The following is a 57506-nucleotide window of genomic DNA, read 5'->3' as shown; positions in this document are numbered from 1 at the left end:
GCCCCGCCGTTGTCGTCGAGAGCGACAAGGGCATGACCTCGAGCATGCGCCGCATTCTCAAGAACCTCAACCGCGGCGAGGAAAATCCCTTCAAGCAGAATCTCGAGATCAATCCCGCCCATCCGATGATGGCCGGTCTCGAAGCGACGCGCGCGAGCAATCCCGACCTCGCGAAGCAGGTCGCCGAGCAGATCTACGACAACGCCCTCATCAGCGCCGGCCTGCTGGAGGACCCGAACGCAATGCTCAGGCGCATCAACTCACTCCTCGAGCAACTCGTCACGAAATAACGAATCCCGCGGCCCGCGGCGATCGCCGAAAGGCGATCGTCAGCCGGCCGGCTGGGCCACCGCCGTCGGCGCGTTGGCCGGCAACGCGGGCCCCTGCGTCCACTCGAGCACCGTCCCGGGCGGCAGCAGGCGAACCGCGCGCACGACATCCCAGTTCGTCAACCGCAGGCCGCCGAGGCTTTCCTGATTTTCCATGTAGTCGGGAATGCTCGTGCCGTGCAGGCCGTAGGGCAGCGGCTCGGTGCTGCCCGCCCTCGCGAGATTGATCCAGAGCACCCCGACCGGGTTGTTCGGGCCGGCCGCGAGCGTCTGGTGAACGAGCGGGCGCGGCGTGGGCGTCGGCGTGGGATCGCTCTCACGACCGTAAATGCGTGTCGGCGGCTGCGGCTTCACGCGCAGCTCCTGCATCGTCGAAAGCTGCGGCCGCGGAATCGGGCCAAGGATCGTCCACGGATCGCGCCCGCGCAGCCCGGGCCGGGCGATCGACAACGGCATCGCCGCAATCACCGTCCCGCCTTTGGAAATCTGCAGCACGGACAGATCCACCACCGCGGCGGTCACCGGGCTTTGCGGGTCGGACGGCGGTTGCAACGGTTCCTGGAGCGCGCGCTCGATCACAAACGGCGCGACATTCGGCACGCGCAACTCGGTGCCCACGGTCGGCACATCGCGAATCTCGGCATTGATCGCGCGCAGATACGCCTCGCTGCAATGGAACTTCTCCGCCACGAACTCCCACGGCGTGCGGTAGGCCAGCATCGGCGACTCGACGAGTTCCTTGTAGGCAGGTCGAGCCTGGATGACGACCGGCGCCGGCGGGGCCTTGCGCTTCTTCGAGGGCGTCGGCGTGGGGGTCGCCACGGCGGAAGCGAGTTCAGCCTTGGGCGGCGCGATGAAGCGAAAATCCTCGGGGCGAAGCGTGTAGCGCCCGAGCGGCTCGGCCACCGCGGCGTGCGCCTTCTGGCTCAGCACGGCGGGATCCTGCGTCTCGGGATGCGCGGCCTGATAAATCCGCAAAATTTTCTGAAAAGTCGGCGAGTTCTGGCCGTCGATCGGCCCCACCGAAAAGCGTTCGCGGTCCAGAAACACCTGGAGCGTGAGCAGGTCCGCACCCGCAGGAGCGGCCGATTTTGCTCCGGGCTTCGCGGTGGCGAGGGGCTTCGGCGTCGGCACCGGCGCCCGGGCCTGCACCTCGGCGAGCGACGGGATGCGCAGGACATCGCCGGCGCGAATGACGTTGCTCGTGAGTCCATTGACCTCCTTGAGCAACTCGACCGGCACCTTGAATTTCCGGCTGATGATGATGAGCGCATCCCCGCGCTGGATCGTGTAGGTATCCGGCCGGCCGGCCGGGAGCGCGGTCGGCGCGCCGGGTGCGCCGGGATTCATCGGAACGGCCGGGACGACGGGCATCGGCAGCACGGTGCGAGCGAACATCCATCCAGCGCCGGGAGAGGGCTGCACCTCCCAGATCCAGCGCACGGCCGTCTCGAGACCAGGTTCGACCTTCGGCTGCGCAGCCCGGACGCCGCTGACGACCACCCCGACAGAGGCGAGAAGCGCAAATTTTCCAAGGGACGAGGTCAACATGTCAGCCAGCGGCAGGGAGAGTGAAAACTTCCCTCATCCCTAAAGGCCGAAAGCCGCCTTGTCCATTCACAGCTACGTTTCGGGCGGGAGACTGGCCCACAGCCCCCGCACTTCATCCGGCGTGAGCAACGTCGCGCCCTTCAACAGGCGGCAGAACGCCTTTTTGCTGACGTGATGATGCCGGCCGTTTCCCGTGATGATATCGGTGATGGCCTTGTATCGCACCTCGAGACGCTCGAGATGCACGATCCGCAGATACATATCGCCCTGCTTCCAGATCTGATTTTGGGCGAGTCGCATGCTGCGACTGTAGGCAACCGGCGGCGGAACGGTCGATGACCGTCTCGCCGTCGGCGAATTTTTCAGCAACGTGCCGGAGATCGGGAATCAGTCGATCTGCCAGGGCATGTCCGGCTGCCGATGCGAATGCTTCGCGTCGTCGGATTCGTGCTGCATCGACTGGCCGGAATGGCGGCGACCTTCGCGCACGGCGCGCTGGGTTTCCGTGGCGTGATCGAGGGCGTCGGAATCCACACGTTTCTCGAAGGGGATGTCAGGGGTCTCGGGGGATGGGTTCATGGCGTGTTGAGATGGGTTTTCCCTCAACATCGGACTCGCGGCCACAAACTCAAGTGGGTGAAATCCTCGATTCGCATATCAGGGACTCGTTGAATGATCTTTTCCCGTTCCCATGATCCCGTGCTAGCATCGTTCTCCCATGAGTGATGAGCCATCGTCCCCACCCGATCTTGCCGCGATCGATTTGTCCCTGAGCTTTGCGCCCGCCTGGGCCAAGGACGCGGACGCCTCGAAGCAAATCGCCCGGCTCGCCGCCAGGCACGGCAATGATCGCGGAGATGGCGGCAAGCGTCGCGACGACTGGAGCGGTGGCCGCCCGGATCGCGGTCCGCGCCGGGATGGCGGCAACGCGCGCCCCGGCGGCAAACGCTCCGGCCCCGGAGGTCCCCGCCGTGACCGCGCAGACGACCGCGAACGCCGCCCGGAGCGGGAGCCCAGCCAGCGGCCCCTCGAGGGATGGACGATCCACTTTTTCCCCGATCGCCACGGCGTCGACGGCCTCGCGAAGCAAATCAAGACCGCGGCCAAGGCCTACCCGCTCTTCGACCTCGCCCGTCTCGTCCTCGAGAAATCCGAGCGTTATCTCGTGGAATTCAAGCGCGCCTCCGCCGAGGCCCCTTCGCTGTTCCAGCTCAAGACCGACGGCAGCGTCTGGCTGAGCAAAGCCGACGCCGTCAGCGACTTCCTGGCCCGCCACCTCGACAAACACTACCGCCGCGAGCGCATCGCGATTGATCCGCCCAAGGGAACCTATCCCTTCGTAGCCGTCTGCGGCATGAGCGGCGTCCTCCTCGGCCCGCCAAATTACCACGACTATCAGGCAAAGATCCGGCAACTCCACGCCGAGCGATTCGCAAACATGCCCTTCGAGGCCTTCAAGAGCCGCATCCGCATGGATCGCGACGAGGAGGCCATCGCCCGCTGGAAGGAAGAGCAGAGCTCGAAGGACGTCTTCTACCCGATCACGGAAAAGCCCGCCGAGCCCGCTCCTGCGGAAGCGGTTGCCGAAGTGCCGCCCGCCGCTTCCCCCGAGGAACCCGCTGCGGAAGTTTCCGAGCCCGTTGCCGAGGAAGTCGTCGCGCCTCCCGCGGAAGACGCCGCACCGGCGGAACCCGTTGCCGAGGAAACGACGTCATCCGAGTCCAAACCCGAAGAAGGTGCAGCGCCCGCGGAAAGCCCGAAAGCCGACGGCCTCGAGACGCTTGCCGACGTGGAACGTCATTTTCGCCAGCATCATGCGCCGGGCCTGATCGTTAAGATTCGCGAGCGCGTGGTTGTTCCCGGTCCCGCCGCGCTCAACGACTCCGCTCCTGCGGTTCTTCTTCTCACCCGGGCCATGTGGGAAGATCTGAATCGCTTTCCCCTGCCCCTCGCGCACGGCCTCGGCCAGCAGCTCGTGGGTCGCGGCCTCCAGATTTTCAAGAATCGCGACAACATCACGTTCGTTGGCGTTGCGCGGCCGCGTTATCTGGACCGCCAGGCGACGCCCGTTTCCGAAGGTCTCAGCGGTATTCTCGATTATCTCGAAGGCCACGGCACCACCGCGCGTGCCGAACAGATCAAGGCCCTCATAGCCCTGCGCCCCGTCCCGGCCGAAGGCGCCGAGGACGACCGCGAAGCCGCCGTGATTCGCGACCTCTCCTGGCTGATCCACGAAGGCCACGTCATCGACTACATCAAGCGCGGCCTGGAAGCCGCCCGAAAGCCAAAGCCACCCACCCCGCCGAAGAAATCTGCCAGGCGCCCGGAGGCGGCGGCAGCTTCTCCCGAGCCCGCCGCGACCGCGACCGAGTCTCCCGAAGAGAACGTCACCACCGCCGAACCCGCGCCCTCGCCGACGGCTGAAGCGGCGGAAATCCCGGCATCTCCAGTCGAGCCGATCGTCTCGGAAGAAACCGCTGCCCCCGCTCCTCAGACGCCGGAAAACAACCCGCCGGCGTCCTGAAGTCTCCCGCCCGCTTCCTCGGTTCGGAGCCTTCCCCGCTCTGGCTCGGGGGCCTTTCGAGCTTGCTTCTTCGCGGGAAATGACGTTTCGTCGGCCTTCTCTTCAAGGAGGCCTCATGTTCACCGCACTCTTCAAATCGACCTCGTCCATTGGACGCTCCGCGCATCGCGGCACGCGCCCCGGGCTGGTTCGTGCGGCTTTTCCGGCACTCCATCCGCTCGTGGCGCCAGGCCGCCGGAGCTGATTTTCGGACCCCGCCTTTCCGGGGCATCGTCCGGGCTCGATCAGCCCTTCCCCGCGGAAATTCCGCCTTCGTTAGCCGCACCTTCTCGTGCTCTCGCGAATTTTTTCCCACTGCGCCCTCAGGGCGCGCCCTCGAAACATTGTGAATCTGAAAACTGACATTTTGAAGACCTCACGGCACGCCCGTGATGCGAACACCGAACAGGCTCGGCTGGCCTACGAAACCTCCAGCCGGACATGGGTGCTCGAGCCCGTGCGCGCCGCATTCGGCCCGGGCCCTCAACACTACTGCGCCGCGGACGGTCCGTGGGACGTGAAGCGTCTCGCAGAGACCTTCTCCGACCAGCTCGAACGGACGTGGTATTCGCTCCGCGAAGACGCGGAACGAGGCAGCGGCTATTGGTGCGAACTATGCATCCGCCTGGGCGAACGCCTGTTCGTCCGGGTGGACGAGGACAACCTTGCCGTCTATGCCAGCGATCCCCGGACCGCCGTCGAGACGGTCGAACGTCTCGCGCGCACGTTCCGCAAGGCCGCGGAACCCCGTCTCCCGACCTTCCAGATCGTGAAGCAATCCGCCGGTAGCATCGACACCGAGGCCGTGCGCATCGGCGACGACGCGCTTCTGGACTCCGCCGCGCTCGCGCTCCACTACGGGGAAGACTTCCCCGCGTGGCACGAGGCTTTCGTCGACACGCTTTCCACGCGGCATCGCGGATTGAGCGTTCTCGACGGCCCGCCGGGCACCGGAAAGACCTCGTATCTTCGTCAGCTGATGGTGCGCCTGAAGGACACCCACCGATTCTACTTCCTCGCCGCGGCGAATCTGCGCCTCCTGCGAGATGCGGAATTCGTGGACTTCTGGTCATCGGAACGCCGTCTTCACGAGGACGCGTCGATGGTCGTCATCCTCGAGGACTCCGAGAATGCGCTCATGCCGCGACGTTCCGACAACCGCGAGGAAGTCAGCCTGCTGCTCAGCATCACGGACGGCATTCTCGGCGAATTTCTCAGGCTCCAGGTGATCTGCACGATCAACTGCCAGGCACGAGAACTCGATCCGGCGTTGCTTCGGCCGGGACGGCTGGTCGCTCACCGGCACTTCGGCCGGATGAATCGCGCCCGCGCGGAACGGCTGGCCGTTAGCCTCGGTCGCCCCCTGCCGGCAGGGGATGACTTCTCGCTGGCGGAGATCTTCCGCGGCGAGCGGGCGGCAACGCCGGAGAAGCGCACCATCGGTTTCGGCTGATGCCCGGAAGGCGGGATCGAAAATCGATCCCGCCTTTTTTGCCGCGGCGAACTCAAAACGTGCTACGTTAGCTCCTTATGCGCCAGAATTTCTCCGGTTTCTCCCGTCGCGGCCCAGACAACGTCACCGAGGAACTGGTGGCCGCGCTCTCGAGCCCAAGGTCTTTTGAATTCAAGGCGCTTTTCGACATCGTCCACACCGCGCTCCGCGCGCGCAACGCCGCCAGCGGGGGCGAGGAAATGCTTCGCCTGCGCGCTTACGACAAGCTTCAGGGGCTCGTCGCTCAGGGCCAGGTCAAGAAGACCGGCAAGCTCTACAAAGGCGTCATGAAGCCGATTCGCCAGCTCGCCGAGCAACTGCTCGAGCATCGCAAGAATGGCCCCGCTTTCACGCCTCCGACGCCTCCCGTGAGCGCCCCCGCCAAGCGCACGCCGGCGAAGACGCGCGCCTCCAAAACTGCCGCCAAGTAAGACTCTCGCGATCCCGTCCGGTGAAGGAAGTTGTCGTGCATTCGGACGGAGCGTGCCGGGGAAACCCCGGTCCGGGAGCCTGGGCCGTTGTGCTCACCTTCGGAAATGTCCGCAAGGAACTCAGCGGCGGCGTGCCGGCCACGACGAACAATCGCATGGAACTGCAGGCGGCCATCGAGGGCCTCGCCTCGCTCAAGGAACCGTGCCACGTCGAGTTTTTTACCGACTCGAAATACGTCCAGAACGGCATTTCGTCGTGGGTTTATGGATGGAAGCGCAATGGCTGGCTCACCAAAGCCCGGCAACCCGTCAAGAACGCCGATCTCTGGCGCGCGCTGGACGCAGCCGCCTCGCGTCATCGCATCAAGTGGCAATGGCTCAAGGGCCACGCCGGTCACGCCGAGAACGAACGCTGCGACGTGCTCGCGAATGCCGCGATCGACGCGATCCAGCGCGAACACACCCGCGAACAACTGCGTGCGGCCTTGCAGCAATTCACGGCCGCCAATTCCCCGGAGCCCGCCCGCGAGTTGTTTTAGCGGCTATTCGCAACGACCAGCCACGCGGTCCGCAGCGATCTCCCCGCGTATGAAAATCCTCGCATTCCTCCTCGCGGCGGTCGCCCTCACGGTCGGTTCCATTGGCTGCGCCACGAATGCCGCTGTCGATACGCCCATTGTCGATGTCGGTGCCGGCGGTTCTGTCGGCCGCTAACCGGCAAGCTTCTCCTCGAAAAAGCGGAGAAGCAATTCCATCGCCACGCGCGCCAGCGCGGGATTGTAGCGCGGGCCCTCGTCGCGCAAAAAGGCATGAGCGGCGTTGAACTCGTGCCACTCGAAATCCGCGCCGACCTCCTCGAGGCGCGCGGCGATCTTTTGACGGCCTTCCAGCGGCACGTGAGGATCCTGGCGCCCCCAGACAAAGAGAAACGGCGTCTTCACACCCTCGAAGCGGGCAAGGGTATCGTCGCATTTTCCGGCGCCAAGGGTGCCCGAATGAATGTCGGTCGGGTAAAAAGCGGCCACCGCCTGCACGAGCGGATGGAACCCCGCCCGCACCGCAAGGTGCCCGCCCAGACAAACTCCATAACTGCCCACTCGTCCCGTGCAGCGCCCATGCGTCGAAAGAAAGGTCGCGACCACGGCGGCATCTTCGTCCGATGACGCGATCTCCTTGGTGAACTTGAGAGCGTTGCCCCGATCGGATCCGGCCTGATCATATGCCAACACCGTCCCCGCCGGCTCGAACTCGTGATAAACCTCGGGAACCGCGACCACATAGCCCTGCCCGGCAAGCGCGGCCGCCATCCGGCGAATCGGCCCGGTCACCTGAAAGATTTCCGAATAGAAAATGACCCCCGGGAAACGAGCCTCACCGGAAGGAACAAACAGATGCACGCGCATTGGCCCGCGTGAAGTGGGCAGGTCGACAAAGCTGTCCGGAAGGATCGTCATGCCCACGTTCTAGCCGCGACGCACGAGCGGCGCGAGCCTACAAAACCTGAAGTGCGGACTTAGGAAGCCCGGAATCGCCTCCGGAGAAGAATCACGCCCAAGGCAGCCACGCCAAACAGGCCGACAGTGGCCGGCTCCGGAACGGCCGTAAAATTCGCGGTGAATGCAGAATTTGAAATCGCTGGATTTCCGCCGAGGGAATTATCTAGCGAAAAAAGGCTTTGAGTGGTTCCATCGGCTGGGGCGGTCCACGCCATGGTCCCTAAAGAGTCCGGCGTATCCGTGCGAAACACACCATAGGAAGTTCCAGAAGAAACTGTAACGCCCGGTGTTGTCATCGTCGGAAACCATACAATATAAAGCGCATCTCCAGCGCCAAAACCGCCAGAATACGTTAGCGTGGTGTTGCTAAGATTAAATCCCATCTTTCCGGAGGTATCAGTGCTGACGTCCGACGCTTGATAAACCCCCACGACAAGATCACTACCAGTATTGGCGAAGGTATATCCTGCCGTAAGAGAAAGTGTAGTGCCAAATGGATCAATAAGGCCATTGCCATCGGTATCCGCAACAAGCAGACCAATGGCCCCTGCTTGGATCATGCTTCCTGCGCTATCACGCATGATCCCTGTAGCTCCCACCGATATATATGATCCGGCGGCACAAAGGGAAGAGACAAACGTGATTAATCCCAAGGAGGCTAAGAAAAAAGGTCTCATGATATTTCCTCAATAAGTTGCGGTGTTATTCCACACTACAGACGCCCCTGTGCCCGTTTGAAATTTTCTAATCATAAAAGCGTCTCCCGCTCGAATAACATCTCCATCGGCAACCACAGAATCGGCTCCCGCTTTTCGCCATGTTCCACCGGTTCTATAATACGCTCGTGAGGCTGATTTATTGATTCCTGAAGTGGTATTATCGAACACAAACAGCTGATCTCGCCGGGCAAGCGGCGAGGTGCTCGAGCTCTGGGTAAACGCACTGTCCAATCCCAAATCGGAAAGCTTCACATCAACAGGGCGCATTAAAGCAATCGCGTTATCTTGCGGACCTACTGCTTGCGTAAGCAAAGGCATTGCGAGCGAACTCAACATCACTGAGCCGGCGGAGGACCATACCACATCCGAAGCAACACTCGCGGGCTGCCGGATTACCAAAGAGTTATCTGGATAAAGAATAACATTATTGGAAATTTGATTGGAACCCGACACATACCAATTGGAGGCAGAAATGAAGTAATAGGAAGCGGTCGCGGCATTATTGATACCGGCAACATTCGGATCCGTGATCAGAATCTGAGTTTGTCGAGCTAACGGAGACGTTGAAGCGGACGCCGTCAGCGGATTGGCGGGGGTGCCGGCGCTGGCGGGCGGGAACAGCGTGGCCAGCGTCCAGTATTTGAAGATTTTGAACGTGTCGTTGGCCGCGATCGTCGAAAGGTTATCGCCTGCGGTGTCCACCGTAACCTGGCCGGTCGTGTTTGCGGTGATGGTGTAATACATCCCGTTCTTCGCCCCGGAGGTCATCCGAACGTAGTAGAGATTGGCGAACTGGTTGGCTGTCCAGCCGGTGGTGCCAGTGACGTTGAGATTGAAGGCGTTCGCCCCGCCAGATGCCGCGGAAGTGACCTTGCCGGAATAGTCGGGATTCGGAGTCAGCGGAACGGCGACAATCGTGTCGGAATTTCCCTTGATGGTGATGTTCACGACGCCAACGGGGTCGGTGTAGACCGATTCGGCGCGGACGAGGGGCGCTCCAAGGAGAACACAGGCAATCAGAGGAAAGGCGTAATTTTTCATGGGCGCTCGCGGAGGCTCAATTGCGTTAGGGGGGCAATCACGAAGGAAACTGGAGCGCGCGGGGCGATCCGTCAAGATTTTGCTTAAACGGCGATTTCGGGCCAGCGGGACGGGGCCGCTGAGGGATTGGAAACTCGCCGGCGCCGATGGCCAGATCAGAAGGTCGGAGCCGTTCGCTGCAATGCCTGCCAGACCGGACCATCGGGGGCCACCGGCACGCTTCCGGTGCCCCGGGACACGTCCGGCGGGGGGACTTTCGCAACACGGAAGATCGGAAGGAGGGGATTGCCATCCTGGTCCTTCTCGTAGGCGGCGCCCTGCTTCTCCATCAGCAATTGCGCGAAAAAACCGCCGCCGGGCGACTCTCCGATGATGATGTCGACATCGTAATCCTTCCCGGCGGAGACGCTCATCCAGTTGCCGGCGCGGAAACCCCCGTAGGCGAACGCTCGATGCGGAAACTTATAGTTGTAGACGTCTTTCGGCTTCCAGGAACTCGCCTGCGCGGAGCTGGCGTCCAGCACCACCCGGCCGTCGAACCGCACGACGAGAACGTCGTCCGCCCAGCCCACGAAACGGAAATTTCCCGTTTCCGGCGCCCGCACGCGGCCGCTGTAAACCACCACCCAGCGACTGGGCTGGACCTCCTTCTCGAGGCCGAACGCCTTCGGACCGTCGGCAGCGTTGATCCCGGGGATGAAAATCTGGGAGGCATACACGGGATTGGGCCCGCGGAAGTAGGATTCGAACGTGCTGGGCTTGAAGCCGCCGCGGGTGAATCGCTGAACAACCTCCTCGTATCCCAGGTCGCGGTATTTGCTTGGGCTGGGTTTCGGATTGGTGACGATCCGCGTGGGTTTCCGATCGCGAGTCTGCTTGAGATCGTAAAACGTCCCGACCAGCGCGTCGCTTTTGATACTGAGACCAAAAAACGGCGAGCCTGCCCCGCCGACTCCTCCCGCCGGGCCTCCTCCGGAAAAGCTGGCGCCAGCCGTCCCCATCGCACTCATCGGAGCCGTGCTGGGGTTAACCGTCGGCATGGCCGGCATCTCGGGCAGCACAACCTTGGACAAGCCCTTGGTCGTGATCCGCTGCGTTGCCGGCGCGCTCATGGTGTTCTGCTTTTTCACCATGTCGATCTTGTGTTCGACCGCCTTGTTCGTCGCGGCCTTGGGGCCGGGTTGGAAGGTCTGCTTGCGAGGCGTGAAGGTCTGCACCACCAGATAGGTCGCGACGGCTGCCAGGAGGATGTGGAAAAGAATGCTGATGACCAGGAATCGGCCCTTGAGGTTTTTCCACGCCCAGCGGCTGCCGGACTTTCCGGGGCCAGCCGCGGCATTCTGGACGTCGTTGCTCATGGTCTATTCCTCTTCGGACACGCTGAAGGTGACGCTGTCGATCTGAGCGACCGCAAGGGCGTCGAGGACATCGACGGTGCGACTGTATTTGGCCTCGGGATCGCTGACGATGGTGACGATGGCGGGCGTCTTGGCGGCATCGGCATTCTGCTTGATGCGCATGAGCGTGCCCTTGAGCTGGGGCAAGTCCTGGCTCGTCGCGGAGTCGAGCGGTTCGTCGTTGAGGGCGATTTCGCCGACGTCGGAGATGGTGATGATCTGCTCGTCGACGAAGGGAGTTTCCTCCTGAGTTTCCGCGGAACCGGGGAGCTGGGTGTTGAGTTCCTTTTCCACTTTCACGGCGCCCGCCATGACCATGAAAAACAGCATGATCACGAAGACGACATCGATCATCGGCGCGATCTGGAATCCAAGGGCGCCCTCGTTCACATTCTGTTCGAAACGTTTCATCGGGCTATTCCTTGTTCACCGCGGAGAACGACACGTCGACGACCCCGGCCTCGGCCGTGGCATTCATGGCCTGGGCCACATAGGTCGCAGGGACATTGCGGTCGCCACGGATCACGATGCGAAAATTGGGATTGTTTCCCGCGGTAATCTTCTTCTCGCCGATCGCCTTTGCATTGCGGATGAGCGGCACGAGGTCACTGGAACGAGCGTAGACCTTGTCGTCGAAGACAAACTCGCCCTTGTTCGTCGCCTCCACCCAGCGCACGTTCACCACGGCCTCGGCGCGCTGGTTGTCCTTCTTCAGGGCGTGCGGTGCCGCCGGAAGTTTGATGGTCTTGTCCACCTTGAGCACCTGCGCGGACGTGATCGTCATGAAGAAAATGAGAATCACGAGCAGCACGTCGACCATCGGAGCAATCTGAAACTCCGGTTCGCCTTCGCCGCCTCCTCCGCCAGCCATATCAGTCGATTCTTGGGTTCAGGGGTAATGAATCAGGCGGCGGCCGTGTCTCCGCTGCCTGCCGGGGTGATCCAGTTCGGATCGGCGGCATAGAGTTCCTCGTCGCCGATGTGAGCGCCTGCGAAAGATTCGTAGGGCATCTTCCGGAAGAGGCTGTTCACGATGTCCTGAATGTCGTGCATGACGGTCGCCGCCCGATTGCGCAGGAAGTAGAAGGCGCCGAAGGCCGGAATCGCGATGAAGAGGCCGCTCGCCGTCGCAACGAGCACCTCGCCGATGGCGGCGGAGAGGCTCGACGGATCGCCGATGCCGGAGCTGCCCAGCGTGGCAAAGGCCTTGATCATGCCCGTGACGGTTCCCAGCAACCCGATCATCGGCGTGCAGACACCGATGACGGAGAGATAGCTGATCCATGTCTGCATCTTGCTGTTCTCCTTGGCGAGTTCGCCAAACATGCCTTCTTCGACAATGGCCTTGCCGTCCCCGAGCAGACTGACGCCCACGCGCACCACGTTGGTCAGCGGGGAGGGATTATCGCGACAGTAGTTGTAGGCTCCGACGTAATCGCCCTGGCGGAAGAGATCCTTGAGAGCGGCTTCATCCGCTTCCGGAATCGCTTTCTTCCGACCGGTGCGAATGACGCCATCACCGATGAGATAGAGGGTGAAGATGGAGCAGAGGCCAATCGGAATCATCACCCAGCCACCTTCCTCGACCATCTCGAAGAGGGTCTTTTTATGCACGGCGGGGGCCGCTTCCCCGGCGGGGGGAGTTTGGGCGTGAAGCGCGACCGGTCCGAGCAGGAAGGCCGCGAGGACGAACGCGAACGCGATGAGGTGGAGGCGTCTGGTTTTCATGGTGGATGTGGAGTGGCGGTGGAAGGGTCGGTGCTAAGGGGTGGGAGTCGGGGATGGCCCGGATTCGTTGGAATCAGGATCACGCTTTTTCTCGATGCGCAAGGAGTCGATTCTGGCCTCGATGGCCTCGGGAGAGCCGGCATACTTTTTCGTAAGCTCGGCCAGCTGGGCACTGGCGTGCTCGTAGTCGGCCAAACCTTCAAAGGCGCGGGCGCTGCCGAGAAGAGCGCCGGGCATGGCGCCGGCCTGCTCCGGATAAAAGACCGGCACACGCAGATAGGCGAGCAGGGCGCCGTCGTAGTCCTTCCTGGCAAAGAGCGCATCGCCCTTGTCGCGCCAGGCGCGAGCGCGGGTGGCATCCTTCTGGCTCGCGGCGATGGTAGCGTCGAAGATCGCCATGGCCTCGTCGGTCCGCTGGTTGCGCAGCCACAGTTCGGCGAGAGCCATGCGGGCGCTTTGGAGCAACTCGGGGTCCTGCGACTTGGTGGCGAGATCGTTGATGATGGCCTCGGCATCGCGGTCGCGCTTGAGGGCAATCAGGCCGTCGACGTAAACCAGCGCCGCGGGGGCCCACCAGTTCCCGGGAATGTCGCGAAGGTCTGCCTGCGCGATGACGACCGGGCGAATCTCGACGACCGCCTCGGCGGCTTTCCCCGCGTTCAGGAGGCTTCGGGCCTTTTTGATCGCCGGGGGCTCAGGCATCTCGATCTTGCGCAGAGTCGCCATGGGATACCCCACGTCGCCGCGCACACCGGCGGCGAGACTGACGGTGGCCAGCAGGGTGTCCTTCGAGCGGCGCACCGACATGGCCGGGACGACCCGGCCATCGGCAAAGGTCAGCTTGATCGAATCACCAGCGGCCGGAGCCGGAGCCGTGGGACGGCTTGCCGCAGGCGCGGGAGCCTGGGCGAGGGCCGAGCCAGCCGCCACAACCGTGAAGAGCGGAATCAGGGGGAATCGGAATCGGTTCATGGCGTGCCCAGAGCATCCAGTTTTTTCCGAGCCTCGGCGTATTCCGGGAAGTCGGCGAGAGCCTTGTTATACAGCATTTCGCGATAAGTTTTCACGGCTTCCTCTTTCTTGCCGAGTTTTTCAAAACATTCGGCACTCCTCAGATAGGCTTTCGCGACCCATGGCAGATATTTTCGGTAGGCAACATACACCCGCTGGTAGTAGGCGATCGCCTCGGGCAGCTTGCCCTTCTTTTCCTCGATCTCGCCCAGCGAGTAAACCGAGTAGGCGGTGGACTCGCCGCGCCATTCCCGGGTGGAGGCCACCTGTTCGAAGAGCTTCTGCGCTTCGTCGAGCCGGCCCATCGCCAGCAGCGCCTTCGCCTGGCCGATCGTGACTTCCTTGAGCTTCATCGTGGCTCCGGCCTTGCCGATGGCGTCGGTGAAAAAGCCAAGGGCCGCGGGATAGTTCTTCTTCCGATACGCGATTTCGCCAAAGCCGTTGTAGGCAAAGTCGAGATAGTCGCTTTTCGGGTAGCTCTCGAGGAGCTGCTTGAAAAAGACATCCGCCTTGTCGATCTGTCCTTTCGCGAGGAGGTAATCGCCGACCTGGGCGAGCAGCAGCGGGCTGAGCTTTCCCGGCGGAAGCTCGGCGATCGCGGCAAGATTCTTCTCCTGTTCGACCGGATCCTTGCGCAGGCGCGCGACTTCCGATTTGGCAAAAAGGACCCGCGCCTGGGCGGTTGGCGAGACGGTCGCGTCTCCCAGGAGGGACTCGAGATCCCTCGTGGCCTGCACGAGCGCCACCGCGGCCGGGACCGGCGTGGCCGCGGGATCGGCCGTCGTGGCCGGCCTCCGTTTCGCAGTAAGGAGCGCAAGCTGCGTGATCAGCTGCTCCACGGCAGCCTGGTTGGGATCCTTGATATTCTTTTTGATGACGCCCGCAATAACCTCACGCGCTTCGTCGGGTTTGCCTTCCTTCGTCTTGGCCTTGGCGATCCAGTAGGCGACCGGGACGATCACCGGGCTCGTTGGGTTCGCATCGACGAATTCCGTCAGCGTCTTGTCGAGCTTTTCCCAATCGCCGCGCTTCTGCAGGAGCTTGGCGCCCTCGGTCAGCGAATGGGTGAGCACTTCCTCCGTGCCCGCCGCGTTCAACGAAGCGATATAGGCATCGATCGCCTCTTCTTCGCGCCCTGGAAGCGGCGCCAGGGCATCTCCCTTGAGCGCCAGCACTTCTCCGCGGAGCGCATCGCCGGGAAATTCCTTCAGCCACGCATCGCAGTCCTTCACGACCTTCTCATAATCCGAAGCGGCATACTGACAGACGGCGAGGCGGTATTTCGCATCCGCGAGGAAATTCCCCGTGGGATACTTCCTGATGTAATCGTTGATTCCCTTGATCGCGTCCTCGTATTTGCCGGCAAAGAGCGCCGCGAGCGCGGTGCGATAAACCGCTTCCTCGACATTCTGCCCCTTTGGGTAGGTCTCGAGGTATTTGGTGTAGTCGGCCTTCGCCTTGTCGAAGTCACCCAGGCTGAAGTGGGCATTGCCGAGGAGAAAGGAAATCTGCTCTCGGTAGGCGCTGTCCGTCTGCGTCTCGAGCATGAGCCCGAAATACTTCACGGCGGCCTCGGTATCGCCGCTTTGCAGGGCCGTGGCGCCAAGCAGGTAGCCCACCGTGTTGGCATTCGCGCCCTTGGGAAATTCCTTGAGGTATTGCTGCGCGAGATCGCGAGTGATCAGTCCACGATTCAACTCCGCGGAAGTGACCACCAAGCCAAACAGCGCCGACTCGCGCTCGGCACTCGTCGGTTCGCGACGCAGCAGCTCATCGTAAACCGTTGCCGCTTCCCATTTGCGGTCCATGCCGTAATAGGCCTGGCCGACGCGCAGCCAGAATGGCCCGGCGAAGTCGGGAGTCTTTTCAAAAGCCTCGAGCTGCGCCTTCGCCTGGGCCACAGCATTGCGGAGCTGCCCGTTGGTGACACTGATTTCCTGGGCCCGCTGCGGATCCGCGCGAACGGCTTCGAGGTTTTGCGCAACCTTCGCCTCCATCGCCGCGATCCGGGCCTTTTGGAGCCGGATTACCTCGGACTGCGGCTGGACAAGCTGGTAACTCGCAAGCGCCTGATCGGGCTTTCCGGCCTTGAGGAGCGCGTCGCCCTGCTCGACGGCCATGGCGTTCAACCGGACGATATTGTCGAGCTGACCGGTATTCTCGCGCATCGCCTTCAAGAGAGTGATCGCCTTGTCCGTCTCTCCAGTCTGCGCGTAGATGTCCGCCAGCAACATCATCCCGTTGGCGGTTTCGATGGAATGCACCCCGCCATCGGTGAGTTTCCTGAGAATCGCGATGGCGGCATCCGTCTTGCCGGCATCCTTGGCGGCCTGTCCGAGAAGCAGGAGCACCTGTTCCCGGACGGCAGGCTTGTTTTGAAGAGCGGCCAGGGTCTTCGATGCCCCTTCGTAGTCCTTCATCTGGACCTGCGCCTGCCCGATGAAGAGCGTCACATCGTCGATCTTGGGCGATTTCGGATATTTCTGAACGAATTTCCGAAGGGATTCGATCGCCGGGCCGAACTGGTGCAGGTTATACTGGGCCGCGCCGAGGGTGTAATAGACCGAGTCGAGCTGGGAATCCTCGGTCACCGCACCGAGAATCTCCTGCATGTTGGCAGCCGCAGCCGCGTAGTCGCCCTTGTTGAAGGCCTCCATGCCGGCGTTATACTTCTGGGAAAGGGCATCCTGAGGCGAGGCGTTTGCCGCGGCCGGGGCCGGGGGTGTCTGAGCCGGACTGAGCGACAGCGACATCAGAAAAACGCCAAGGCTGCAAATCGCCGGCAAACGGAATTTCGGCCTTCTGATCACGGAGGAATTCTCCGCCAAAGCGGTCCGGAGAGATAGCGGCGCGCGGTTCACGAGAGCGGATAAAAAGGCAGGGCCATTTCCAGGGGACATGATCGGCGGCGGAAATTCACCCGATCACGGGCGGCGAAATGGGAGGAGGGCGATGGGGACTGGGCGAGAAAGTGATCGAGAGGACAGAGAGGGCAATGCTCAAATCGATGAGAGAACTACTGTTCCGCGCGATTGAAGAGTTGTCGAGAAGATCACTCATTATTTTTGCGAAATTTGAAGATCACCGGAAAAGTCCTACCAGACGGCCTCCGCGGTCAGGTCACGGGCGTCGATCGACACCGTGTTGGTGAAAATGGACACGCCGGTTGCAGCCTCTACCGCGGAGATGCTCGTAAGATACGTTTCCATCTTCGTCGAGGTTGCCCCCTGCGGCACGATAAAGGCCATGCTGTCGCCGTAGGCGCGGCGATAAACCCGGAAAAACGCCGCCGGAACGAGGACGCCGCCGACCTTCGTCGGGGGATCGGAAAAAATCGGGCCGGCCACGATCTCGATCCATTTGTATTCCGAGGCGTAGCGCAACTCGAGCTCGGCCAGTTCGTTCCACGGTCCGGCGAGCGTGCCGGGATTGAACGCAGCCACGTTCGTCATCAGATTCGTGTTCGTGCCGGCGGCCTTGCCGAAGTAAAGGGCGATGGACTTCGGGAAAGCCATCGGTCCCCGGGCATACCCAGCGGCCGGGATGAGCCTCGGATTCGGAGTCACCACCTTCGCCGGAGCCGGGTAGATTTTCGGCTTTGCGCCCTGCACCATCGCGTATTGCACGGCGAGGGGAGAACCGAGCGTCGGGGAATACACCACCGTGAAGCCGGGATAGATGACCGTCGTGGTTTTGCCCGGATTCGGAGGTGACCAGGGCACCGGCGTCGGCATCGCCCGGCCCATCATGGTCTGATCCATCGGAATCGGGGTCGCAAGGGCGCTCGGATCGGAAGGAGACCAGCGCGCCGGCGTCGCTTTCGGGGTCGCGGAAGGTTCCGGCTTTTCGACCACCACTTTCGCCGCCGCCGAGTCCGACACTTTCTGATATCGCGAGAACGAAACAAAGGCGACCATCGCGAGCAGGACGGCCGCCATGGCTCCGAGAAGGTAGAAAAAGAAGCGATCCATGGGCGGTGGGGGACAATTTAGTATGCCAAGAAGCAAAGTTTTGCAGCTGGAAAAATTTCAACACATCCGATTGCCCGACGTTTGCGGACCACGATGCGACAATTTGTGAATTCCTCGTCCGTCGAACCGTTTCCGGCCGGGTATCCGCCGTGTCCGCATCTCCCGCCCCCGCCGGCAGAAATGAATGCCCAGTCCCTGGCCGCGCACGGGTCGGCCCGGAACGGAGCATTTTACCTGACGGCCCTCACCTATGGCCACTACGTCTGGCGAAAGGGACTCGCAGCCCGCGCCGTCCTGAAACTCGATCGGGCCTTCGGCGCGGATCTTCGCGGCGACGAGGCGGAACTCGCGGCCTGGCCGCTCCCCTACGCGGCGATGGCATGGATTCTTCGCCATACGCCGCCGGAAGCCTGGATCGGCAATCCACGCGTGCATTTCCAGCATCTCGCGGGCCGGATGAACGAGCCGCGCCGCGAACAGCGCCGCTGGCGGGCTTGGGCGTGCTGGGCGCTTACTCGCGCCGCGCTGCCCCATCTGCCTGGCGATCCGCTTCACGTCGTCGAAGAGCCGCCGCTGGCGGAGATTACCCGTCAGCTTGAGGTCCATGGGCTTCCCGGGGAAAGCCGGCTCTGGTTCTCCCAGCTATGATGCCGCGATGGCGGGCGTGCCGCCGCGCGAAGTCGTCTCCGGATCGATGGCGACGGCTTTCCGGCGGCCGAGTTTCATCACGGTCACGTAGAAGACCGGCGTGAGAAAGAGGCCGAAGAGCGTCACGCCGATCATCCCCGAGAATACCGCGACGCCCATGGCCCGGCGCATTTCCGAGCCGGCGCCGGTCGATATCACGAGCGGGAAGACGCCGGCGATGAACGCGATGGACGTCATCAGGATCGGGCGCAGGCGCAGACGGCACGCTTCGACGACGGCGGCGATGCTGTCCAGGCCTTCGTCCTGTTTCTGCTTCGCGAACTCGACAATGAGGATGGCGTTCTTGCACGCAAGGCCGACGAGCACGATGAGGCCGATCTGCGTGAAGATGTTGTTGTCGCCCGCGGCGGGATCCCATTGGCCCTGCAACCACACACCGGTAATCGCGGCGAGCAGGCACATGGGGACGATCAGGATGATCGCAAGCGGGAGGCGGAAGCTTTCATACAGTGCGGCGAGCACGAGGAAGACGAGCAGGATGCACAGCGGGTAAATATACATCGCCGTGTCGCCGGCGAGGATGCGCTGGTAGGTCAGGTCGGTCCATTCCATCGTCATGCCCGGCGGAAGGTTTTCGGCAGCGAGCTTCGTCATGAGGGCCTCGGCCTGGCCGGAGCTGAAGCCCGGCGCAGGGCCGCCATTGATCTCGGCGGCGGGATAGCCGTTGTAACGCATGGCGCTGTTCGGGCCGTGGGTTTCCTTCACCGTGATCAGCGAGCCGAGCGGGACCATCTGGCCTGCGGCGTTGCGGGTCTTCAAGCGCGTGATGTCCTCGGGCCGCTCGCGGAACTGCGACTCGGCCTGCGCGACGACCTGAAAGGTGCGCCCGAAACGGTTGAAATCATTCACGTAGAGCGAGCCGAGGTAGACCTGCATCGTCTCGAAGAGATTCTGCAGCGGCACCCCCTGCGTCTTGGCCTTCACACGGTCGATGTTTGCATCGAGTTGCGGAACATTGACCGTGAACATGGAGAACATGCCGCCGAGCCCGGGCGTCTGCATGCCCTTGCCGGTAAGCGTCTGAATGTTTTTGTAGAGCGCGTCGTAGCCGAGGTCGGCGCGATCCTCGATGTAGGCCTTGAATCCGCCGATCGTGCCGAGGCCCATCACGGGCGGCGGCGGCACGGTGAGCACGAAGGCCTCCTGAATCGACGAGAGCTGCTGGTTGAGCTTCGCGGCGATGGCCGGGCCGCTCTGGTCGGGCGATTTGCGGTCCTCGAATGGCTTCAGACAGAAGAAGACGATGCCGGAGTTCGACGCGACGCTGAAGCCGCTGATGCTCAACCCGGGGAACGCGACCGCGGACTCGACGCCGGGCACCTTCAGCCCGATTTCGCTCATCCGCTCGATTACCTTTTGCGTGCGTTCGAGTGATGCGCCGTCGGGCAACTGCGCGAAGGAGACGAGGTATTGCTTGTCCTGCGTCGGCACGAAGCCGGTCGGCACCTTCTGGAAGCTCCAGCCCGTGAGAACAACGAGACCCGCGTAGAGAATGAGGGCCACGGCGCTCTTGCGGGCGATCCCGCCGACGCCGGCGCCGTATTTTCGGCCGGTCCACGCAAAGGCGCGGTTGAACGGCCGGAAGAACCAGCCCAGGGCGCGATCCATCAGGCGCGAGGGCAGATCCTTCGGCGCGTGGTGGCTCTTGAGCAGGAGCGCGCTGAGCGCCGGCGAGAGCGTGAGGGAATTGAAGGCAGAGATGACCGTCGAGATCGCGATGGTGATGGCGAATTGCTTGTAGAACTGGCCGGTCAGTCCGCTGATGAACGCCGTCGGCACGAACACCGCGCAGAGCACGAGCGCAGTCGCAATGATCGGGCCGGTGACCTCCTTCATCGCCTGCTCGGTCGCCTGGATGGGCGTGAGGCCGTTCTCGATGTTTCGTTCGACGTTCTCGACAACGACGATGGCGTCGTCGACGACGATGCCGATCGCCAGCACGAGGCCGAAGAGCGAGAGCGCATTGATCGAGAAGCCGAGGAAATGCATCACCGCGAACGTGCCGATGAGCGAGACGGGCACGGCGGCGAGCGGGATGATCGACGCGCGCCACGTCTGGAGGAAGAGGATGACGACCAGCACGACGAGGATGAGCGCCTCGACGAGCGTGTGGACGACGGCCTCGATCGAGTGGCTCACGAACACGGTGGGATCGTAGACGACCGAGTATTCGATGCCGTCGGGAAAGCTCTTCTTGAGCTCGTCCATCTTGGCGCGCACGTCCTTCGAGAGCTGGATCGCGTTCGCGCCGGGAAGCTGGAAGATCGGGATGGCGACCGCGGGATGATTATCGAGGAGCGAACGCAGCGCGTAGGACGAGGCCCCGAGCTCGACGCGGGCGATGTCCCTGAGCAGTGTCTTCTCACCGTTCGGCCCGGTCTTCACGATGATGTTGCCGAATTCCTCCTCGTCGATGAGGCGGCCCTTCGCGTTGATCTGGAGCTCCATCGGCACCGGCGCGGCGAGCGGCTGCTGGCCCACCGAGCCGGCGGCGACCTGGATGTTCTGCTCGCGGATGGCGGCAATGATGTCGCTGGCCGTGAGGTTGCGCGCGGCGGCCTTGTCGGGGTCCAGCCACACGCGCATCGCGTAGTCGCCGGAGCCGAAGAGCTGCACGGAGCCGGCGCCGGGAATGCGCGCGAGCACGTCCTTTACCTGCAGCGTCGCGTAGTTTCGCAGGTAGATCTCGTCGTAGCGGCCCGTCGGCGAGGTCAGGTGGACGACGAGCGTGAGGTCGGGCGATTGCTTGGTCGTCGTGACGCCGAGCGCGCGGACTTCCTCCGGCAATTTCGGCAGCGCCTGCGCGACGCGGTTTTGCACGAGCACCTGCGCCTTGTCCACATCCGTGCCGAGCGCGAACGTGACGGTGAGCGACATCACGCCATCGGGCGTGGATTGCGAGAACATGTAGAGCGAGTTCTCGACGCCATTGATCGCCTGCTCGAGCGGCGCGGCGACGGTCTCGGCAATCGTCCGGGGATTCGCGCCGGGATACGTGGCCTGCACGACCACGGTCGGCGGCACGACCTCCGGATATTCGCTGATCGGCAGCTGCCACATCGAGATGAGCCCGATGAGGAAAACGAGGATCGACAGCACGCCGGCAAACACCGGGCGGCGGATGAAGAATTGCGAGAAATTCATGGTCGGCGCGCGGGCTTAGCGCTTCGCGGTTTTCGGTCCGGCAGGCTCCGTCGCGGCGACGGCTTCCTGCGGCGTGACCGGCATGCCCGGACGGGCGTGCATGAGGCCGTTCACGATGATCTTCTCACCGGGCTCGAGGCCGGAACGCACGATGCGCTTGCCGTCGATCGCCGGCCCGAGCTTCACGGCGCGATATTGCACGGTGTTGTCCTTGCCGAGCGTCAGAACGAACTTTTGCGCCTGGTCGGTGCCGATCGCGGCCTCGTCGACGAGCAGCGCGTCGTGCCGGCCGCTCATCGGGATGCGGATGCGCGCGAACAGCCCGGGCACGATGCGCCCGCCGGGATTCGCGAATTCCGCGCGCACGACGATCGTGCCGGTATTGGCATCGACGCGGTTGTCGAACGACTCGATCACGCCGCGCTCGGGAAAGCCTTCGTCGTCGCCGAGCGCGAGTTCCACCGGCACCTTGTTTCCGCCGGCCGCGCGCTCCCTGGCGAGGGCGTTGAACTTGAGCAGCGAATTCTCGTCCACGTCCGCGTAGACGTAGATCGGATCGACCGAAACGATCGTTGTGAGGAGCGAGGCGCTTCCGGCGACGCCGCTCACGTAATTGCCCACCGTGAGCAGGGCGCGGCTCACGCGGCCATCGATCGGCGCACGCACCTGGGTGAACTCGTAGTCGAGCCGGGCGGATTCGAGGATGGCCTGCGCGGCGAGCAGCCCGGCCTTCGCCTCCTGAAACTGCGACTCGATGGAGTCGCCTTCCTCGCTGGAGATCGCCTTGCTCGCGAGCAGGCGGCCGGAGCGTTTCGCGTCGCGGCCGGCATTGGCCAGCCGCACCTGCGCCTGCTCGTATTCGGCCTGGCGACGGTCGAGCTCGGCCTTGTAATAGCGCGGATCGATCACGAAGAGCACATCGCCCTTCTTCACGAGCTGACCGGATTGAAAACGCACCTCGTCAATGTGGCCGGAAACGCGCGGGCGCACCTCGACGGATTCCACCGCCTCCGCGCGCCCGGTGAAGACGTCCCACTCGGTGACTTCCCTCTGCTCGACGGGCGCCACCGTGACGACGGGTGGCGGCGGGGTCTGGGCGCTGGCGGCACCCTTGCCGCAGCCGGCGAGAGACAGCACGAGCGCGATCGCCACGACAGCGAAGGCGAGGGCGGAGGCGAGATTTTTCGAGTTCATCATGGTTCGACGTTTGAAAGGGATGGATGAGGACACTCAGGCGGCCGGCACAGGGCTCAAGCCGGCGATCTGGACCTCGGCCAGATCGGGCAGGAAGAGGTGAGGGAAGGGCGTGCACCACGCGGCGGATTCGGCGAGCTCGAGAATGGCCTCGATGTGGGATTCCCGACCCGGAAACAGCTTTTCGTAGCGGGCGCGCAAACGGGCTTTCGTCTCCGCGATGGCGCGGATCAGCCGTGAGCTGGCGCCGGGAGCAGACTTGTGGTGGCAGGCATCGTTCATAACTCGTTCAGGTCTAGTATTTGACTGGTCGTCTATGAAATTGGGCAAAATTTTTTAGCCAGGGACGGTTTCGGAAGCCTTCACGCCGAGAAGTTCCATGGCGGTGCCGTAGGATTCCCGCAGCGGCTCGAGGCTGTTCTGAATGCGCGAGTGGGTGAGGGCGCCCTCGATGAGCGCAAAGAGCGCCCGGGCCTTGGCTTTCGCATCCGGCGCGTGAATCAGCCCCTGGGCATGCGCATCGCGGATCGCCGATTCGTAATAGCAGATTTTTCGATCAAGGATCCGCTGCACGGTATCGCGAAGCGCCGTCTCCTCCGAGCAGCAGACTTCGCTGCCCACCGTGAAGAGCGGGCAGCCGAGCACAGCGCCCATTTCTCTCTGTTTTTCCTCGAGAAACGCCACGCATTTCTCGTGACTGATACGGAATCGCTCGAGCGGCGGAACTGTCGGCGAAAACGTGGCGTCGAGATCTGGCTGATGCCGTTTCCAGTCCGCTTCCAGAGCCGCCGCGGCGAGCTCGGCCTTCGACTTGAAGAAGTAATAAAAGCTGCCCTTCTTCACATTCGCCCGCTCGCAAATCGCATCGACCGACGTCGCGCCGTAGCTATTCTCCCACATCATCGCGAGAGCCGCGTCGGTGAGTCGCTCCTTGGCCGTGCTGATTCGTGGCATGAATCCCTTCTCGCGGATTTTGACTGATCAGTCAACTATAAATTCCGATCGGGATGCAGCCGCTGTTTCCGGCGATTGCGAACTTCCGGCATGCCAGCGAAATCGAAAAAACAGCAGATGGCCGCGGGCGCCGCGCTTGCGGCGAAACGCGGGGAGAGCCCGAAGAGCCGCCTCAAAGGCGCCTCGAAGCAGATGGAGCAATCGATGACGGAAACGGAGCTCGAGGATCTCGCGAAGACGAAGCGCAAGAAACTGCCGCCGAAAAAATCCTGAGCAAAAGCTCAGGCCGCCTTTTTTGTTCGCCCCGCGCCCGAGCCTCCGTTAAACGCGGCGGTCGATGAGGTCTTGGATTCGCTTCAGTGGGTTGGTCGGCGTGGTGGCTCTGGCAGGTTGCTCGGTCGTCGAGCAGGAACAGCGCCCGAGTCCCGGCGTCGTTCTGCGCAGCACCGGGACGCCGGCGGAGCCCGTTTCGGGCGTCGCCAACGCTCCCACCGGCGCCCCCATCCTCTGGCCCGGCAGCGCTCCCGCGATCTACGCGAAATCGGCCATCGTGATCGACGCAGACTCCGGTCGCACCCTCTTCCAGAAGAATGCGGACTCCATCCGGCAGGTCGCCAGCACGCAGAAACTGCTCACCGCATTGATCGTCGCGGAGGCAGGCAATCTCGATGGCCCCGTGGTGATCCAGTCGATCGATACCTTCGTCGAGCCCACGAAGGTCGGCTTCCGTCCCGGCCAGGTTTACTCGCGCCGCCAGCTTCTCTCGGCCCTGCTCGTCCATAGCTGCAACGATGCCGCCGTCGCACTCGGCCGCGACAATGCCGGCAGCGTCGCGGCCTTTGCCGCCGTGATGAATGCCCGCGCTGCGTCGATGGGTGCGCTCTCGAGCCATTTCGTGAATCCGAACGGCCTGCCGGCCCCGCAATATTCCACCGCCCGGGACATGGCACGCATCGCTTATCGCGCCTACCGCCACCCCGAGCTGCGCGCGATCATGCGGATGCCCGGTTACAACTTTCAGTTCAACAGCGGCCGGAGCTCGTATCTCAAGAGCACGAACAAGCTGCTCGGCGTCTGTCCCGGCGTGGACGGCATGAAGACCGGCTTTACCAACGCCGCGGGCCGTTGCCTCGTCACCAGTGCGACCATCGGCGGCCGGCACTTCATCGTCGTGCAGCTTGGCAGCAAGACGAGCTACATCTTCGACGACGCCGCGCGCATGCTCTCCTGGGCGGCGACGCACTGACTCACTTCCACTTGATCGAGCAGCCGAGACTCGGCGCCTGCACCTGCGGACCCGGCTTGCCAGCCAGCACAAACTCGAGTGCGACGCGCAAATCCGCGCCGGTGACGAGTTTCCCGTTACCGGGCGTGCTGTCGTCGAGACGCCCCCGGTAGGCGAGTTTCTGGTCCCGATCGAACAGGAAGAAATCCGGCGTGCAGGCTGCCGTGTAGGCGCGGGCGACCTCCTGCGACTCGTCGTAGAGCATCGGGAAGGGGAACCCGCATTCCACAGCCATCTCGCGGAGTTTTTCCGGCGCGTCACCGGGATACTGGACGGCGTCGTTCGACGAAATTGCGACGAATCCCGCCAGCGGAAACGCCCGGGCGAGGCGCACCAGCTCGGCGCGCACGTGCACGACATACGGGCAGTGCGCGCAGATGAACATCACCAGCAGCGCGGGACGCCCCGCGAAGTCCGCGAGCGAAACGGTCCGCCCGGTCACAACGTCGGGCAGCGAGAAATCGGGAGCCGGCGTGCCGGCGGGCATCGAGTCGGAGGCGATGGTGGGCATGGGAGGAATGTTGTCCGTGATGGCCGCGAATATCAATGGGGGTTTGACCCGGTGGCGCGCATTGGCTAGCAGCGGTGCATGAGCAAGATCCACATCAACCGCGATCGGCAGAGCCTGGGTCAATTCACGCCCGAAGCCGTCTCCGAAGGCCTCCGCAGCGGCCGCTTCCTTCCGACCGATCTTGCCTGGCGCGAAGGCATGGAAAGCTGGCAGCCGCTCGAGACGTTCACCGACCTGCCGGCCCCGGAGGAAGTCGCTCCGCCCACGATCGCCCCGGGCACGCCGCTCACCGAGCTGCCCGTCGCCGCGCCCGTCGCTCCGGCCTGGGAACGCGACCCCGCAGCGAGCCTCTTCACTCGCCTCTACGAGACGGTGCGCGAGGTGCTCGGGGCTCCGCAGGCCACCTTCGCCGGCATGCCCACGACCGGCGGCTTTGGAAAGCCCCTCACCTTCCTCGTCATCCTCGGCAGCCTCTGCGGCATCGTCTCCATCATTTACCAGCTCGTCTTCGAACTGGTCGGCCCGAAGGCGGCAAATGCCTCCCCCGACGTCACGCCGGCCATCATGACCGGCATTTTCATCGGCCTGATGGTTTGCATGCCGTTGATCATCGCCCTGGGCTCCTTCGTCAGCGCCGGGATCTTCCACGTCGCGCTGATGCTCGTCGGCGCCGCGCCGAAATCCTACGAGGCCACCTTTCGCGTGATCTGCTACGCAAACGGCTCCACCTCCGTCCTGCTTCTTCTGCCGATTTGCGGCAGCCTCGTGCAGGCGGCCTGGAATCTCTACCTCCTTGTGATCGGCTTCCGCGAAGTGCACGGCACGTCGACCGGAAAAGCCATTGCCGCCGTGCTTTTGCCGATGGCCCTGTGCTGCGGCCTGATGTTTGCCGCCGTCGCGCTGGCGGCCGCCATCCCGGCGATGAGCCAGGCGGCGCGCTAATCCCGACGGGCGATGCGCCTCACGCTGCGGCAACCGGCGGAACGAGGGTGCGACGGCGAGCTCGTCGCGCTCGCCGTGCTCGTCTCCAGCAGCGGGTTCGCCATCCTCTGGCTGGTGCTCGCCCTGCCGACGCCCGCCTGCGCGTTCCACGCGATCACCGGGCTGCCATGCCTCACCTGTGGGGGCACGCGCTGCGTGCGCAGCCTGCTTGCCGGCCAGGTCGTCAACGCGCTCGGCTGGAATCCTCTGGTCTTCGCCGGTGTGCTGGTCGCCGGTCTGTTCGCGATCTACGCGGCGATCGTCACCAGCCTGCGCCTGCCGCGGATTCGCCTGGAAGCCCTCACTCCGCCCGAGGCGCTGACCCTCCGGCTCGCCGTCTTCCTCGTCGCCGCCGCAAACTGGATCTATCTCATCGTCCGCTTCTCACACGCCGGCTGACCCGACGCGGAAGCACGGGCTCACCGTCTCCTGCCCGGCGCAATACACCGGCACGTCGCGACGTCCCACCCGGTCGAGCGGCGCATGGATCGCGGCCACCGCGAGATCCGCGGAATTGCAGTCCCGACTGAGGTGGCCGAGCAGCACGCTGGCGAGCCGGCCCGCGGCGAGTTCGCCGACGACATCGGCCGCGGCGCGATTGGAAAGATGCCCGTGGCGCGAGCTGATCCGCTGTTTCACGGACCACGGCCGGCGCGTATCCCGGGCGAGCAAATCCTCGTCGTAGTTCGTCTCGATGAACAGGACGTCCGCCTCGCGCAGCCGCTCGATCACCATCTGCGTGGCGTGACCGAGATCCGTGAGCAGGCCAAACGTCGCCGAAGAATTCCGGATGAGGAATCCGACCGGATCGACCGCGTCGTGCGGCACGGAGAACGCCTCGATCGTGAGCTCGCCGACGGAAAACGCCGCGCCGTTCGCGAAAAAGCGCCAGTTGCGGTGGTCGCGCATCGATCCCGCCTCCAGCGCCGCGGCGGTCATCCGATTCGCATACACCGGGATCTCCCGCTTCGCGCAGAGCACCCGCAGCGCCGCCGTGTGGTCGCCATGCTCGTGCGTGAGCACGATGCCATCGAGCGCGCAGGGGTCCACCCCGCACGCCGCGAGCCGCTCGCCCAGCCGGCGCGCGCTCAGGCCCGCGTCCAGCAGGATGCGCGTATTCCCGCAACGCACGAGCGCGGAATTTCCCGCGCTACCGCTGGCGAGAATGGTGACTTCGAGCATGGCGCCGAAATTACGCGGTTTTTTGGGATGAGGAAAATGCGAACTCGTGAAAAGATTCCCGACTCCGCATGCAGCAATACCACCGCCTCCTGCGCCTCGTGCTCGAGCACGGCCGGCCGAAAACCGACCGCACCGGCACCGGCACGATCTCCGTCTTCGGCGCGCAGGAGCGCTTCGATCTGCGCACGCATTTTCCGCTGCTGACGACGAAGAAACTCCACACGCGCTCGATCATTCACGAGCTCCTCTGGTTCCTCCGCGGCGAAACGAACGTCGCGTATCTCCACGAGAACAAGGTCACGATCTGGGACGAGTGGGCGGATGAAAACGGTGACCTCGGTCGCATCTACGGCGCGCAATGGTGCGACTGGCGCGCGCCGGACGGCCGCTCGATCCACCAGATCGACCGCGTCATCGAGCAGATCAAGGCCACGCCCGACAGCCGCCGCCTCATCGTGAATGCGTGGAATCCCGGCGAGCTCGAGCAGATGGCGCTCACGCCCTGTCACGCGATGTTCCAGTTCTTCGTGCAGGACGGCGAGCTCAGCTGCCAGCTCTACCAGCGCAGCGCGGATCTCTTCCTCGGCGTGCCGTTCAACATCGCCAGCTATGCGCTGCTCACCGCGATGGTCGCCCAGGTCTGCGGGCTGCGCCCCGGCGATTTCGTCCACACCTTCGGCGACCTTCACCTCTACACGAATCACCTCGAGCAGGCCCGCGAGCAGCTCGCGCGCGACTTCCGCCCGCTGCCCACGCTCCGGCTGAACCCGGCCGTGACGAACATTCACGACTTCCGCTTCGAGGACATCGCCATCGAGGGCTACGACCCGCATCCCGCCATCAAGGCGCCCATCTCGGTATGATCGCCATCGCCGCGATGGCGCTCAATCGCGCCATCGGCCACGAAGGCCGCATTCCCTGGCACCTCTCCGCCGACCTGAAATTCTTCAAGCGCACAACGCTCGGCCACGCGATCCTCATGGGCCGCAAGACGTTCGACTCGCTCGGCAAGCCGCTGCCCGGCCGCGAGAATCTCGTGCTCTCGCGCAGGCCGCTCGACGTGCCCGGCGTCCGTCACCTTGCCAGCCTCGACGACATCGCCGAGCCGACCGACGGCCGGAAACTCTTCGTGATCGGCGGCGCGGAAATCTACCGCGAGCTGCTGCCGCGCTGCGAAGAACTCCTCCTCACGCTCGTGAAACTCACCCCGCCTGCGGACACGTTTTTTCCTGCGTTCGAGGCGGATTTCACCCTCGCCGAGACGCTCCACGAGGACGGCAACATGGAAATCCGCCGCTACGTGCGGACTCCGGCCAACCGCCTATGACAGGGCTTCTGCGTGCACTTGCCTCAGGGCTGCTTTTAAATACGACTAAGTTGATCGTATTTCATGTCTCTGGTGATCCCGCGTTTTCCGAACTCAGAAAGCCTCGTTCGCTCCCGGCGACGAGGCATTCCTCGCCCCACGCTGCGCGTGGCCGCGTTCGCCGGCTTCGCGCCGTTTGCCTGGCAGGACCATGATCGCCCCCGGGGGCGGGATATCGCTTTCCTGGAGCGGTTCGCGGGCGCCGAGGGTCTGGCGTTGGCGGTAGAATTCTTCCCGTTCGACCGATTGTGGGAACGCCCGGCGGCTGACGGGATCGATCTGGCCGCGAGCGGAATCTCGCTGCGGCGCGGAAGCGAAGCGGACGGCATCGCCTGGACCCATCCCTACGCGAGCGTCCGCCGCACGCTGCTGATCCGGGAAACGGACCGTCCCCACCTGAAAAGCATGGCCGACCTTTCTGGCCGGCGAATCGCCGCCGTGGCCGGCTCGGCCGCCGATCGACATGCGGTTGCGCAGAAGCCGCCGGCGGCGGAACTCGTCTCGTGCGCGACGCTGGAGACGGGAATCACCGCGTTGCGCGCGGGCCAGGTCGACGCCGTCGGCACCGGCGACCTTAGCGCGCAGCACCACCTGGCGGTTCATCCGGAGCTGGCGGCGATCGACGTCCATGGCGGCGCGCCACCGGAGTTCGTCGCGTTTGCCGTTCGCCGCGACGCCCCGTGGCTGCCGCGGCTGAACGCCTTCATCCGGCGCGAGGCCGCCTACTGGTGAACGGCCGCCTTGATCTCGTCGAAGCTGCGGAATTTCAGCGAGACGGAGTTCAGGCAATAGCGCAGGCCGGTCGGCGCGGGACCGTCGTCAAACACGTGGCCGAGATGCCCGCCGCAGCGCGCGCAGAGGATTTCCGTGCGCACCATGCCGTAGCTGCGGTCGCTGAGCTCGGTGACGTTTTCCTTCGCAAAGGGCGCGAAGAAACTCGGCCAGCCCGTGCCGGAATCGAATTTGTTCCGCGACGTGAAGAGCGGCAGATCGCAGCCGGCGCAGAAATACACGCCCTCCTTCTTGTTGTTCAGCAGCGTGCCGCAGAAGGGACGCTCGGTGCCCTGCGCGCGCAGCACCTGAAAGGCCTCGGCGCCGAGCTGCGCTTTCCACTCGGCATCGGTCTTCGTGACGGTCGGCACGGTCTGGACCGGACCGGGATCGCCATCGGCTTCGACGAGACGCACGGAAACGGTGGCAGGAAGGTCGGCGGCGGATGTCCTCATAAATGGAAAAGTAAGGGTGGCGGCGAGCGCGAGCAAGGGAAGCGATTTCATGGTCAGGTGAAGGTGAGAGGCGCCACGGCGCATTTCATTCCCGCGAAAGTTCTTGTCGCGGCGGGGCGGCCTTGGGGAAATGTTCGCATGTTCTTCGTCTTTGTCGCGATCGGGGCCTACCTGATCGGTTCGTTCCCGAGCGGCTTCGTGATTGGCCGTGCGCGCGGGGTGGATCTGCGCAAGGAAGGCAGCGGGAACATCGGCGCCACGAACGCCCTGCGCGTGCTGGGCAAGAAATGGGGCTACCTGTGCTTTGCCCTCGATATCGGCAAGGGCGCGCTTGCGGTGGTGCTCGCGAAAGCCGTCGCGCCCGCGCTCGGGCTCGACGCGACGCTGGCCGGCATCCTCGCCGCGATCTTCGTGCTGCTCGGGCACACGTTCCCCGTCTGGCTGGGCTTCAAGGGCGGCAAAGGCATTGCGACCTCCGGGGGCATCGCGCTCGCGTTGTTTCCCTGGCCGGTCTTCGTCCTCTCGATCACGGCCTGGGTGATTGTCTTCCTGGCCACGCGCATCGTTTCGATCGCGTCGCTCGTCGCGACGGTCGTGCTGGGCGGGACGCTCGTCACCCTCTGGCTGCGCGGCGGCAACGGGGCGCTCGCGATCGTCGGCGTCGCCATGTGCGTGCTCGTCTTCTGGCTGCATCGGGGGAATATTTCCCGCCTGATGCAGGGCACGGAGTCGCGTTTCGAGAAGCGCCGTAAATCCTGAATCTCCTCCCGGGAATGTTTTCACGAATCAGCGTCATCGGAGCCGGCGGCTGGGGCACCGCCCTCGCCATTCTCCTCGCCGGCAATCGTCCCACCGTGCGCCTGTGGGCCCACAGCGCCGCCGCCGCGGAGCGCCTGCGCACCACGCGCATGAATGCCGACTACCTGCCCGGCGTGCCGCTGCCGGAGAACGTGGAGGTCACCAACGATCTCGAGGAGGCCGCACAGGCCGATCTGCTCGCGGTGGTCGTGCCGTCGCGCGCCTTTCGTGAAGTTGCCCGGGATCTCGCGGGGACATCGCTCGGCGAGAACGCCACGCTCGTTTCGTGCACGAAGGGCATCGAGGCCGATACCGGTCACCTCATGACGCAGGTGCTCGGCGAATGCCTGCCCGGCCGGCCGCTCGCGGTGCTTTCCGGGCCGAATCTGGCCGCCGAGATCGCGCGTGGCATCCCCGCCGCCGGCGTGATCGGTTCCCGCCACAACGACCTCCTCCCCGCGCTGCAGGAGCTGTTTTCCTTCCCCACCTTCCGCACCTACACGAGCGAGGATGTCGACGGCATCCAGCTCGGCGGCGCCTTGAAGAACGTCTTCGCCATCGGCGCCGGCGTTTCGGACGGCCTGCGCATGGGCGACAATGCCAAGGCCGCTCTCGTCACCCGCGCCCTCGCGGAGATGACGCGACTCGGCGTCGCGCTCGGCGGCCGCCGCGAAACCTTCGCCGGCCTCAGCGGGATCGGCGACCTCATGGTCACCTGTTTCAGCTCGCACAGTCGCAACCGCGGATTCGGGGAGCGCCTCGGCCGCGGCGAGACCGTCGCGGAGATCCAGGAATCCATGAAGATGGTCGCCGAGGGCGTGCCAACCTCCCGCAGCGCCTTGCAATGCGCCCAGCGGCTCGGCGTCGAGGCGCCGATCATCACGGAAGTCCATGCCGTGCTGCACGAGGGCCGTCCCCCCCGGCAGGCCATGGGCGCCCTGCTCGTGCGCCCCCCGAAGCCGGAAGCCGACGACTCATGAAACGCGCGCTTTCCATCCTTCTGCTGCTGGCGGCCGTTGCGCCCTCGCACGGGATGGAATCCGCAGCCTCCTCCCTGCGGCTGCCCGACTCCCGGATCGCCGCCGCCGCCGCCTACTCACGCAAACACGGCGGCCTCGCGCTCATCGTTCAGCAGGCCGGGAAAACGCTCCACGAGTCCTACGCATCCGGCGTTACGCCCGACAACACGTTCCTCGTGATGAGCATCACGAAGAACCTCGCCGCCCTCGCGACCTTCGCCGCCCGCAGCCAGGGCATTCTCACCTTCGACGAGCCCGTCGCCAGGACGATCCCCGAATGGCGCGGCGATTCGGGCAAAAGCACGCTCACCATTCGCAATCTCCTCGAGCAGACCTCCGGCCTCGCCAGCGGCTACAACACGATCTACGCGCGCGGCGTGCGCGACAAAAACCGGCTCGCCATCTCCCTCCCGCTCGTCAACGAACCCGGCGCCCGCTTCGCCTACGCGCCCGGCAACTACGAGCTCCTCGAGGAGATCCTGCGCCGAAAACTCTCCTCCCGCCGCACCGATCCTCTCAGCTACCTCGCCGCAAAAGTCCTCGTTCCCCTCGGGATTCCCGCCGTCGCCGCCTGGCGCCGCGACGGCAGGGGCAACCCGTTCTTCTCCGCCGGCGCGAGACTCACCGCCCGGGATCTCGCGAAGATCGGCCGCCTCGTCGGCGCCCCCGGCCGGGCCGTGCCAGGATCCGCCCTGCCGCCCGCGGCCTTCGCCGGCGCGTTCGCCGGATCCCCGGCCAACTCGATGTATGGCCTCAGCTTCTGGCTGAACGCCAACGCTGCCGCCCCGGACGCCCGCGCGCTCTCCATCGAAGGCACCCTGGGCGAAAGTCGCTCGCCCGCCGACTGGCGCACATGCTGCATTTCCCCCGCGGCTCCGGCCGACCTCATTGCCATGGTCGGCTCCGGCGGCCAGCGGTGCTACGTCGTTCCCTCCCGCAAACTCGTCGTCGTCCGGCTCGGGAACGGCTCGAGTTTCAGCGACGCGGAGTTCCTTCGGCGGCTGTTCGAGCATGGGTAATGCAGTGGTAAATCGCGGTTTACGCTTGACCCACCCGGGGGGCCTGAAAAGCGTCTTCGCGTGCAGCAGGCGAAACGGGGAGCCACGGGCAAAAGAAAGTCGGATTCCGTCCATTGGAACGAGCTGATCGATGCCTCCGGGCAGCCCCGCGCGATCTATCGTCCTCTGCTCCGGCGATTCGACCACGCCGGTCGCGCCGAGCTTCGCCGCAGTGACGAACAGCTCGAGGCCACCATGCGCGAGATGGGCGTCTCCTTTGCCGTCGGTCGCGACCGCACCTGGGGCCGGCGTCCCTGGTTCTGCGACCTGCTGCCGCAGGTCTTCACCGCGGCGGAATGGAAGACGCTCTCGAGCGGAATGGCCCAGCGGCTGCACGCCTTCGAGTGTTTTCTCCGCGACGTCTACGGCGAGCAACGCATCCTCCGCCAGGGCATCGTGCCGCTGCATCCCGTGCTCGGCAGCCCGTATTTCCAGCGCGCCGCCCGGGCCCTGAAACCGCCGGGCGGGCAGTTTTTGCACCTCAGCGGCATGGCCGTGGGCCGCACATCCGACGGGCGCATGGTGGTGAAGCATCACTACTTCAGCCAGCCGTCGGGCATGTCCTACATGATCCAGAATCGGCGCGCGATGGCCCGCGTGATGCCCCAGGCGTTTCTCGACTACGCGATCCATTCCATCACCGAGGCGCCCACCGACATCCTCGAGCTTCTCCGCAGCTTCGCCCGCGACACCGATCCCACGATCGTGCTCCTCTCGCCCGGCCAGGGCAGCGCCGCGTATTCCGAGCACAGCTTTCTCGCCCGACGCATGGGTATCCCGCTCGTGCAGGGCGGCGACCTCATTGTCCTGAACGATCGCGTCTATCTGAAGACGGTTTCCGGCCTCGAACGCGTCGAGGTGATCTACTCGCGAATCTCCGACATGTGGCTGGACCCGCTGGTCTTCCGGCGCGACTCGCTGCTCGGCGTGCCCGGCCTCGTGCAATGCATCCGCCAGGGCACCGTCTCGGTGATCAACGCCGTCGGCGCCCAGCTCGCCGACGACCGCGCGCTGCTGCGCTTCACCCCCGCGCTCATTCGCTACTACCTCAGCGAGACGCCGATTCTCGACGAACTCGACACCTTCTGGCTCGGCGATCTCGACCAGCGCGAAATGGTGCTCAACGACCTGTCTAGCTACGTCATCCGCCCGATCTACGGCGAGAAGATCTGCACGCCCGACGAGGGCGAGGACTTCGACGAACGCCGCCAGCGCGCGCTTATCAGCGAGATCCTCGAGGACGCCGGCAACTTCGTCGCGCAGCCTCGCGGCTCGTCCGCTCTCACGCTCAGCTACGAGAACGGCCGGCCGCACACGCGGCATCAGGACCACATTCTCTTCGCGCTCCATCACGGCGACGGAGAATACGCGACCTTCCCCGGCGCCCTCACGCGCGTCGCCGAGGACGGCTCGTTCTTCACCGCCTCGGAGCTCCGCGGCGGCAGCAAGGATACCTGGGTCGAGGCCGAGCCCGGCACGAATCCGGATCCCGGTCCGCGCCTTGTCCACGACGTGCACCCGCCCTCGCAGCACGTCACCAGCCGCGTCGCCGAGGCGTTCTACTGGGCCGGCCGTTACCTCGAGCGCGCCCGCAGTCTCGCGGCCATGATTGGCGTGATCGAGTCGCTCGAGACCGAGGAACTCAACTCCACCGAGCGCACGCTTTACCGGCCCGTCTGGAATCGCATGCTTCCGCCGCTCGAGGGCGGCCGCACCGAGAAGGACACCATTTCGAGCGCCCTCGGACGCTATCGCCTCACATTCGACCCGACCGGCTCCGGCTCCGTCCGCAGCTCCATCGAGCGCGCCACGCAGAACACCGACTCCATCCTCGAAACCTTCAGCAACGAGGTCGGCTCCACCCTCAGCCAGCTTCGCTCGCTTTTCGACAACGCCAATCGCCACTCGCGGCTCGACGACGCTCGACGGGCCGCCGTCACCCGCCGCACCTGCGAGCAGGTCACCCAGCTCGTCGCCCAATTCTTCGGATTCGCGCAGACCACGATGATCGCCGACGGCGGCTGGCGGTTCTGCGAAGTCGGCGAGCGCGTCGAGCGCGCCGCCATCACGGCAAACGCCCTCGCGACGATGACCCGTTCGCTGCTGCGCTCCGCCGGCCCCGCGCACGAGCATTCCCGCGAGATCCAGCTCTCCGCCTTCCTGCGCCTGCTGAACTGCCGCGACGTCTACCGCCGCGTCTACCAGATGCGCATCGAGCCCGGCCCCGTCTTCGAGATGTTCTGGCAGAATCCCACCGTGCCTCGCTCGGTGAACCGCTGCCTCATCGCCTGCCGCGACCTCCTCGAGCTCTCGCAGGTCCATTCGTCGCCCGGCCTCCAGCGCACCTTCGCCGGCATCGAGGAACTCCGCAGCGAAATGCTCCAGATCGATTGGGAACACCTCGCCGACCGCGAGATCGAGCACGGCCAGCCGCGCGCCGCCGCCCGCGGCGAGCTCATCGACCGCATCGACGCCCTGCTCAAACGCACGCTCGGCATCCACGAGCTCATCGCCGACGGCTTTCTCAATCACCAGATTCACATGCACGCCGACCAACCGCTGCTCACCGGGTTTGCCAATGCGGTTTGAGATCACGCACACGACCGATTACCGCTACCAGGGCTCGGCCATCGAGGCCTACCTCGAGGCGCGTCTCACGCCGCCCGAGACCGCGACGCAGCGCATCCTCAGCCACCGCATCGAGATCGTCCCCGACCTGCCGACGACGCATTACACCGACACCTTCGGCAATCCCGTCGCCTTCTTCTCGCACCCGCTGCGGCACGAGCGCCTCGCCATTCACAACCACCTCGTCGTCGAGACGCACGCCCCGCAGCTGCCCGCCGAGGCTCTCGACGTGCCCGTCGCCGAGGCGCGGCAGCTCTTCTCGTCGGTGCTGCTCGATTACTTCGATTACCTCCAGCCCACCACGAATGTCCCCGTCGGCGGGATGGCCGCCACCTGGGCCAGACAATTCCTCGCGCCCGGCGTCGCGCTGCGCGACGGCCTCGACGCCCTCAACCGCGCCATTTACCGGACATTCGAATACCGCCCCGGCACCACGGACAATTCCACGCCGCTCGCCCTCGTCTGGAAGGCCAAACGCGGCGTCTGCCAGGATTTTGCGAACATCATGCTCAGCGTCCTGCGCACGGCCGGCCTGCCCGCGCGCTATGTCTGCGGCTACATCGAGACCGAGCCGCCCCGCTCGAAGACCGGCCGTCGCCTCGTCGGTGCCGTCGCCACCCACGCCTGGGTCGAGGCGCTCGTTCCCGGCCTGCAATGGGTCGCGCTCGACCCCACGAATAATCGATGGTGCGCCGAGCAGCACGTCGCGGTATCGTTCGGCCGCGACAACCGGGATGCCGCCCCCGTGCGCGGCACCTTCAAGGGCGGCGGAGGGCAGGCCATGAAAATCAAGGTGAACATGAGGAGAATCAAAGGGTGAAGATCGGAATCCGTTGCGGAGCGAACTACGCCTATGAGGAACCCGCCAGCTTCTCCCCCCATCTTGTCCGGCTCTTCCCGCGAAACAGCCACGACATCCGCATCGAACGCGCCGTTTTCACGACCGATCGCAGCGCCGACGTGCAATTCCGCCACGACCTGTTCGACAACAAGGTCGCCCGGTGTTTCTTTCCCAGGAAACTTGCGCACCTCGACTTTCACATCGAGCTCGACCTTGACCTCACCGAGCGGAATCCCTTCCACTTCCTGCTCGAATCGCACGCCCTGCGCCTGCCCTTCGACTACCTCCCGCACGAAGCCGCCGTTCTCGCGCCCTATCTCGACAACCCTTTTCCCGTCGCCCTCCCGCCCGAGCTCAGCCGGCCGGACACGCCACGCCCGACCATCGAAGCCCTCGTGAATCTCAACACCTGGATCTTCCAGAATTTCGACTACGAACGCCGCGACGAAGGCGAGGCCCGCACGCCCGCCGAGACGCTCGCCGCGGGCACCGGCGCCTGCCGCGATTTCTCCGTCCTGCTCGCGACCGTTCTCCGCCAGCAGGGCGTCGCCGCCCGCCTCGTGAGTGGCTTCCTCTGGGAGCCTCCCGACCTCGCCGCGACGGATCGCCGCGCCGAGAATGCCCTTCACGCCTGGACCGAGGCCTACCTGCCCGGCGCGGGCTGGGTCGGGCTCGACCCCACCAACGGCACCCTCGCCGACCACCACCGCATTCCCGCCGCCGTCGGCCTCAATCCCGACGACATCAGCCCGATCAAGGGCTGCTACTACGGTCACAAGCAGATCGAAAGCACCATGACGGCCACCCTCGAAATTGTTCCTCGATGAGCACGAAATCCAAAGCCGCGCACGCCGCCGCTAAATGGGCCGACGCCATTTTCGCGAAGGAAGGCATCCAGCTCACCCTCGGCGGCGAGCCCACCTACGTCCCTCTCCATCCCGACGGGCCCGAGTGGTCCTTCTCCGCCGTCGGCCCCACGAAACTTTCCTACGCCCGCCGCATGGCCGACGAGCTGCTCAAGGGCAGCATGGCCGGCGGCGCCGTCTTCTTCAGCCCCGGCAAGCAATACCCCGGTGAGGTGAATCCCCGCTGGGCGCTGCGCATGCTCGCCCGCCGCGACGGCAGGAAGCTCTTCCGCGGCATCCCCGGCAACAGGCGCACCGACGAGGCTGCCGCCCTCGCGTTCCTCGCCGCGTTGCCCTCGCGCCTCGACCTCGACGCCAGCTGGATGGCCTTCACCGATCCCAAGGTCAAGGCCGTGAAAACGTGGGTGCTCCCGCTCGATCATATCGATGACAAATGGCTTTCCGTCCCCTGGAAAATCAAGGCCCGGGAGCGCGTCCTCAACACCGCCGAAGGCCCCGCCGGCCTGCGCCTGCCGCTGCACCTTCTGCCGCCCGACGTGCCCCGCCGCGCCCTCGTGGCCGAGCTCAACGAAGGCCGCCTCTGCATCTTCTTCCCGCCGCTGCTCCAGCCTCCCTTCACCGAACTGCTCAAGGCCGTCGGCGAAGCGCTGGCCGCGGCGAAGGTCGGCCTCTACGAACTTCAGGGCTACGTCCCGCAGGATACCGACCAGGTCTGGACGACCGTCGGCCTCACCGCCGACCCCGGCGTGCTCGAGATCAATCTTCCCACCTGCGAGAACTGGCAGGCCTACGACGCGTGGATGCACGAGATCACGGCCTGCGCCGAGCGCGTCGGCCTTCGCTCGTGGAAGCAGCCGGCCGGCGACTATCCCGGCGGCACCGGCGGCGGGAACCACATGCTCTGGGGCGGTCCGAGCATCGAGGAGAATCCCTTCTTCACCCGCCCCGGCTGGCTCGCTTCGATCCTCCGTTACTTCCAGCGCTACCCGTCGCTGGCCTATCTTTTCACCGGCTGCTACGTCGGCGCCTCGTCGCAGGCTCCGCGCCCGGATGAATCCGCGAAGGATCTCTTCGATCTCGAGATGGCCTATCACTTCCTCGAGACGCTGCCCGCCGGCGTGGACAACCGCGTCCTCATCAACGAGACGCTGCGCCATCTCCAGACCGACGTCACCGGCAACGCCCACCGCTCCGAGACAAGCTTCGACAAGTTCTGGAATCCCGGCTGGCCCGGCGGCTGCCTCGGTCTCATCGAGTTCCGCGCCATCGAATCGCTGCCCACCGCCGAGTGGATGAGCGCCGTCATGCTGCTCTGGCGCTGCATCGCCGGCCTCGCCGCAGTGAGACCCGCCACCGGCCCGCTGCGCCTCGTGCAGTCGGAACTTCGCGACCGCTACTTCCTGCCGAGCTGCCTGCTTGCCGACCTCGACAATCTGCTTGGCGAACTCCGCGACGCCGGCTGCCCGATTGCTCGCGACGTCTTCGTGAAGATCTGGGAGTGGCGCTTCCCGCGTCTCCTCGCGCACAAGGAAGGCGACGCCCGCCTCGAGATTCGCCGCGCGCACGAGAGCTGGCCGCTGCTCTGCGAGACGCCCGTGGAAGGCGGCTCCACCAGCCGCTTCGTCGACACCTCGATGCACCGCATCGAAGTGCGCGCGAACGACGCCTTCGCCGCGACCCACGACTTCTACGTGCAGGGCCGCAGGCTTCCGCTCGCCGCGCTCGCGCCCGACCTGCGCCTCGCCGGCGTCCGCTACCGCCGCAGCTGCCTCTATCCCTGCCTGCATCCCGGCATTCCGGTCGACCTGCCGCTCGACATCACCATCCTCGAGCGCGCCACGGGCAAACCCGTGACGGGCTATCGCATGGATCCGGACAGCACGAACTTCCGCTCCATCCTGCCGCCGGAGAAATTCCGCAGTGGCAAGCCGTGTCGACCGCTCTTCAAGGGCGCGCTCACCCACGACCTGCGCCTCGCCTGATCGTCCGTCATGTCGCCGCGGAATATCCTCCTCCTCATGGCGGACGAGCTCCGCTTCGACCTGCCGGGCTTCATGGGCAATCCCATCGCCCGCACGCCCACGCTCGACCGCCTCGCCCGCGGCGCCGTCGTCTTCGACAACGCCTACACGCCGTCGCCGGTGTGCGTGCCCGCGCGGCAATGCATCGCCACCGGCAAATACCCGCTTCACACCGGCTGCGAGCGCTTCGGCGAGGACCTCCCGCCCGGCGCGCGCACCTTCGCCCGCACGTTTTCCGAGGCGGGTTACCTCACCGTCGCCTGCGGCAAGCTGCATCACCGCGGGCCAGACCAGATGCAGGGATGGCTCCAGCGCATCGGGGCCGAGACGGCCGTGCAATGGCCGAATACCTTCGGCGCCGAGGGCCGGGAGCAGATCGGCCGGCTGAAGTGGCGCGGCGTCGAGGAACTCGAGATCGCCGGCCCTGGCACGTCCCCGCTCTCGCTGCACGACCGCCACACCGTCGACGGCGCGATCGACTTCCTTCGCATGCACTTCGAGGGCATGTATCGCCGCACGGCGGACATCCCGCCGCTGCTGCTCATGGTCAGCCTCCAGCAACCGCATTTTCCGCTGCTCGCCGACGCCGATCTCTTCGCCCATTACCACGACATCGTGCGTCCCCGCCTGCGCGAAGAGGCGCCGTGGCACCCCGTCCTCGGCCGCAACGCGCTGCCCTGCGGCGAGCAGGTCACGCCCGCGCAGGTCCGCAACGCCACCGCCGCCTACTACGCGCTCGTCGAGAAAACGGACCAGGAATTCGGCCGCGTGCTCGCCGCGCTCGAGAGCCACGGCCAGAACCTCGACGACTGGCTCATCGTCGGCCTGTCCGACCACGGCGACATGCTCGGCGAGCACGCGCTGTGGGAGAAACGCCGCTTCTACGAAGGCAGCGCCCGCGTGCCGCTCTTCCTCCGCGCGCCGGATCTCTGGCCCGCCGCCCGCCGCCGGGAAAACGTCAGCACGATCGACCTCTTCCCCACGCTCTGCGCGGTGGCCGGCCTCGACACGCCCGACGATCTCGACGCCCGCAGTCTCGTGCCGCTGCTCGAAGGCCGCCGGGAAGGCTGGCTCAACGACACCTTCTGCCAGCTCGACCTCGACGAATTCATGCTCAAGCGGGGGAATCTGAAATACCTGACCTTCGGCGAAAAAGGCCCCGACGTGCTCTTCGATCTCGCCAGCGATCCCGGCGAAACGACGAACCGCATCGCCGACGACAACTATTTCGCGCGCGGCATGGAAATGCGCGACGACCTCATGGCGTTCATCGCCACCCGGCGCGGCGGGGCCGACCTTTCCGCAACGTCACGGAATTGACACATTGTCCGCCTTGCGACGGGTCACCCGGGCGCTAGCGTTCACAACTCATGCCCTGGTCCGGTCGTCTCTCGTGCACAGTCCTCCTTGCCCTCGCGGGGCTGGCGAACGTGCGCGCCGCGGACCCGACACCCACGCCGACCCCGGAGCCGACGCCCATTCCCAACACCGTGGATCTGTCCAAGTTCCGGGGCCGCTTCCAGGGTGGATCGGAGGTCACCCTCGACTCCGGGGAGCAGCACCTCGGCACCTCGCGGGCCCGCATTTCGACCAGTCACCGCACCGCCGCCCGCCTCGTCATCAAGGCGACCATCAAGGGGGGCAAACGCGAGATCGAGATCGGCAACACATTTTTCTTCAACGCCGGCGGCGTCGTGCACGGAAAATACCTCGCCCCGGGCATTCTCGACGAAAAGCGCTTCGAAGGCCTTTACACCGCGACGCTCCGGCGCATCACGTTCAGCGGCGCCTACAGGCTCGGCGACCTCACCGGCCGCGCCACCGGCACCCTCACCTCCGGCAAGCGCGGCCGCTTCACGCTGCGCTACCAGATCTTCCCGGGCGAAAGCGTCGTTCCCGCCTACTCCTACCAGTATTCGGGCCGGATTCCCCGCTAGGGGCCGGCTCCCTCCTTTCGCCCCGCACGACGCGGGGCCTTTTCCTGCGGTCCGGGCAATCAGCCTTCGCCGCCGTAGCCGAGCACCTCGACCGTGAAGTCGGACGGGGCTTCCTCGCTCTGCGCCGGGTTGCGCGCCTGATTCGCCACGCTGTTCGCCGCGGCATTGGCCGCGCCGGCGGTGTTCGAGGCCGAAGTCAGTCCGGCGATGTTCGGAGCAGCGACGGTCGGCGCGGAAGGCGGACCCGAGACCGTGCCGGCGGCCGCAATGTTGCTCGCATTGAGGACCGTATCGGCGGCGATCGTGATGTTGCCCGACGCGCGGATGCCCGCGTCCCCCGCGTCGACGGTGCCGACCGGCGCAATGAGGTCGATGTTCGACGGCGCCACCCCCGCCACCGTCGCGAGGGCGCCGATGCCGCCACCCGTGGAGAGGCCGGCGAGATCGGTCTCGAGGGCGGCGCTTTGCGGATCGAGGATCACGCGGGCCGGGGGCGCGCTGGCCACGGTGCGGGAGGCCGCGCCGGCCGCGATGTCGCCGGTGGACGACCAGATCACCATGTCGCCGCCGCGAAGCGTGAAAATACGGCCGACGCCGAGGCTCACGTCCTGGTCGGTGAGAATGTCGATGTCGCCACCGGTCTCGGTAATGATGCCGGGCGGAATCTCGGGATTGCCGATCACGACGTCGGCCAGACGGAGGTTGCCGCCGGGGACGAGGATGGAGATGTCGCCACCGTTGCGCGTGCGAATGTCGCGGCCTTGCGCGAACACGTCACCGCGCCATTTGCGAGCGTTGAAGAGCGTCGCGATCGCCTCGTAGCCGGGATCGTAGGCGGAGCTGCGCAGGTAGTTCGGGCTGGCGGCATCCGCGCGATCGCGGGCGGTGTCGCTGAGCACGCGGAAGAGGAACTTGATGGCCGCGCGACTTTGCTCCTCGGGCGTGAGGTCTTCCAGCGTTGCCGCCGGCGTGTCCGAAGCAGCGGTCATCTCGGCTACAATGGCCGCGAAACGTTCGTCGTCGGCATAGGCGTCGAGGAATCCCGCGAAATCGAGGGCGGAGTCGAGCAGGCTGGTCGCCTTGCCGATGCCGGCGGCGATCTCGACGCTCGCGCCGTCGAAGGGCAGGTAGGGGTTGCGGCGGTTGCCGATCGTGGTGATGCCGGTGGCGGTGCCGTCGTCGTTGCTCGCGCCAGTGCCGAGATCGAGATTGCGGCCGGCGAGCACTTCGAGCGTGCCGGGACCGCTCACCTGGATGTCGCCCGCCTGCGGGACCTGATCCTCGATGCTGCCGGCGATGATGTTTCCGGTCGCAAAGGCCGCGGAACGCAGCGGGGAGTTCGCGTTGTAGGCGGTGATGTTGCGGCCAGCGGCGATCGTCGTGGTATCCGTCGCTGCGAGATTCTGGATGTAGAACGAGATGTCGCTGATGTCGCGCTTCGCGATGATGCGGGCGCGCTTTGGCGAGAAGAGCGTGAGACCGGAGATGTCGCCCTCCGCGGCGTAGAGACGCAACGGTTCCTCGTCCTCCGCATGCAGGCCGGGGCTGTGCAGGGCCTGCTTGGTTGCGAGCACGGCATTCACCGCGCCGCTTTCCTCAAACAGGATGTCGACGAAGTTCAGGAAGTCCGTGCCGCTGCGGCGGGCGGTGGTCTCGTTCGCGACGAGCGTCTGGTAGGCGAACGGCCGGGCCGGACCGGGAACGGAGCTCGGCGAGGCGTCGGAGACGTTGATCTGCGACGAATACCACGTGGTGAGGCCGAGCGAGTTCACGCCGTTCGGCTGGAGGCCGTTGATCGAGCCACCGGCCACGATGTCGAGCGTGCCCTTGGAGGCGGGCGAGAGCGTGATGTTGCCGACGAGGTTCACATCGCCGGACGGCGCGGCGAGCCGCAGCGCGCCGGGCATGAGGGCGGCGACGCCCTGGAACGAGGTGACGTCGGTCTCGACAAGCCGCAGCCACGGCTGAGAGTTCGAGGGGTTGTCGGTATTGAACCGGAGCACGCGATTCAGCCACTGGTAGAGCAGAGGCTCGGCGCCACCGCCCTGGATGACAGATTCCGTGCGAAGGCTGATCGCTCCGCCGAGCGAGAGGACGTCGACGGAATCGGACGGCGCGTAGGTCGAGAACCAGGTCTTGTAGCGGGGCGCGTTGTTGATGCCCTGCGGCAGCAGGAACGGATTCGCCACGGGACCGAGCAGGATGTCGCCGCGGGCCGAGATGTCGAAGCTGCCCTTGCCGAGGAACAGCGTGGTCGGCAGCCACGTCTGCTCGGGCAGCGGTTCGGAGTTCGTGAGGATCGTCTGCGAGGGCGAACGCGTGGCGTTCGTCGTGATGGAATCTCCGGCGATGAGCGTGCCTTCGCCGCGTTCGACATAGAAGACGCCCCCGTTGATCTCGCGGCCGGCGTCCACGAGGATGTCGCCGCCGCCGAGCTCGACGAGATGGGATTCGTCCGGTGATCCCATGGGCATGCGGGCATTCGTCGGGGCCACGGCATCGACGTTGCGGACGTCGCGGCCAGCGAGCAGGCTCACGTTGCCGCCGCCAAGCGCGCCGATGCCTTCGAAGAAGTTCGAGAAGTCGATCCACCAGGTCGTCGAGGCGATCTCGCCCTTCGACGACGCGCCGAATTCGCCCGTCGACAGATCGACGTAGCCGCGGCGATACAGCCAGTTCATCGGGAGCTGGCGCGAGGAGTCGTCGGTAATCACGCCGGCCGATGTGCGGAGGAAGTGCGCGATGTCGCCGCCTGCCGTGATCGAGACATTGCCGCCGCCGAGCGAGTATTGGACGGGATACGGAGGCGTGAGGACGACTTCGCCCAGGCCCGATCCCGAGGAGCTGAAACCGAGCTGCGGGAGCTGGAACCTGCCGCCGAGGGTGGGGTCGTCGACCAGCGTGCCGGCGGTGTAGATCGTCGCGAACTGGTTGAGGAGCTGCACGTCGCGACCGGCGGCGATCTCGATGTCGCCACTGCCGGTGCGGATGACCTGGTAGCGGGACTGCGCATTCTGGGCGACGAAATTGCTGATGGAGGCAGGATTTGCCGACTGCGTGGTGACGCCGAGAATCGCGCTGAGCGTGACGGCGAAGTTGCCCGAGGGATTCGAGACGCCGCCGTCGGGGGCGTTCTTGCCGAGACGCAGGGATCCGAGGTTCTTGCCGAGGCTCGAGATGGGGAGCACCTGCGCGAAGTCCGCCGCGGTGAGGTCACCGCCGGCGGTGAGACGGATCGACCACGATTGGGAATTCGCGGGCAGCGCGGGGTTCGAGTCGAGCAACGGCGCGAGGAACGAGAGCGCCGGACGGGTGTCGTCGATGGCAAAGCCGTCCTGGATGGCGTTGAACATCACGATGTCGCCGGAGGCGCGCAGCGTGAGGACGCCGGGCACGCTCTTCGGACCGAAGCGATAGGACGCGAGATTCCAGTCGTTCGACGCCGCGGAGCCCTGCGAGCCGAGCGTAAGATTGCCGCGGCGGTTGATGATCTCCACACCCGGGCGGATGCTCAGGATGGAATCGAGACCGGGCCTGTCTTCGAGGATGCGGGCGAGCATCGCGTCGTAGCCGGCGGAGGCGACCCCGGCATCGCCGAGGAAGGCAATGGCATCGTCCTTGATCTTCTTGCGCACGCCGGTGACGGCATCGGTGATCGTGCCGGGAGAGTTCGCCACGAGCGAGTCGTTCAGGTCGTAGAGCTTGTAGCCTTCCACGAGGATGTGCGACGCGCCGTGGATCGTGCCGGCGATCGGGGCGATCTGCACATCGTCGTTCGAGGCCGTGCGGGGCGCGCGCAGATGCAGCAGGCCCTGGAACTGGCCGACACTCTCGCTGCTCGCATTGGCGGCGGCGACCGAGAGATCGAGATCGGAGCCTTCGCGAATCTGGAGAATGCCCGGACCGGCCGCACCGTCCTTCTGGGCACCGGCCTCGAGGAGGATCGAGCCGCCCTTGCCCGCCGAGTCGAAATTCACGCCCGCGACAGTGAGCTCCGCATTGGAGCCCAGCACGAGATCGCCGTAGGCCTGCAGGCGAATGAGACCGCCCGTGTCGCCGGAAGCATCGATGCGACCGTTGACCGTGATCGAGCCGGAGTCGGCCGACAGATCGAAGCGGTGTGCGCGGATTTCGCCGCCGAGATCGACATCGCCCTCGCGCACGCGGAACGAGCGGCGCTCGAAGAAGCCGGCATCGTCGAGCCGGGTGTTCAGCGCGGCCAGACCGCCGGCTTTCTGGACATCGAGCAGGAAGCTGCCGCTCGCGCCGCGATGGCCTCCCGTGCCGAGAAGGGTGCCGTCGAGCGCGACGTCGCCCTGCGGGACGCGAATCGCGAGCGTGCCCGCGTCGCCAGCCCGGCGCTGCGCGGCGAGCGCGAGCGTGGCGGTCGAAGCGACCTTCACGTCGCCGGCGAGGGCGTCGAGCGTGATCTGGCCAGCGCTCGTGTAGGTGACGCGATCGAACGTCGCAATCTCCGCGCCGCCGACGTCGAGGCGACCTCCCACGTTCACATCGCCCTCGGTGGCGCGCAGGGTGATGCCGCCACTCGGCAGCAGGATGTCGCCCGTCACCGTGACGCCGGAGCCCTGGAGCGAGAGGCTCGCGCCGATGCCCGGCTTCATGCTGGATTCGTCCGCCAGCGCGTTGGAGAGCACGCGCAACTCGCCGCCCGCGCGCACGGAACTCGTCGTCGCGCTGTCGCCGGTGACGAGCGGTGTGAGTGCGAGCAGGTCGCCCTGCACGCGGAGCCGGGAATCGCCGATGAATCGCAGGCTCGAGGCAGCCTCGAGGGTGACGGAATCGTAGTTGTCGATCGCAAGGCGACCGCGGCCGATCCTGATCGTGTCCGCGGAGAACGTGAGCCGGCCCGAGGTTTCGGTGTCGGCACCCGGACTGGTCGCGCCGCCGGCATTGTCGAGGATGATGCTGCCCGCCGAGAAGGCCGCGCGCCCGCCGGCCTGGTCGAATCCGCGAATCTCGCCGGCGTGAAGCTCGAGGGTGCCGTCGATCGAGAAACGACCGGAGCCAACGATGTCGATCGACGAGTAGCTGAGCAGCTTGAGGCCTTCGACGCCCTGCAAATCGCGCAGCGCCGTTCCCGCGAGGACGAGGCCGTTGGTCGAAGGACCGACGCCGAATTCGTCGAGGCGAAGCGTGATCTGGCCGCTGTCGAGCGTGACGTAATCGGCCTGCAGGCGGGCGCCGGGGCTGAGCGACGTGGCCGCACTGGAATCGAGAATGAGGCTGCGTCCCGAGACGGATGCGCCGCTCGCAATCGTCATGACCGGCGTGCCGGACGGCGTGAAATTCGAACGCATGATGGCCGCAGCCGGGTCGCTGCTGACGCGCAGCAGCAGGCCGTCACCGTCCACGAGCAGGCGCTCGGCTTCCCCGACCTGAATGCCCGATTGCGCGACCTTCGCTCCCGGGGCGAGCGTGAGGGACTCGCGAGAGGCGAGGATGACCTCAGGCCCCTGCAACGCGATGCGCGAATTCTCGAGCGTGACGTTGCCGGTGGCGACCGTAAGGACGGTGCCGTCTTCGCCGGGCTCGGAACGGACGCCGCCGAGCAGCAGGCTCTCCGCGCCGAGCGACGAGAGACGACCGGAGGTGAGGATGATCGTATCTTCCGGTCGCTTCGCGGGGGCCTGGTCGACAACGAGAATGTCCTGCGGGGTGCTGATGTCGATCGAGGCGCCGCGGCCGCCATTCTGCGCCAGCGAGCGCACGGTGCTGTTCAGGCGGAGATTGTCCTGAGCATGGAACACGAGGTGGCCTGCGTCGCGCGGCAGGCGCGGCACGGCGGCTTCGACTTCGCGAGCCTTGCGGCGCATGAAGCTGTTCGCGGAGAAGACTTCGTAGGTGGCGCGAGCGCCGACGACATCCGCAGGGGCAACCTCGAATCGCGCAAGCCGTTCGCCGGCCTGGCTGGCGGCATTGAGGCTGTTGAAGCGGTAGCCGGAGACAAGGCTCGAGCCGTCGGGCATGGCGATCGAGCCAATCGCGGCGCCGGATTGCGGCGTGACGAGGAACGCGCCGGGCAGCAGCGCGTAGCGGGCCGGGAGCAGCGTGTAGTCACCCTCGGGCAGACCCGCGCTGGCTCCGAGATGGACGCGATCGCCGACGCTTAGACGGGAATTCGCGTAGCCGGTCATCGGCGTGTCGCCCTGACCAAAGGTGGGATCGAAGGTGCCCTGCGCGGCGTCGGTCTGGTTGAACGGCGCGTAAGGCATGAAATTCGAGCGATAGCTGGGGACGACCGCAAAGCTGCTGTCCGACGCGAGAATGTCCCGCGAGCCGCCGATCCCGGGCACCCACCGATACGCGAGGAGGTCGCCGCCGCCGCTGATGTCGATCGTTGCACCGCCGCCCGCGTTCAGGCGACGGGCCGAGAGGCGGACGGATTTCGACGGGCCGCCCGAGACGCTGATGTCGATACCGCGCGGATCGATCCACGAATCGGAATTCGTCACGATGCCGTAGGGAATCGTAATGCCGCCGGTGTGGGCATCCACGGCGGAAACGGAGGTCTCGCTGCCGGGCGTGAGGAAGAGGCGGCGGGCGATCGGCACGTCCGAGGCCGTGGGCTTGCCCTGCGCGCTGGTGTTCGATCCGACGATGTTGCTCGTCGGCGCATCGCCGGTGCCGTCCCAGCCGAGATTGATCGAGCCCAGCGGCGCGCGCAGGACGCCCCCCTGGATGATCTCGCTCGCGTAGAGGTTCAGCGTGCCGCCGGCCGAGAGCGGCAGCGGCCGGTCGCCCGAGCCGGTGATCGTGATCGAACCGCGATGCAGGCGGAGCTGCGATCTCGTGAACGGCTTCTCCTGGTCCTGCGGGAGCGGCGCGAGGCGGTAGTCGAAGGCCTCGATCGTGAACGTGGCGCCCGAAACGGGATAGACCTGGCCGGCGACGATGTTCAGCTTGCCGGGCACGGCGAACTCGCCCTGCCCGCGAATGTCGCCATTCGGCGCCAGCAGGTCGGTGCGATGAACACCGCGCACCGCGAGGTTGCCGATGTCGATGAGGCTGGCCTGGACGGTGAGGCTGCCGTGGCCGCGGCGCAGGCCGAAGTAGAACGGACGGTTCGCCTCGAAGGGATCGGTGATGCGGGGATCCTCCGGACGCAGCGGCCCGGTGAACGGCCGGCCAAGCGCCACATAGGGCGCCTTCAGCTTCACGTCCCCGTCAGCCACGAGGATGCCGCCGGTGGCCACGGTCAGAGCCTGTCGCGCGGCGATCGTCACGTCGCCGGAGAAACGCACGTTGCCGCCGAGTTCCAGCGTGTCGAAACCACCCTCGGTGAAGCGATCCGCCTCGAAATAGCCGCGCGCGGCGACCGGCGTGCCATCCGGACGCAGCACGCGAGAGCCGATGCCCCGGACATCCGCGACAAGCGGCGCATTTTCCTTCGCCGGGGGCCTAACGCCATCTTCGCCCTTGGGCTCCGGCTGGGGAACGAGGTCGGGCAGCATGCCTCCGCTCTGGCGAACGGTGAGATTGATATCGGTCGGGAGCGTCTCTTCGTTTGGCGCGTAGAAACGTCCGGAGGAAACCGCCAGCGTGCCGCCCTGGGCGGTCGGGCCGCCCGCGTTGCCGAGCAGGCGGGACTCGACGAAGAGCATTTCCGAGCCCTCGAGCGTGATGCTGCCGGCGTCGCTTTCGAGCAGGGTGGGAACGGTCATGCGGCTGAAGAGCGGCGTCGTGAGACCGCTGGTGACCGGAACGACCTGCGCCGCGAAGTCGACTTCGCCAGGCTCGAGGTCGAGCACGCCGCTCGTGCCGGAGACATCCATCAGCGAGCCGGGCTCGGCGATCACGTTTCCGGAGACGGCGATGGTGCCGCCGGAAAGAACGGAGCCCTTGCGGTGACCGAACGGATCGGGCGTTGGCAGAATCGTGCCGGCGGCATTGAGACGGCTCTCCGCGCCGATATAAACGGTCGCTCGCGCGGCCTCGTTGACGACTTCGCCCTGCACGACCTTCGGCCAGCGACTGCCGCCCTTCACGGTGATGGATCCGCCGGGCGCGTCGACCGAACCGAGCACGGAAACGGTATCGCCCGCGAGGGTCACGCTGCCGGCGGGGCCGACCTGCAGAAGCGAGCCTTCGCCCATCTCGAGGTCGCCGCGCACGAAGCGCTTCACGTTGAGATAGCTGCCGGAGCCCTTCGCCTGGAACGCGAGGCTGACGGGCGCGCGTTCCCCTTCGGACAGGATGGTGTCCTCGATCGTCAGGCCATCCGCGCCCACGGGGCGGGCCAGCCAGCTCGTCACGCGCGGTTTGAGCCAGAGGTCGGACTCGATCGTCAGCCCGGGCGCAAAGCGATTCTCGGGAATGTCGCGGAGCGCGACCTCCGCGGGCAGGCGCGCGTCGCCGGCGAAGGGATCCGGACGCTGGATTGCGGAGCCGATGCCCGTGAGGGAGAAGCTCGTGAAGCCGCCACGATTGAAGAAGTCCGGTGTCACGTCGAACGTGCGCGAAGAATTGTCCGCCTCCGAGGCGACGCGAACGCGCATGGCCTGCACGGCGAGCGAGCCGCCGGCGGCGCCGGAATAGCCGCGCAACTCGCCGCCGAGCGTGAGTTTGCCCCCGGCGATGGGTTCCGTGCCGGTCTTGTAGGAGCCGATCGCCTCGCCGCGCTTGCCGGGGTCGCGGCCGGCGAGAATCGTGATCGAACCCGCGTCGCCGTAGGCCACCTTCGCCTGCGGGCTCACCTCGATGCCTCCCGAGACGTCGACGACACTGCCCGGCGCGAGCGCGGCCTCGAACGCGGCAATGGTCACGCGGCCGCCATTGCGCTGGAGCGGGAGCGAGAAGGGATCCTCCGTCGTGAATCGCTGGTCGACGACGAGACCCGCCGTGTCGAGCCGCGCGCCGGAGCGCAGGAAGAAGCGGCCCGCCGATTCCTTCAGACCGGGAAACAGCTGGGTGAGCTGATATTCGGGTCCGGTTTCCGGCGTGGCGTATTTTTGCAGCCGGTCGAACTCGTAAGGCGACACCTGGTAGGCGGTGAAGCTGAGGTCGCCGCCGGGCGCGACGAGATCGCCGCGGATGTCGATGCGCGCTCCCTCGAAGTCGATGACGCCGCCGGGCGTCGTCTCCATCGTCACGCCTTCGTTCACCACGATAGCGCCTTCCGGATTCACCACGGTGAGCGAGCCAAAGCCGTCGTGATTCACGAGGTCGGATGAGAACACGACTTCCTTCCGGCGCGCGCGGTCGAGCGGCAGCGGCTTTCTCGCATCATCCAGCGCGAATTCCGATTGCTCGGGCAGGCTGACGTTCGGATCGAAAATCACCTTCGGCGGGCGCGGCGACGCGATCTGCGGCAGGATCGTCCCGGCGACATCGATGAGCTGCTCGCCACTGAACTCGAAGCGCAGCTTGCTCGCCTCCGGAAGGTCGGTGTGGCCGGAGGAGTCGCGCAGCTGACGCGGGCCCGCCACCGTCTGGCCGCGCAGGTTGCCATCCACAGCCATCGTCGGCGCCTTGATGCTGATCGAGCCACCCGCGCCGCCGGAGACGTAGGCGCTCTCGTAGTGGCGATTCGAGAACGTGAAGGGATTTCCATACGTCTCGGTGATGCCCCATTTCGGATGCGACTTCGTGAAGCCCGTGCCGTAAACGCCGTCGTAGACGAGGTCGGGCGTGGCGTCGGCGATGTCGATGATCTGGCTGCCGGCGGTCACTCGCGTCGTCTCCACGAAGCCACCTTCGTAATTCAGATAGCCGCCGGAAACGTCGATCGTCGACCCTCGCTGGAGCACCACGGAGTTGCCCGCGTTCAGCGTGACACTGCCGCCGTCCTTCGTGAGTTCGCCGACGTTGCGCTCGATGAGGTTTGCAAAGCCCGTGACGTCCGCCAGCGGCGTGCCGACCCAGTCGCGGCCGTTGTAGGAGCCCGATTTCCGGATATCGACGGTCACCTCGACCTGGTTCGCATCGCTCTGGCGGAACGGACCGTCGCGCTGGAGCGGCGAGTCGGCGAACTCCGCGCCACGCAGGCCGAGCGTGAGGATGTTTTCGGAAAGCGGGGCGAAGGCGTCGGCCGTGCCGGAGACGTCGACGAGCGCGTTGCGGTCCACGTAGATCTGCCCGTTCGTGTAGACGAACTGCGATTGCGGCGAGGCCGCGGCATTCACGGGCTCCGTGTAGAGCCACTCGCCGGCCTTGACGACGACCTCGGCATTCGGAGCCTGCAGGATAGTATCGCGGCCGAAGTGGATCGCTCCGCCCTGGATCTCGACGTGCGACGCGAGCGCGAGCGTGGTGCCGATGCGCGTGGCGTCGCTGTCATACTCGGGCAGGATCCGCATCACGCTCTTGCGGCCGAGCGAGACAGTGCCGGTCGAGCGCGGGATGAAGAGCGTGCCCTTCGCCGTCGCGCTGCCTTCCTCGAAGACGGGATTGCCGATCGTGTCGTAGTTCGCGAGCAGGTCGATGCGGCCGTTGAGTTCGACCGACGTCGAGCTCTCGAGGAAGCCATCCTGCCGCACCCGGGAGCCGGCCATCGTGATGTTGCCGCGAGGCGCGTCGACGAGGCCGGTGTTGCGCGCCCGCCCGGCGCTGCGCCGGGCGGTTGCGGTCGGATCGATCACCGCGCCGATGTAGGTATCGAGGCCGCGCAGGCTGGGATCGTCGCCCGAGTGCGCCTGGAAGCCCACCTGCAGGCCGGCGGCAAGGATCGTCTGGCCGTCCGGTGACTCGATCGTGCCGCGATTCTGGACGTTCGCGCCGGCGAGGATGACACGACCGCCGACGTTATCCGCGGAGGTCGGGCTGGTGATCACGGCGCCGCGCCGGACTTCGACGTCTCCCGTGAGCGCGCCGAAGGTCGCGACGAGTCGCTCGGTGGATGTGTTCGCGCCGATCGGGAAAGCCTTCGCGATGCCGGCATCGGTGAGCGTGATCGTCGTGCGCCGTTGCTTGTCCACGCTGAGCGTGTAGTCCTCGCCCGGCACGAGCGTGATGTCCGTCACGCGGGCGTTCTCCCGCACGCTCACCTGCACCTGCGGGGCGGTGTCGGGCGAGAGGACGTTGGCGAAGGTGGCCGACGGCGTCGTCGCGCTGAGAGTCGAGAGAAGATTCTCGGTGCGCTGGTAGTTGAAGAGGAATTCGCCGGACGGATTGTCGAGCACGCCGGAGGCGATGAGGTTGTCGTTGATCGGCAAGGCGGAGGCCGTGAGCGCGCGGGTATTCACCTGGCTGGCGCCGCCGAAGATGATGCCGTTCTGGTTGATGACGTAGACCTGGCCGTCGGCCTTGATGGACCCAAGGATCTGCGACGGGCGCCCGGAGGGGTCGTTCACCTTGTTGAAGGCGATCCACTTCGACGTGTCGCGACCGCCCTTGCTCTGGTCGAAGGTGAGCGTCGTCTTCTCGCCGATATCGAACTTCCGCCAGTTCAGCAACGCCTGCTGCTGCTGCTGGACGATCGTCACGTTCACCTTCCCGCCGCTGCGGCTCTCCGTCGGCAGATCGGCTCCGATCCACAGCCCCGGATCTTCACCCTTCCTTGGCTTCGCGAGATTCTTCGGCACGCCATTCGCGACCTGCAGGCCATTCCGGCCGAGGCCGTCGCGCACGGCGGGCAGGGTGCGGCCAGGGTGCGCCGGATCCTTCAATCCGCCGCCGCTCCGGGTGGCTGACGCCGCCTGCCGCGCGGCCTTCTGCATCGCCTTCATCGCGTCGAGCGCCGCGTTCGTGCGGGCCAGGCGGTCGCGCGCATTGGTCCGCGCCGTCGCCGCGGCATCGGCGCCTGCGCTGGCGCCGGAATTCGCCGTGCGGGCCGACGATTTGTTCAACGCGCCGCCGCCACGCAGGATGTCACCGGCAAAAGCAGTCATGGCGACCGCAAAGGCAACGGCGACGGCTGAACAAATGACACGGAACATGGGCAAACGGCGATTCGGATCGAAAGCGATCCAGAGAATCGGAGGCCCCTCCGCGGAACAACGGACGGTGCGTGAACTTTTCGTCACATTCGATCCCGGGAGTCCGGGATCGAAAAGGGAAAGGCCCGCCTAGTTGGCTGGCTTTTCCATGAGCTTCGAGACGGCGATTTCGTTGATCGCGACCGGGTTCTTTTCGAGCAGGTTGGCGACGTAATCCTGGCTGAGCTCCCGGGCCTTCTGCTCGCGAAGACGGCGAACGAGCGCGTCCTTCACCTCGGGCAGGGTGGCGGTGTAGGCCTCCTTCACGTCGACCATGCGGAGAATGTGCCAGCCGTCGTCGAGACGGATCGGCGCCGAGACGGCGCCCTTCTTGAGCGCGATCGCAGCAGCGCGGATCCCGGGCTGGATCTGCGCCTCGGTAAGCCAGCCGATGTCGCCTCCCTTGGCGGCGCTGGCGGCTTCGTCACTGTTCTCGGTAGCAATTTTCGCGAAGTCGGCCTTCGGTGCTTTCAGGGCGGCAGTCACCGTGGCGAGCTTTGCGGGAGCCGCGGCGTCTTTCGGCGCGGCAATGAATATCTGCGCGAGGCGGATCTGCTTCGGCACGAGCAGGGCGTCCCTGTTCGCGTCGTAGGCGGCCTGGACCTGCGCTTCGCTGGGATAGTCGGCGGGCACCTTGGCCGCGGAGGCGAGGTAGCTCTGCGCGATGGCGTTGTCGCGAAGCTTCTGGAGCGCGGCGGCGACGTCGGGCTGCTGATCCCACTTCGCGGCGAGGGCCTCTTTCAACAGGAGCCTCTGGACGATGAGGGTGCGCAGGAACTGGTTGAGCGCGGCGGGGTCCTTCGCGACGGCGGATTCCTCGGCAGGAGTCAGGTTCTCGAGATAGGGACGCAGGTCGGCGGCGGTGATCTCGGAGTCGCCGACCTGCGCGATGGGCGCATTGTCGGCGGCGATGGCGGTGCTGAACGTGGCGGCGGTGAGCAGGAGGAAAAGGGGCTTTTTCATGGTTTGGCTTTCTGGTCGGCAAGCTTGTCGGCGTTATCCTGGATATAGTTTTCGAATTTGACCTTGCTGACGCCCACAAAGGGCTCGCGGGCGAGGATGGCGTCGCCGAGGCCGTAGCGCTCGTAGCGGTGGAGGATCTCCTTGCCGAGGTCGTAGAGGGCGAGGTTGCGGCGCTCGAGGTCGGCAATCCTGCGATCGGCGAGGATCTTCTGCTGGGCGAGTTCGGCGCGCCGGGCGTCGATCTCCTTCGCCTTGGCGAGGAGCTCGTTGTAGCCCTTCTTCCAGGCGGCGAGGGCCTCGACCTGCTTCGCGTTGCGGGTGTCCTGCGCGGCGAACTTCGCCTCGTAGTCGGCAATGGTCTTGTCCGCGGAGGCCTTGTCGGCGGCGCTTTGCTTCGTGAGTTTGTCGAGCTTTGCGGTGAGGTCCTTGATCGTGGCCTCATCCTGCGCGTGGGTCGCGGTCATCGTGGCGACCTGGCCCTGCGCGTCGCGGAGCTGCAGCGTCATGTTGCGAAGGCCTTCGCGGAGCTTGGCGTTGATGGCGACCTGCGGATCCTCGTCGCCGGCGGCGTGGAGCGCGGCCGGCAGCGCGAGAATGAGGACGAGAATGCGAAACTTGGAGAGCATGGCGCTTAGAATTTGGCGTTGAGGTCGAACTGGACGATGTCTTCCTTGAGCGGCGGACCGGCGATGCTGGTGGCGCTGAGGTAGCGGATGCCGAGGTAGACGTTCTTCGAGAGGGCGAGGTTGCCGCCGATCGTGTAGCCCTTCATGTTCGTGCCGCCGCCGCCGAAGTCGGAGTCGTTGAAGCCGTCGACGACGGAATCGCTCTCGACGTAGCGGTAGCCGCCGAAGATCTGCCAGTCCCAGCGCTTGCCGAGATCGGCGGATCCCACCTGCATCTGGACGATCCACGCAGTGTCGCCGCCGACGAAGTCGCCGATCGAGTCGGAGAGGTTGTCGTCCTGCGCGCCGCGGTTGTTCACCGCTTTCTGGCCAATGTCGCCGGCATTGAACGCCGTGTTCTGCACCCACTCGCCGGAAACGGAGATCACGTAGGGCTCGAAGATCTTGTAATCGAGTTTGAAGTTGAGATCGAGGTTCCGGAACGGCGTGGCGAGGCCGTAATACTGCCACTGGTTCGTGGTGCCGTAGTCGTTGCTGGCGTCGGGCACGATGTTGCGCAGCGCCATGTAGGTGTTGCCTTTCTGCGCGAAGGACGGGCGGCTCGCATCGGTGTCGCCGGCATCGCTGGCGTTTTGCGGCGTGTAGGGCGAGCTGAGTTTGCCCTCGATGTTGTCGAAGTAGTAATACGCGACGCCCATCTTGAACTGGAGGTCCTTCGTGATCTTCCAGTCGAAGCCGCCCTGGATGCCGTAGAGCCATTTGTCGTAGCTCTTGAACTTCTGCGGCTGGTTGGAGGAGAAGTTGAAGTCGGTGTTGTAGACCGGGAAAACGCCGCCCGCGAGGAACGGCGTGAAGCCGCGCACGACCTCGTATTTCGCCTGCAACGCCACGCCGTCGAAGCCGAGGTCGTCATCCCAGACGATCTGCGATGTCGAGAAGAACGGGTTGTCGAAGCGACCCACGGTGAGCGCGAGATTCTTCGTCGGCTGGCCGCCAACTTCGTATTTGATGAACGCGCGGTCGAGCCAGATGGCGTATTTGCTGAAGTTGCCGCCCTGGCCGTTGTAGGGCAGGCCCATGCTCTGGTTCGTCGAGACGGGCGAGTTGTCCTGGCCGGTGGCGACGCGCACGCCAGAGGTGAAGCCCTCGCCGAGGTTCAGATCGGCGCCGAAGCGCGCGCGCAGGCGCAGGCGATTGCGATCCTGGTCGACGTTGAGCTGCGGCGAGAACTGGTCGCCGGCGACGTTGAACGGCGCGCCGGTATTGATGGCGTTGAAATTTGGGAACGCGCCGGTGGCGTCGTTGCCATCGGGGAAATAAACGCCCTCGTAACGCACGCGAATGTCGGCGAAGGGCTTGAAGTTTGGCAGCCAGCTCGGGATGAGCTTCGGCGCAGCCCAGCCTTCGGCGCGAGCCTGGGCCATCACTTCATCCTTCACCTGGTCGCTGATCTGCGACTTCACGATGGAGGGGATGTAGGTCACGCGCACGCTGCCGTCGTCGGCGGGCGGGGGCGGCGTGGCGGCCGTGGCCTGCTGCGCGGCGAGAGTCGCGGCGGCGACCGCCTCCTGCGCGGCAGCCGCCTGCGCCTGCGCCTGCTGGGCGTCCGCCTCGGCCTGCGTGATGAGATCGGCGGCGTCTTCCTTCGAGAGGACGCCCTTTTGCACGAGACGATTGATGAGATTGATCGTGACGTTCTGCGATGGGGTGTTCGGCAGGGGCGCGGCGCCGCCTCCCGAGGCCTGGACTCCCGGGGGCAGCAGCTCGGGACCGCCGGTGGAGGCGGCGAGCTCCGCGTCGCTCGTCGGCATGGCGTCCGTCGCGGGCGCCGGGGGCGGGTTCGCGGCAGGAGCGGGCTGCGTCTCGGGTTTCACCGGGGCTTCCGACTTCGGCGCGGTCTCGGCACGCGGCAGGGCGGACCAGGCGTTCGGATCCGCGGAGGACGAGGTTGCGTTGTTCGCAGCGAGCGCCGGCGAGATGAGTTCCGCCGGCGAGTCGGTGGATTGCGCGAAGGCCCCAAGCAGGGGAAAAAAGAAGAGCGCGCTTCCTCGTCGGAGCAGGCGGCTGGTGGCGTGACGGGTCATGAGAGTCGGATCGTGGACGATGGAATTAACGGGGGCGCTTGGCGGTGATGCGCATCACGATGGGCATGGGCATGCCCTCGGGCGGCGCCGCGGGGAGCTGGAGGCCGGTGAGAACCTGGTCGCGAATGGCGGCGTCGGTCGCGGCATTGCCGGACGAACCTGCGAGCGACGCCCTGACGACGCGGCCCGTGGAATCGGCCCAGACGCGCACCTGCAGCGTGAGCGCGGCGCTGCGGGTGGCCTTGTTTGCCTTGAGAGCGGCGACGACGGAACGCTGCACCTGCCCGGCGTAGTAGCCGTATTTGCTGCCGTTGCCGCCCTTGCCGCCGATGCCGTTTCCAAAGCCATTGCCGGCGCCGGCCACGAGGCCAAGGCCGCTGTCTTCGCCAACGAGGTTTGTGCCGAGCGCGGGCGCCTCCGGGGGCGGGGCGTCCGGCGGTTTCTCCTCGGGC

The 57506-nt window shown here is 65.5% G+C and carries 48 protein-coding genes; 23 read left to right on the top strand and 25 right to left on the bottom strand.

The features are described from left to right. Positions 1-290: molecular chaperone HtpG (locus VIM61_12775; GenBank protein HEY8901279.1), on the top strand; the 290-nt coding region annotated here is incomplete at its 5' end. Positions 291-329: 39 nt separating this feature from the next. Here VIM61_12775 and VIM61_12770 read toward each other — a convergent pair. From VIM61_12770 to VIM61_12760, 3 genes are all read right to left on the bottom strand, one after another. After that, on the bottom strand, positions 330-1880 hold the full coding sequence (locus tag VIM61_12770) for a LysM peptidoglycan-binding domain-containing protein (GenBank protein ID HEY8901278.1): 1551 nt from the start codon (positions 1878-1880) through the stop codon (positions 330-332). A gap of 72 nt (positions 1881-1952) precedes the next feature. Then, positions 1953-2180, bottom strand: coding sequence for a hypothetical protein (locus tag VIM61_12765; GenBank protein ID HEY8901277.1), 228 nt, complete (start codon positions 2178-2180; stop codon positions 1953-1955). 87 nt (positions 2181-2267) lie between these two features. After that, complete coding sequence (locus tag VIM61_12760) at positions 2268-2459, bottom strand: hypothetical protein (protein ID HEY8901276.1); 192 nt, start codon at positions 2457-2459, stop codon at positions 2268-2270. Between the two features lie 139 nt (positions 2460-2598). Between VIM61_12760 and VIM61_12755 the strand changes: the two genes are divergently transcribed. From VIM61_12755 to VIM61_12735, 5 genes are all read left to right on the top strand, one after another. Then, positions 2599-4404 carry a hypothetical protein gene (locus VIM61_12755; protein HEY8901275.1) on the top strand — a complete coding sequence of 602 codons (1806 nt, stop codon included), beginning with the start codon at positions 2599-2601 and terminating at the stop codon, positions 4402-4404. A 385-nt stretch (positions 4405-4789) separates the two neighbouring features. Next, positions 4790-5896: an AAA family ATPase gene (locus tag VIM61_12750; GenBank protein ID HEY8901274.1), complete on the top strand. Its 1107-nt coding sequence runs from the start codon at positions 4790-4792 to the stop codon at positions 5894-5896. Positions 5897-5973: 77 nt separating this feature from the next. Further along, entirely contained in the window at positions 5974-6366 is a 393-nt protein-coding gene (locus VIM61_12745; protein ID HEY8901273.1) for a hypothetical protein, read from the top strand. Between the two features lie 20 nt (positions 6367-6386). Further along, positions 6387-6905, top strand: a complete 519-nt coding sequence (gene rnhA, locus VIM61_12740; GenBank protein HEY8901272.1) for a ribonuclease HI — start codon at positions 6387-6389, stop codon at positions 6903-6905. A 49-nt stretch (positions 6906-6954) separates the two neighbouring features. Next, positions 6955-7080, top strand: a complete 126-nt coding sequence (locus VIM61_12735) for a hypothetical protein (protein HEY8901271.1) — start codon at positions 6955-6957, stop codon at positions 7078-7080. Here VIM61_12735 and VIM61_12730 read toward each other — a convergent pair. The 10 genes from VIM61_12730 to VIM61_12685 all read right to left on the bottom strand — a co-directional run bounded on the left by VIM61_12730 (position 7077) and on the right by VIM61_12685 (position 17729). After that, on the bottom strand, positions 7077-7820 hold the full coding sequence (locus VIM61_12730; GenBank protein ID HEY8901270.1) for a dienelactone hydrolase family protein: 744 nt from the start codon (positions 7818-7820) through the stop codon (positions 7077-7079). The two genes, VIM61_12735 and VIM61_12730, sit on opposite strands and share 4 nt — an antisense overlap. A 59-nt stretch (positions 7821-7879) precedes the next feature. Further along, on the bottom strand, positions 7880-8539 hold the full coding sequence (locus VIM61_12725) for a PEP-CTERM sorting domain-containing protein (GenBank protein HEY8901269.1): 660 nt from the start codon (positions 8537-8539) through the stop codon (positions 7880-7882). A 9-nt stretch (positions 8540-8548) separates the two neighbouring features. Further along, on the bottom strand, positions 8549-9622 hold the full coding sequence (locus VIM61_12720) for a TIGR02597 family protein (protein HEY8901268.1): 1074 nt from the start codon (positions 9620-9622) through the stop codon (positions 8549-8551). Between the two features lie 155 nt (positions 9623-9777). Continuing rightward, positions 9778-10980, bottom strand: coding sequence for a hypothetical protein (locus VIM61_12715; protein ID HEY8901267.1), 1203 nt, complete (start codon positions 10978-10980; stop codon positions 9778-9780). A 3-nt stretch (positions 10981-10983) separates the two neighbouring features. Next, complete coding sequence (locus tag VIM61_12710; GenBank protein ID HEY8901266.1) at positions 10984-11430, bottom strand: biopolymer transporter ExbD; 447 nt, start codon at positions 11428-11430, stop codon at positions 10984-10986. Between the two features lie 4 nt (positions 11431-11434). Continuing rightward, on the bottom strand, positions 11435-11890 hold the full coding sequence (locus VIM61_12705; GenBank protein ID HEY8901265.1) for a biopolymer transporter ExbD: 456 nt from the start codon (positions 11888-11890) through the stop codon (positions 11435-11437). 32 nt (positions 11891-11922) lie between these two features. Further along, a complete protein-coding gene (locus VIM61_12700; protein HEY8901264.1) occupies positions 11923-12747 on the bottom strand; it encodes a MotA/TolQ/ExbB proton channel family protein in 825 nt (274 codons plus the stop codon). Between the two features lie 33 nt (positions 12748-12780). Beyond that, positions 12781-13719, bottom strand: coding sequence for a tetratricopeptide repeat protein (locus VIM61_12695; GenBank protein ID HEY8901263.1), 939 nt, complete (start codon positions 13717-13719; stop codon positions 12781-12783). After that, entirely contained in the window at positions 13716-16511 is a 2796-nt protein-coding gene (locus VIM61_12690) for a tetratricopeptide repeat protein (protein ID HEY8901262.1), read from the bottom strand. Before VIM61_12690 ends, VIM61_12695 begins: the two co-directional genes overlap by 4 nt. Positions 16512-16853: 342 nt before the next feature. Then, positions 16854-17729 carry a DNA/RNA non-specific endonuclease gene (locus VIM61_12685; protein HEY8901261.1) on the bottom strand — a complete coding sequence of 292 codons (876 nt, stop codon included), beginning with the start codon at positions 17727-17729 and terminating at the stop codon, positions 16854-16856. Positions 17730-17909: 180 nt separating this feature from the next. Here VIM61_12685 and VIM61_12680 point away from each other — a divergent pair, with 180 nt between their 5' ends. After that, positions 17910-18377 carry a hypothetical protein gene (locus VIM61_12680; GenBank protein HEY8901260.1) on the top strand — a complete coding sequence of 156 codons (468 nt, stop codon included), beginning with the start codon at positions 17910-17912 and terminating at the stop codon, positions 18375-18377. Here VIM61_12680 and VIM61_12675 read toward each other — a convergent pair. The 4 genes from VIM61_12675 to VIM61_12660 are packed head-to-tail and all read right to left on the bottom strand — an operon-like array spanning position 18372 to position 23729. Then, the gene (locus VIM61_12675) at positions 18372-21581 is read right to left on the bottom strand and encodes a multidrug efflux RND transporter permease subunit (GenBank protein ID HEY8901259.1); all 3210 of its coding nucleotides are present in this window, start codon (positions 21579-21581) and stop codon (positions 18372-18374) included. The two genes, VIM61_12680 and VIM61_12675, sit on opposite strands and share 6 nt — an antisense overlap. Before the next feature lie 15 nt (positions 21582-21596). After that, positions 21597-22778: an efflux RND transporter periplasmic adaptor subunit gene (locus VIM61_12670; GenBank protein HEY8901258.1), complete on the bottom strand. Its 1182-nt coding sequence runs from the start codon at positions 22776-22778 to the stop codon at positions 21597-21599. Positions 22779-22811: 33 nt separating this feature from the next. Next, the gene (locus tag VIM61_12665; GenBank protein HEY8901257.1) at positions 22812-23057 is read right to left on the bottom strand and encodes a hypothetical protein; all 246 of its coding nucleotides are present in this window, start codon (positions 23055-23057) and stop codon (positions 22812-22814) included. A gap of 54 nt (positions 23058-23111) precedes the next feature. After that, positions 23112-23729, bottom strand: a complete 618-nt coding sequence (locus tag VIM61_12660) for a TetR/AcrR family transcriptional regulator (protein ID HEY8901256.1) — start codon at positions 23727-23729, stop codon at positions 23112-23114. Positions 23730-23819: 90 nt separating this feature from the next. Between VIM61_12660 and VIM61_12655 the strand changes: the two genes are divergently transcribed. Both VIM61_12655 and VIM61_12650 read left to right on the top strand, forming a co-directional pair. Beyond that, positions 23820-24002 carry a DUF3008 family protein gene (locus VIM61_12655; GenBank protein HEY8901255.1) on the top strand — a complete coding sequence of 61 codons (183 nt, stop codon included), beginning with the start codon at positions 23820-23822 and terminating at the stop codon, positions 24000-24002. A 64-nt stretch (positions 24003-24066) separates the two neighbouring features. Continuing rightward, the gene (locus VIM61_12650; protein ID HEY8901254.1) at positions 24067-24975 is read left to right on the top strand and encodes a D-alanyl-D-alanine carboxypeptidase family protein; all 909 of its coding nucleotides are present in this window, start codon (positions 24067-24069) and stop codon (positions 24973-24975) included. Position 24976: 1 nt separating this feature from the next. Here the strand turns inward: VIM61_12650 and VIM61_12645 are convergent, their stop codons facing one another. Then, a complete protein-coding gene (locus tag VIM61_12645; protein HEY8901253.1) occupies positions 24977-25525 on the bottom strand; it encodes a thioredoxin family protein in 549 nt (182 codons plus the stop codon). 78 nt (positions 25526-25603) lie between these two features. Between VIM61_12645 and VIM61_12640 the strand changes: the two genes are divergently transcribed. Next, positions 25604-26467 (top strand): YIP1 family protein, encoded by an 864-nt coding sequence (locus tag VIM61_12640; GenBank protein HEY8901252.1) that lies wholly within the window; start codon positions 25604-25606, stop codon positions 26465-26467. 12 nt (positions 26468-26479) lie between these two features. Then, the gene (locus VIM61_12635) at positions 26480-26905 is read left to right on the top strand and encodes a DUF2752 domain-containing protein (GenBank protein ID HEY8901251.1); all 426 of its coding nucleotides are present in this window, start codon (positions 26480-26482) and stop codon (positions 26903-26905) included. On the opposite strand, the gene VIM61_12630 is transcribed toward VIM61_12635, so the two are convergent. Further along, positions 26891-27688: an MBL fold metallo-hydrolase gene (locus tag VIM61_12630; protein HEY8901250.1), complete on the bottom strand. Its 798-nt coding sequence runs from the start codon at positions 27686-27688 to the stop codon at positions 26891-26893. The two genes, VIM61_12635 and VIM61_12630, sit on opposite strands and share 15 nt — an antisense overlap. 68 nt (positions 27689-27756) lie before the next feature. On the opposite strand from VIM61_12630, the gene VIM61_12625 reads away from it, so the two are divergent. The 3 genes from VIM61_12625 to VIM61_12615 all read left to right on the top strand — a co-directional run bounded on the left by VIM61_12625 (position 27757) and on the right by VIM61_12615 (position 29786). Further along, positions 27757-28551: a thymidylate synthase gene (locus VIM61_12625; protein ID HEY8901249.1), complete on the top strand. Its 795-nt coding sequence runs from the start codon at positions 27757-27759 to the stop codon at positions 28549-28551. Further along, complete coding sequence (locus VIM61_12620) at positions 28548-29015, top strand: dihydrofolate reductase (protein ID HEY8901248.1); 468 nt, start codon at positions 28548-28550, stop codon at positions 29013-29015. Before VIM61_12625 ends, VIM61_12620 begins: the two co-directional genes overlap by 4 nt. Before the next feature lie 63 nt (positions 29016-29078). Next, positions 29079-29786 (top strand): transporter substrate-binding domain-containing protein, encoded by a 708-nt coding sequence (locus tag VIM61_12615; protein HEY8901247.1) that lies wholly within the window; start codon positions 29079-29081, stop codon positions 29784-29786. Here the strand turns inward: VIM61_12615 and msrB are convergent. Beyond that, positions 29777-30331 carry a peptide-methionine (R)-S-oxide reductase MsrB gene (msrB, locus tag VIM61_12610; protein HEY8901246.1) on the bottom strand — a complete coding sequence of 185 codons (555 nt, stop codon included), beginning with the start codon at positions 30329-30331 and terminating at the stop codon, positions 29777-29779. The genes VIM61_12615 and msrB overlap by 10 nt on opposite strands. Before the next feature lie 87 nt (positions 30332-30418). Here msrB and plsY point away from each other — a divergent pair, with 87 nt between their 5' ends. Genes plsY through VIM61_12565 form a run of 9 tightly spaced genes read left to right on the top strand, consistent with a single transcriptional unit; the run spans position 30419 to position 41448 of the window. Then, the gene (plsY, locus tag VIM61_12605; GenBank protein HEY8901245.1) at positions 30419-31039 is read left to right on the top strand and encodes a glycerol-3-phosphate 1-O-acyltransferase PlsY; all 621 of its coding nucleotides are present in this window, start codon (positions 30419-30421) and stop codon (positions 31037-31039) included. Between the two features lie 14 nt (positions 31040-31053). Further along, on the top strand, positions 31054-32058 hold the full coding sequence (locus VIM61_12600) for an NAD(P)H-dependent glycerol-3-phosphate dehydrogenase (GenBank protein HEY8901244.1): 1005 nt from the start codon (positions 31054-31056) through the stop codon (positions 32056-32058). Further along, on the top strand, positions 32055-33116 hold the full coding sequence (locus VIM61_12595; GenBank protein HEY8901243.1) for a serine hydrolase domain-containing protein: 1062 nt from the start codon (positions 32055-32057) through the stop codon (positions 33114-33116). Before VIM61_12600 ends, VIM61_12595 begins: the two co-directional genes overlap by 4 nt. 60 nt (positions 33117-33176) lie before the next feature. Further along, positions 33177-35744, top strand: a complete 2568-nt coding sequence (locus VIM61_12590) for a circularly permuted type 2 ATP-grasp protein (GenBank protein ID HEY8901242.1) — start codon at positions 33177-33179, stop codon at positions 35742-35744. Continuing rightward, on the top strand, positions 35734-36603 hold the full coding sequence (locus VIM61_12585; protein HEY8901241.1) for a transglutaminase family protein: 870 nt from the start codon (positions 35734-35736) through the stop codon (positions 36601-36603). Before VIM61_12590 ends, VIM61_12585 begins: the two co-directional genes overlap by 11 nt. After that, on the top strand, positions 36600-37451 hold the full coding sequence (locus tag VIM61_12580; protein ID HEY8901240.1) for a transglutaminase family protein: 852 nt from the start codon (positions 36600-36602) through the stop codon (positions 37449-37451). Before VIM61_12585 ends, VIM61_12580 begins: the two co-directional genes overlap by 4 nt. Beyond that, the gene (locus tag VIM61_12575) at positions 37448-39472 is read left to right on the top strand and encodes a transglutaminase family protein (protein ID HEY8901239.1); all 2025 of its coding nucleotides are present in this window, start codon (positions 37448-37450) and stop codon (positions 39470-39472) included. Before VIM61_12580 ends, VIM61_12575 begins: the two co-directional genes overlap by 4 nt. A gap of 9 nt (positions 39473-39481) precedes the next feature. Beyond that, positions 39482-40831, top strand: a complete 1350-nt coding sequence (locus VIM61_12570; GenBank protein HEY8901238.1) for a sulfatase-like hydrolase/transferase — start codon at positions 39482-39484, stop codon at positions 40829-40831. A gap of 50 nt (positions 40832-40881) precedes the next feature. Next, entirely contained in the window at positions 40882-41448 is a 567-nt protein-coding gene (locus VIM61_12565; GenBank protein ID HEY8901237.1) for a hypothetical protein, read from the top strand. Between the two features lie 59 nt (positions 41449-41507). Here VIM61_12565 and VIM61_12560 read toward each other — a convergent pair whose 3' ends face one another. The 5 genes from VIM61_12560 to VIM61_12540 form a co-directional block, all read right to left on the bottom strand. After that, entirely contained in the window at positions 41508-53294 is an 11787-nt protein-coding gene (locus VIM61_12560; protein ID HEY8901236.1) for a filamentous hemagglutinin family protein, read from the bottom strand. A gap of 177 nt (positions 53295-53471) precedes the next feature. Next, on the bottom strand, positions 53472-54344 hold the full coding sequence (locus tag VIM61_12555; GenBank protein ID HEY8901235.1) for a peptidylprolyl isomerase: 873 nt from the start codon (positions 54342-54344) through the stop codon (positions 53472-53474). Continuing rightward, positions 54341-54970: a hypothetical protein gene (locus VIM61_12550; protein ID HEY8901234.1), complete on the bottom strand. Its 630-nt coding sequence runs from the start codon at positions 54968-54970 to the stop codon at positions 54341-54343. The genes VIM61_12555 and VIM61_12550 overlap by 4 nt, the downstream gene beginning before the upstream one ends. Before the next feature lie 5 nt (positions 54971-54975). Next, positions 54976-57054 carry a putative porin gene (locus VIM61_12545; GenBank protein HEY8901233.1) on the bottom strand — a complete coding sequence of 693 codons (2079 nt, stop codon included), beginning with the start codon at positions 57052-57054 and terminating at the stop codon, positions 54976-54978. Positions 57055-57079: 25 nt separating this feature from the next. Then, positions 57080-57506 (bottom strand): TonB family protein (locus VIM61_12540; GenBank protein HEY8901232.1); only part of this gene is annotated, 427 nt, incomplete at its 5' end.

Source organism: Chthoniobacterales bacterium (assembly GCA_036569045.1).
Lineage (GTDB): Bacteria > Verrucomicrobiota > Verrucomicrobiia > Chthoniobacterales > JAATET01 > JAATET01.
The sequence above is the reverse complement of the archived record's forward strand: the minus strand, read 5'-3'. Positions and strand labels throughout refer to the sequence as shown.

Coding starts and splice junctions, on each gene's coding strand:
- VIM61_12770 (HEY8901278.1), bottom strand. CDS start 1,880: ATGTTGACCTCGTCCCTTGGAAAATTTGCGCTTCTCGCCTCTGTCGGG.
- VIM61_12765 (HEY8901277.1), bottom strand. CDS start 2,180: ATGCGACTCGCCCAAAATCAGATCTGGAAGCAGGGCGATATGTATCTG.
- VIM61_12760 (HEY8901276.1), bottom strand. CDS start 2,459: ATGAACCCATCCCCCGAGACCCCTGACATCCCCTTCGAGAAACGTGTG.
- VIM61_12755 (HEY8901275.1), top strand. CDS start 2,599: ATGAGTGATGAGCCATCGTCCCCACCCGATCTTGCCGCGATCGATTTG.
- VIM61_12745 (HEY8901273.1), top strand. CDS start 5,974: ATGCGCCAGAATTTCTCCGGTTTCTCCCGTCGCGGCCCAGACAACGTC.
- VIM61_12735 (HEY8901271.1), top strand. CDS start 6,955: ATGAAAATCCTCGCATTCCTCCTCGCGGCGGTCGCCCTCACGGTCGGT.
- VIM61_12730 (HEY8901270.1), bottom strand. CDS start 7,820: ATGACGATCCTTCCGGACAGCTTTGTCGACCTGCCCACTTCACGCGGG.
- VIM61_12725 (HEY8901269.1), bottom strand. CDS start 8,539: ATGAGACCTTTTTTCTTAGCCTCCTTGGGATTAATCACGTTTGTCTCT.
- VIM61_12720 (HEY8901268.1), bottom strand. CDS start 9,622: ATGAAAAATTACGCCTTTCCTCTGATTGCCTGTGTTCTCCTTGGAGCG.
- VIM61_12715 (HEY8901267.1), bottom strand. CDS start 10,980: ATGAGCAACGACGTCCAGAATGCCGCGGCTGGCCCCGGAAAGTCCGGC.
- VIM61_12710 (HEY8901266.1), bottom strand. CDS start 11,430: ATGAAACGTTTCGAACAGAATGTGAACGAGGGCGCCCTTGGATTCCAG.
- VIM61_12705 (HEY8901265.1), bottom strand. CDS start 11,890: ATGGCTGGCGGAGGAGGCGGCGAAGGCGAACCGGAGTTTCAGATTGCT.
- VIM61_12700 (HEY8901264.1), bottom strand. CDS start 12,747: ATGAAAACCAGACGCCTCCACCTCATCGCGTTCGCGTTCGTCCTCGCG.
- VIM61_12695 (HEY8901263.1), bottom strand. CDS start 13,719: ATGAACCGATTCCGATTCCCCCTGATTCCGCTCTTCACGGTTGTGGCG.
- VIM61_12690 (HEY8901262.1), bottom strand. CDS start 16,511: ATGTCGCTGTCGCTCAGTCCGGCTCAGACACCCCCGGCCCCGGCCGCG.
- VIM61_12685 (HEY8901261.1), bottom strand. CDS start 17,729: ATGGATCGCTTCTTTTTCTACCTTCTCGGAGCCATGGCGGCCGTCCTG.
- VIM61_12680 (HEY8901260.1), top strand. CDS start 17,910: ATGAATGCCCAGTCCCTGGCCGCGCACGGGTCGGCCCGGAACGGAGCA.
- VIM61_12675 (HEY8901259.1), bottom strand. CDS start 21,581: ATGAATTTCTCGCAATTCTTCATCCGCCGCCCGGTGTTTGCCGGCGTG.
- VIM61_12670 (HEY8901258.1), bottom strand. CDS start 22,778: ATGATGAACTCGAAAAATCTCGCCTCCGCCCTCGCCTTCGCTGTCGTG.
- VIM61_12665 (HEY8901257.1), bottom strand. CDS start 23,057: ATGAACGATGCCTGCCACCACAAGTCTGCTCCCGGCGCCAGCTCACGG.
- VIM61_12660 (HEY8901256.1), bottom strand. CDS start 23,729: ATGCCACGAATCAGCACGGCCAAGGAGCGACTCACCGACGCGGCTCTC.
- VIM61_12655 (HEY8901255.1), top strand. CDS start 23,820: ATGCCAGCGAAATCGAAAAAACAGCAGATGGCCGCGGGCGCCGCGCTT.
- VIM61_12650 (HEY8901254.1), top strand. CDS start 24,067: ATGAGGTCTTGGATTCGCTTCAGTGGGTTGGTCGGCGTGGTGGCTCTG.
- VIM61_12645 (HEY8901253.1), bottom strand. CDS start 25,525: ATGCCCACCATCGCCTCCGACTCGATGCCCGCCGGCACGCCGGCTCCC.
- VIM61_12640 (HEY8901252.1), top strand. CDS start 25,604: ATGAGCAAGATCCACATCAACCGCGATCGGCAGAGCCTGGGTCAATTC.
- VIM61_12635 (HEY8901251.1), top strand. CDS start 26,480: ATGCGCCTCACGCTGCGGCAACCGGCGGAACGAGGGTGCGACGGCGAG.
- VIM61_12630 (HEY8901250.1), bottom strand. CDS start 27,688: ATGCTCGAAGTCACCATTCTCGCCAGCGGTAGCGCGGGAAATTCCGCG.
- VIM61_12625 (HEY8901249.1), top strand. CDS start 27,757: ATGCAGCAATACCACCGCCTCCTGCGCCTCGTGCTCGAGCACGGCCGG.
- VIM61_12620 (HEY8901248.1), top strand. CDS start 28,548: ATGATCGCCATCGCCGCGATGGCGCTCAATCGCGCCATCGGCCACGAA.
- VIM61_12615 (HEY8901247.1), top strand. CDS start 29,079: ATGTCTCTGGTGATCCCGCGTTTTCCGAACTCAGAAAGCCTCGTTCGC.
- msrB (HEY8901246.1), bottom strand. CDS start 30,331: ATGAAATCGCTTCCCTTGCTCGCGCTCGCCGCCACCCTTACTTTTCCA.
- plsY (HEY8901245.1), top strand. CDS start 30,419: ATGTTCTTCGTCTTTGTCGCGATCGGGGCCTACCTGATCGGTTCGTTC.
- VIM61_12600 (HEY8901244.1), top strand. CDS start 31,054: ATGTTTTCACGAATCAGCGTCATCGGAGCCGGCGGCTGGGGCACCGCC.
- VIM61_12595 (HEY8901243.1), top strand. CDS start 32,055: ATGAAACGCGCGCTTTCCATCCTTCTGCTGCTGGCGGCCGTTGCGCCC.
- VIM61_12585 (HEY8901241.1), top strand. CDS start 35,734: ATGCGGTTTGAGATCACGCACACGACCGATTACCGCTACCAGGGCTCG.
- VIM61_12575 (HEY8901239.1), top strand. CDS start 37,448: ATGAGCACGAAATCCAAAGCCGCGCACGCCGCCGCTAAATGGGCCGAC.
- VIM61_12570 (HEY8901238.1), top strand. CDS start 39,482: ATGTCGCCGCGGAATATCCTCCTCCTCATGGCGGACGAGCTCCGCTTC.
- VIM61_12565 (HEY8901237.1), top strand. CDS start 40,882: ATGCCCTGGTCCGGTCGTCTCTCGTGCACAGTCCTCCTTGCCCTCGCG.
- VIM61_12560 (HEY8901236.1), bottom strand. CDS start 53,294: ATGACTGCTTTTGCCGGTGACATCCTGCGTGGCGGCGGCGCGTTGAAC.
- VIM61_12555 (HEY8901235.1), bottom strand. CDS start 54,344: ATGAAAAAGCCCCTTTTCCTCCTGCTCACCGCCGCCACGTTCAGCACC.
- VIM61_12550 (HEY8901234.1), bottom strand. CDS start 54,970: ATGCTCTCCAAGTTTCGCATTCTCGTCCTCATTCTCGCGCTGCCGGCC.
- VIM61_12545 (HEY8901233.1), bottom strand. CDS start 57,054: ATGACCCGTCACGCCACCAGCCGCCTGCTCCGACGAGGAAGCGCGCTC.